The organism is Pseudomonas sp. SORGH_AS_0211, assembly GCF_031453455.1.
GTDB lineage: Bacteria > Pseudomonadota > Gammaproteobacteria > Pseudomonadales > Pseudomonadaceae > Chryseomonas > Chryseomonas aestiva.
This window is the reverse complement of the sequence record NZ_JAVIZV010000001.1, coordinates 1-57671: the sequence shown is the minus strand read 5'-3', so window position 1 is coordinate 57671 and position 57671 is coordinate 1. Positions and strand designations below refer to the sequence as shown.

General features: G+C 66.4%; 46 protein-coding genes, 3 tRNA genes, 3 rRNA genes and 1 pseudogene. 14 read left to right on the top strand and 39 right to left on the bottom strand.

Annotated features, from left to right (window positions below; genetic code table 11):
- The first annotated feature begins 121 nt into the window (after window positions 1–121).
- Complete coding sequence (locus QE393_RS00265; RefSeq protein ID WP_273810269.1) at window positions 122–1033, top strand: LysR family transcriptional regulator; 912 nt, start codon at window positions 122–124, stop codon at window positions 1031–1033.
- On the opposite strand, the gene QE393_RS00260 is transcribed toward QE393_RS00265, so the two are convergent.
- Both QE393_RS00260 and QE393_RS00255 read right to left on the bottom strand, forming a co-directional pair.
- The gene (locus QE393_RS00260; RefSeq protein ID WP_310041556.1) at window positions 1006–1443 is read right to left on the bottom strand and encodes a hypothetical protein; all 438 of its coding nucleotides are present in this window, start codon (window positions 1441–1443) and stop codon (window positions 1006–1008) included. The two genes, QE393_RS00265 and QE393_RS00260, sit on opposite strands and share 28 nt — an antisense overlap.
- Window positions 1444–1549: 106 nt before the next feature.
- Window positions 1550–2737 (bottom strand): MFS transporter, encoded by a 1188-nt coding sequence (locus QE393_RS00255; RefSeq protein ID WP_310041554.1) that lies wholly within the window; start codon window positions 2735–2737, stop codon window positions 1550–1552.
- Window positions 2738–2839: 102 nt separating this feature from the next.
- Here QE393_RS00255 and QE393_RS00250 point away from each other — a divergent pair, with 102 nt between their 5' ends.
- Window positions 2840–3715: a LysR substrate-binding domain-containing protein gene (locus QE393_RS00250; protein ID WP_310041553.1), complete on the top strand. Its 876-nt coding sequence runs from the start codon at window positions 2840–2842 to the stop codon at window positions 3713–3715.
- Window positions 3716–3811: 96 nt separating this feature from the next.
- Complete coding sequence (locus tag QE393_RS00245; RefSeq protein ID WP_273810275.1) at window positions 3812–4162, top strand: VOC family protein; 351 nt, start codon at window positions 3812–3814, stop codon at window positions 4160–4162.
- A gap of 296 nt (window positions 4163–4458) precedes the next feature.
- Here QE393_RS00245 and QE393_RS00240 read toward each other — a convergent pair whose 3' ends face one another.
- The 8 genes from QE393_RS00240 to QE393_RS00205 all read right to left on the bottom strand — a co-directional run bounded on the left by QE393_RS00240 (window position 4459) and on the right by QE393_RS00205 (window position 11934).
- Window positions 4459–4848, bottom strand: coding sequence for a hypothetical protein (locus QE393_RS00240; protein ID WP_273810277.1), 390 nt, complete (start codon window positions 4846–4848; stop codon window positions 4459–4461).
- An 83-nt stretch (window positions 4849–4931) separates the two neighbouring features.
- Window positions 4932–5840 (bottom strand): LysR substrate-binding domain-containing protein, encoded by a 909-nt coding sequence (locus QE393_RS00235; RefSeq protein WP_273810278.1) that lies wholly within the window; start codon window positions 5838–5840, stop codon window positions 4932–4934.
- A 54-nt stretch (window positions 5841–5894) separates the two neighbouring features.
- On the bottom strand, window positions 5895–6518 hold the full coding sequence (gene ycaC, locus QE393_RS00230) for an isochorismate family cysteine hydrolase YcaC (RefSeq protein ID WP_059313433.1): 624 nt from the start codon (window positions 6516–6518) through the stop codon (window positions 5895–5897).
- 48 nt (window positions 6519–6566) lie between these two features.
- Entirely contained in the window at window positions 6567–8162 is a 1596-nt protein-coding gene (locus QE393_RS00225) for an MFS transporter (protein ID WP_310041549.1), read from the bottom strand.
- Window positions 8163–8174: 12 nt separating this feature from the next.
- Complete coding sequence (locus QE393_RS00220) at window positions 8175–10016, bottom strand: amidohydrolase (RefSeq protein WP_310041547.1); 1842 nt, start codon at window positions 10014–10016, stop codon at window positions 8175–8177.
- Between the two features lie 51 nt (window positions 10017–10067).
- Window positions 10068–10886 (bottom strand): alpha/beta hydrolase, encoded by an 819-nt coding sequence (locus QE393_RS00215; RefSeq protein WP_310041545.1) that lies wholly within the window; start codon window positions 10884–10886, stop codon window positions 10068–10070.
- Window positions 10883–11512, bottom strand: a complete 630-nt coding sequence (locus QE393_RS00210; protein ID WP_310041542.1) for an antibiotic biosynthesis monooxygenase — start codon at window positions 11510–11512, stop codon at window positions 10883–10885. Before QE393_RS00210 ends, QE393_RS00215 begins: the two co-directional genes overlap by 4 nt.
- Complete coding sequence (locus tag QE393_RS00205; protein ID WP_273810284.1) at window positions 11509–11934, bottom strand: DoxX family protein; 426 nt, start codon at window positions 11932–11934, stop codon at window positions 11509–11511. Before QE393_RS00205 ends, QE393_RS00210 begins: the two co-directional genes overlap by 4 nt.
- A 296-nt stretch (window positions 11935–12230) precedes the next feature.
- On the opposite strand from QE393_RS00205, the gene QE393_RS00200 reads away from it, so the two are divergent.
- On the top strand, window positions 12231–12638 hold the full coding sequence (locus tag QE393_RS00200) for a DoxX family protein (RefSeq protein ID WP_310041539.1): 408 nt from the start codon (window positions 12231–12233) through the stop codon (window positions 12636–12638).
- Between the two features lie 36 nt (window positions 12639–12674).
- Here QE393_RS00200 and QE393_RS00195 read toward each other — a convergent pair whose 3' ends face one another.
- Window positions 12675–13595 carry a LysR family transcriptional regulator gene (locus QE393_RS00195; RefSeq protein ID WP_310041537.1) on the bottom strand — a complete coding sequence of 307 codons (921 nt, stop codon included), beginning with the start codon at window positions 13593–13595 and terminating at the stop codon, window positions 12675–12677.
- Between the two features lie 97 nt (window positions 13596–13692).
- On the opposite strand from QE393_RS00195, the gene QE393_RS00190 reads away from it, so the two are divergent.
- The 4 genes from QE393_RS00190 to QE393_RS00175 all read left to right on the top strand — a co-directional run bounded on the left by QE393_RS00190 (window position 13693) and on the right by QE393_RS00175 (window position 17015).
- Complete coding sequence (locus tag QE393_RS00190; RefSeq protein WP_310041536.1) at window positions 13693–14916, top strand: MFS transporter; 1224 nt, start codon at window positions 13693–13695, stop codon at window positions 14914–14916.
- 158 nt (window positions 14917–15074) lie between these two features.
- A complete protein-coding gene (locus tag QE393_RS00185; RefSeq protein WP_273810291.1) occupies window positions 15075–15797 on the top strand; it encodes a pirin family protein in 723 nt (240 codons plus the stop codon).
- Between the two features lie 74 nt (window positions 15798–15871).
- Complete coding sequence (locus tag QE393_RS00180; protein WP_310041533.1) at window positions 15872–16459, top strand: VTT domain-containing protein; 588 nt, start codon at window positions 15872–15874, stop codon at window positions 16457–16459.
- Window positions 16460–16574: 115 nt separating this feature from the next.
- Window positions 16575–17015, top strand: a complete 441-nt coding sequence (locus QE393_RS00175; protein ID WP_310041531.1) for an AraC family transcriptional regulator — start codon at window positions 16575–16577, stop codon at window positions 17013–17015.
- A 621-nt stretch (window positions 17016–17636) separates the two neighbouring features.
- Here QE393_RS00175 and QE393_RS22415 read toward each other — a convergent pair.
- From QE393_RS22415 to iolC, 19 genes and pseudogenes are all read right to left on the bottom strand, one after another.
- Window positions 17637–18329: pseudogene (locus QE393_RS22415) on the bottom strand (transcriptional regulator); the annotation flags it as partial.
- Between the two features lie 182 nt (window positions 18330–18511).
- Window positions 18512–19465 (bottom strand): GlxA family transcriptional regulator, encoded by a 954-nt coding sequence (locus QE393_RS00165; protein WP_273810295.1) that lies wholly within the window; start codon window positions 19463–19465, stop codon window positions 18512–18514.
- A gap of 217 nt (window positions 19466–19682) precedes the next feature.
- On the bottom strand, window positions 19683–20801 hold the full coding sequence (locus QE393_RS00160) for a metallophosphoesterase (RefSeq protein ID WP_310041529.1): 1119 nt from the start codon (window positions 20799–20801) through the stop codon (window positions 19683–19685).
- A 98-nt stretch (window positions 20802–20899) separates the two neighbouring features.
- Complete coding sequence (locus QE393_RS00155; protein ID WP_310041526.1) at window positions 20900–22192, bottom strand: MFS transporter; 1293 nt, start codon at window positions 22190–22192, stop codon at window positions 20900–20902.
- Entirely contained in the window at window positions 22193–23110 is a 918-nt protein-coding gene (locus QE393_RS00150) for an aldo/keto reductase (protein ID WP_310041524.1), read from the bottom strand.
- A 258-nt stretch (window positions 23111–23368) separates the two neighbouring features.
- Window positions 23369–24445 (bottom strand): UV DNA damage repair endonuclease UvsE, encoded by a 1077-nt coding sequence (uvsE, locus tag QE393_RS00145; RefSeq protein ID WP_310041522.1) that lies wholly within the window; start codon window positions 24443–24445, stop codon window positions 23369–23371.
- Between the two features lie 278 nt (window positions 24446–24723).
- Window positions 24724–25992, bottom strand: a complete 1269-nt coding sequence (locus QE393_RS00140; protein WP_310041520.1) for a DUF445 domain-containing protein — start codon at window positions 25990–25992, stop codon at window positions 24724–24726.
- A gap of 49 nt (window positions 25993–26041) precedes the next feature.
- Window positions 26042–27151: a Gfo/Idh/MocA family oxidoreductase gene (locus QE393_RS00135; RefSeq protein WP_310041518.1), complete on the bottom strand. Its 1110-nt coding sequence runs from the start codon at window positions 27149–27151 to the stop codon at window positions 26042–26044.
- A 188-nt stretch (window positions 27152–27339) separates the two neighbouring features.
- Window positions 27340–28365: an ABC transporter permease gene (locus tag QE393_RS00130; protein ID WP_133861581.1), complete on the bottom strand. Its 1026-nt coding sequence runs from the start codon at window positions 28363–28365 to the stop codon at window positions 27340–27342.
- 60 nt (window positions 28366–28425) lie between these two features.
- Entirely contained in the window at window positions 28426–29979 is a 1554-nt protein-coding gene (locus QE393_RS00125) for a sugar ABC transporter ATP-binding protein (protein ID WP_310041516.1), read from the bottom strand.
- 438 nt (window positions 29980–30417) lie between these two features.
- Entirely contained in the window at window positions 30418–31344 is a 927-nt protein-coding gene (locus QE393_RS00120; protein ID WP_133861583.1) for a sugar ABC transporter substrate-binding protein, read from the bottom strand.
- 129 nt (window positions 31345–31473) lie between these two features.
- Window positions 31474–31644, bottom strand: coding sequence for a hypothetical protein (locus QE393_RS00115; protein ID WP_273810306.1), 171 nt, complete (start codon window positions 31642–31644; stop codon window positions 31474–31476).
- A 111-nt stretch (window positions 31645–31755) separates the two neighbouring features.
- A complete protein-coding gene (locus QE393_RS00110; protein ID WP_273810307.1) occupies window positions 31756–32850 on the bottom strand; it encodes a Gfo/Idh/MocA family protein in 1095 nt (364 codons plus the stop codon).
- 58 nt (window positions 32851–32908) lie between these two features.
- Window positions 32909–33919: a Gfo/Idh/MocA family protein gene (locus tag QE393_RS00105; RefSeq protein WP_273810309.1), complete on the bottom strand. Its 1011-nt coding sequence runs from the start codon at window positions 33917–33919 to the stop codon at window positions 32909–32911.
- A 43-nt stretch (window positions 33920–33962) separates the two neighbouring features.
- A complete protein-coding gene (gene iolD, locus QE393_RS00100; RefSeq protein WP_273810311.1) occupies window positions 33963–35900 on the bottom strand; it encodes a 3D-(3,5/4)-trihydroxycyclohexane-1,2-dione acylhydrolase (decyclizing) in 1938 nt (645 codons plus the stop codon).
- A 13-nt stretch (window positions 35901–35913) separates the two neighbouring features.
- Window positions 35914–37413, bottom strand: a complete 1500-nt coding sequence (locus tag QE393_RS00095) for a CoA-acylating methylmalonate-semialdehyde dehydrogenase (protein WP_273810313.1) — start codon at window positions 37411–37413, stop codon at window positions 35914–35916.
- A 51-nt stretch (window positions 37414–37464) separates the two neighbouring features.
- On the bottom strand, window positions 37465–38280 hold the full coding sequence (gene iolB / locus QE393_RS00090) for a 5-deoxy-glucuronate isomerase (protein WP_273810315.1): 816 nt from the start codon (window positions 38278–38280) through the stop codon (window positions 37465–37467).
- Between the two features lie 11 nt (window positions 38281–38291).
- Window positions 38292–39194, bottom strand: coding sequence for a myo-inosose-2 dehydratase (gene iolE / locus QE393_RS00085; RefSeq protein WP_273810316.1), 903 nt, complete (start codon window positions 39192–39194; stop codon window positions 38292–38294).
- A 25-nt stretch (window positions 39195–39219) separates the two neighbouring features.
- Window positions 39220–41157, bottom strand: a complete 1938-nt coding sequence (iolC, locus tag QE393_RS00080) for a 5-dehydro-2-deoxygluconokinase (protein ID WP_273810317.1) — start codon at window positions 41155–41157, stop codon at window positions 39220–39222.
- Between the two features lie 230 nt (window positions 41158–41387).
- Here iolC and QE393_RS00075 point away from each other — a divergent pair, with 230 nt between their 5' ends.
- Window positions 41388–42302 carry a MurR/RpiR family transcriptional regulator gene (locus QE393_RS00075; RefSeq protein WP_310041512.1) on the top strand — a complete coding sequence of 305 codons (915 nt, stop codon included), beginning with the start codon at window positions 41388–41390 and terminating at the stop codon, window positions 42300–42302.
- 109 nt (window positions 42303–42411) lie between these two features.
- Window positions 42412–42488, top strand: a tRNA-Met gene (locus QE393_RS00070).
- Window positions 42489–42675: 187 nt separating this feature from the next.
- Here QE393_RS00070 and otsA read toward each other — a convergent pair.
- Window positions 42676–44124 (bottom strand): alpha,alpha-trehalose-phosphate synthase (UDP-forming), encoded by a 1449-nt coding sequence (gene otsA, locus QE393_RS00065; protein WP_273810320.1) that lies wholly within the window; start codon window positions 44122–44124, stop codon window positions 42676–42678.
- Window position 44125: 1 nt separating this feature from the next.
- Window positions 44126–44884 (bottom strand): trehalose-phosphatase, encoded by a 759-nt coding sequence (otsB, locus tag QE393_RS00060; protein ID WP_310041510.1) that lies wholly within the window; start codon window positions 44882–44884, stop codon window positions 44126–44128.
- 127 nt (window positions 44885–45011) lie between these two features.
- Between otsB and QE393_RS00055 the strand changes: the two genes are divergently transcribed.
- Window positions 45012–45545 (top strand): hypothetical protein, encoded by a 534-nt coding sequence (locus QE393_RS00055; protein ID WP_273810324.1) that lies wholly within the window; start codon window positions 45012–45014, stop codon window positions 45543–45545.
- 13 nt (window positions 45546–45558) lie between these two features.
- On the opposite strand, the gene rimI is transcribed toward QE393_RS00055, so the two are convergent.
- The gene (gene rimI, locus QE393_RS00050) at window positions 45559–46011 is read right to left on the bottom strand and encodes a ribosomal protein S18-alanine N-acetyltransferase (protein WP_310041508.1); all 453 of its coding nucleotides are present in this window, start codon (window positions 46009–46011) and stop codon (window positions 45559–45561) included.
- Entirely contained in the window at window positions 46008–46838 is an 831-nt protein-coding gene (locus tag QE393_RS00045; RefSeq protein WP_273810326.1) for an energy transducer TonB, read from the bottom strand. Before QE393_RS00045 ends, rimI begins: the two co-directional genes overlap by 4 nt.
- A gap of 171 nt (window positions 46839–47009) precedes the next feature.
- On the opposite strand from QE393_RS00045, the gene mksB reads away from it, so the two are divergent.
- Genes mksB through mksF form a run of 3 tightly spaced genes read left to right on the top strand, consistent with a single transcriptional unit; the run spans window position 47010 to window position 51737 of the window.
- A complete protein-coding gene (mksB, locus tag QE393_RS00040) occupies window positions 47010–48272 on the top strand; it encodes an Mks condensin complex protein MksB (RefSeq protein ID WP_273810328.1) in 1263 nt (420 codons plus the stop codon).
- The gene (gene mksE / locus QE393_RS00035) at window positions 48262–48939 is read left to right on the top strand and encodes an Mks condensin complex protein MksE (protein WP_310041504.1); all 678 of its coding nucleotides are present in this window, start codon (window positions 48262–48264) and stop codon (window positions 48937–48939) included. Before mksB ends, mksE begins: the two co-directional genes overlap by 11 nt.
- Window positions 48936–51737, top strand: a complete 2802-nt coding sequence (mksF, locus tag QE393_RS00030; protein WP_310041502.1) for an Mks condensin complex protein MksF — start codon at window positions 48936–48938, stop codon at window positions 51735–51737. Before mksE ends, mksF begins: the two co-directional genes overlap by 4 nt.
- 492 nt (window positions 51738–52229) lie before the next feature.
- On the opposite strand, the gene rrf is transcribed toward mksF, so the two are convergent.
- The 5 genes from rrf to QE393_RS00005 form a co-directional block, all read right to left on the bottom strand.
- Window positions 52230–52345: ribosomal RNA gene (gene rrf, locus QE393_RS00025) — 5S ribosomal RNA — on the bottom strand.
- Window positions 52346–52503: 158 nt separating this feature from the next.
- Window positions 52504–55396: ribosomal RNA gene (locus QE393_RS00020) — 23S ribosomal RNA — on the bottom strand.
- Window positions 55397–55703: 307 nt separating this feature from the next.
- Window positions 55704–55779: transfer RNA gene (locus tag QE393_RS00015), tRNA-Ala, on the bottom strand.
- Between the two features lie 6 nt (window positions 55780–55785).
- A tRNA-Ile gene (locus QE393_RS00010) sits at window positions 55786–55862 on the bottom strand.
- A 96-nt stretch (window positions 55863–55958) separates the two neighbouring features.
- Window positions 55959–57495, bottom strand: a 16S ribosomal RNA gene (locus QE393_RS00005).
- The 16S, 23S and 5S rRNA genes sit together here with 2 tRNA genes alongside, the layout of an rRNA operon.
- Between the last annotated feature and the right edge of the window lie 176 nt (window positions 57496–57671).

Here is a 57671-nt window from a genome sequence, read left to right as displayed (position 1 = left end):
GGCGAGGGGGTTTTCTTTTGCGTGCTCGCCAATGGCCTGGCTGACACCGGACGCCTGGCGATTTGGCACAATGACGGCGATCCGACCGCCGTCAAATGTCTCCCGCTGCCTGGATGCCGCCATGAATTTCGAAGACCTGCGCCTGTTCGTCACCACCCTGAACGAGGGCAGCTTCACTGCCGCCGCCGACAAGCTGGGGCTGTCCAAGCAATACGTCAGCCGGCGGACTCTGTTGCTGGAGGAAAGTCTTGGCGTGCGGTTGATCAATCGCACCACGCGGCGCCTGCAGGCGACCGAACTCGGCGTACTGCTCTATGAGCGGGCGGTGAAGATCCTCGAAGACGTCAACGACACCGAGGAATTGCTCTCCAGTCGGCGGACGGTGCCCCAGGGGGTGCTGAGAGTCAGTGCGCCCATGACCTTCGGCACCCTGCACCTGAGTCCCCTGCTGCCGGATTTTCTCTCGGCCTATCCGCAGATCCGCCTGGAGCTGGATCTCAATGACCGGGCGGTGGACCTGCTCGCCGAGGGCTACGACATGTCGATCCGCATCGGCACCCTGGCCGATTCCAGCCTGATCGCCAAGCGGCTGACCGAGATGCAGCTGGTGACCTGTGCCAGTCCGGATTATCTGCAGAAGGCGCCGCCGCTGCTGCAGCCGGAGGATCTGGCCGAGCACAGCTGTCTGCTCTATGGCCATGGTCGGCAGGTGGAATGGCGCTTTCAGCGCGGCGGCAAGCCGCTGGTGCTGCCCATGCAGGGTCAGCTCCGGGCCAACAACGGTGAGGTGGTGCGGGACGCGGCCATCGCCGGCCAGGGCATCGCGGTGCTGCCGACCTTCATCATCGGCGCGGCGCTGGCCTCAGGGGCGCTGGTGCAGGTGCTGGAAGACTTCGCCCTGCCCAGCGCGGCGGTCTATGCGGTCTATCCCCAGCATCGTCAGTCGGCGCGCATCGTCCAGCTGTTCTCGGACTATCTGCGCGACCGGCTGACGGTCCGGCCGACTCACGCCACGGCGCCGCGGGTCGGTTGACGCTGGGGCCACTGCTGGAGGGTTCGCTCGGCGCCGTCGGCAGCCAGGCGTTGGCCATCCAGGCGCTGCTGCTGACGCTGGATCGCCGGCTGCAGGCTGCGCTCGGCGCCGTTTTCAGCCAGTGCACGACGCGGGTCGAGACGCTGCTGCTGGCGCTGGATCGACGGCTGCCGGCTGCGCTCGGCGCCGTTTTCGGCCAGTGCACGACGCGGGTCGAGACGCTGCTGCTGGCGCTGGATCGACGGCTGCAGGCTGCGGTCGGCGCCGTTCTCGGCCAGGGTACGATCCTGCTGCTGGTGCCTTTCGATCAGCGAACCCAGGGGGCGCAGGGCGCTTTCCTCGGCCTGGGCGGATTGGACGATGGCGGTGGTGAGCAGAGTGGCGGCGAAGAGGACGGTGAGGGCTTTCATGGCGAGTACCGGTGTCGGGTGGGTGTGGACTCATTGTCGCCAGCCCACCCCGCGCCTAGAAATCGTCCCGCGGGATAGCGATCATCGACCGCGCTGATGATGGCGCTCAGGCCCGTGCCTGACGCTGGCGCAGCAGGAACAGGCACCAGACGGCCAGCGCCGTGCCGGCCAGCAGGCACCCGGCCAGGCTGACGCCGGTCCAGCCGAAGTGCTCGTACAGTCGCGCCGACAGCAGCGAACCCAGGGAGCCGCCGAGGAAGTACCCGGTCATGTAGCCGGCGTTGAGGCGGCTACGGGCTTCCGGGCGCAGGCGATAGACCACGTTCTGGTTGCTGACGTGGCTGAGCTGCACGGCGAGATCCAGCACCAGGATGCCGACCAGCAGCGCCGCCAGCGACTGTTGGGCGAAGGCCAGGGGTAGCCAGGCCAGGGTCAGGGAGGCCAGGCCGATGCTGGTGGCGAGACCACCCTTGCCCCTGTCGGCCATGCGCCCGGCCAGGTTGGCGGCCAGGGCGCCCACCGCACCGGCGAGACCGAACAGGCCGATGGTGCCGTCGCTGAAGCCATAGGGCTCGGCGGCGAGCAGAAAGGCCAGGGGCGTCCAGAACATCGCGAAGACGGCGAAGCCCAGACAGCCCAGCAGGGTGCGCAGGCGATGCAGGGGTTCGTCGCGCAAGAGCACGAACACCGAACCCAGCAGCCGTGGATAGCTCAGGCCCGCCGACTGCTGATAGCGCGGCAGGGCCAGGCGCAGGGCCAGGGCGGTGGCCAGCATCAGGCCGGCCGCCACGGCATAGACGGTGCGCCAGTCGCCCAGGGACGAGAGCGCTCCGGCCACGGTGCGGGCCAGCAGGATGCCGAGGATGAGGCCGCTCATCACCGTGCCCACCGCCCTGCCCCGCTGCTCCGGCGCGGCCAGGGTGGCGGCGAAGGGTACCAGCACCTGGGCCACCACCGAGAAGAGCCCGGTCATGGCGGTGCCCAGCAGCAGCCAGGTCAGGCTGGTGGCGGTGGCGCTCAGCGCCAGGCCGGCGGCGGCGATCACGCTCATGGTGACGATCAGCCGGCGCCGCTCCAGCAGGTCCCCCAGCGGCACCAGCAGCAGGAGACCCGCGGCGTAGCTGAGCTGGGCGGTGGTGACGATGCTGCCGGCCTGGGTGTAGCTGAGGTCGAAGCGCTGGGCGATGGTGTGCAGCAACGGCTGGTTGTAGTAGTTGCTGGCCACGGCGATACCGGTGGCGACGGCCATGAGCAGGGTCAGCCAGCGGCTGAGAGGAGGCGTGGGGTTAGACATCCGCAGGGTCCGGCAAGGGAGAGGCTGATCAGTATCGGACACCGGCAGCCATCGGTTAAATGAATCGTTAAGATGGTTTCGATCTCATTTCAAGATAGCGCTATGAATCTCAAGCAGCTGGAATTCGCCGTCGCCCTGGCCGAAGAGCGCCACTTCACCCGCGCCGCCGAGCGTTGCCATGTGGTGCAGTCGGCGCTCAGTCACCAGATCGCCCGCCTGGAAGCCGAACTGGGCGCCACCCTGTTCGAGCGCCTGCCGCGTCAGGTGCGCCTCACCCCGGCCGGCGAGGCGCTGCTGGTCCAGGCGCGGCAGGCGCTGGCGGCGGTGGAAAGGTTGCAGCAGGACGTGGCCGCCGCGGTCGGCGCCATTCGCGGCACCCTGACCCTGGGTCTGATCTCTTCGGTGCCACGCATGGACATCGTCGAGTTGCTGGCCACCTTCCATGCCCGCCATCCCCAGGTGGACATCCGACTGCGCCAGGACAAGAGCGAGACGCTGCTGGCGGCGGTGCGCGAGCGACAGCTGGATTTCGCCCTGATCGGCCTGTCGCGCCAGGTGGCCCTGGAGGCGGTAGACAGCCGCCTGCTGCTCAGCGAGGAGCTGGTGGCGGTGCTGCCAGCCGCGCACCCCCTGGCGGGGCGGGAAAGGCTGTCGCTGCACGAGCTGGTGGATCTGCCGCTGGTGGACCTGCCCGCGGGCAGCGGTGCCCGGCGGCAGACCGACGAGGCCTTCGCCGCCCTGGGCCTGCCCCATTGGGTGCGTTTCGAGACGGGCAACGTGCAGTTGCTGGAGCGCTTCGTCCGGCGTGGGCTGGCGATCGGCCTGGTGCCTCAGAGTATCGCCAGCACCTTTGCCGGCCTGGCCCGGGTGCCGGTCAGCGATGCCCCCCAGCGTAACGTCCATGCCATCTGGTCGCCGCTGCCGACACCGGCGACGCGTGAATTCCTCAAGGTCCTGGAGGAGGCCCTGGCGGATTAGCTGTCGCGCATCGGCCCGCCACCTCGATAGGCGAATGACTGCCTGGCGTCAGCGACTTGCTAAGCTGTCAGGCCCGTAAAGCCGGAGAGTTCGCCCATGCAGATCACGCGCATCGTACCGAACATCGCCACCGAGCAGCTGGCCGCCGCCAAGGTCTTCTATGGCGAGCTGCTGGGCCTGACGCTGGCGATGGACCATGGCTGGATCCTGACCTTCGTCGGCGCGGGCCAGGCCAGTCCCCAGGTCAGCTTCGCGGTGGAGGGAGGCTCGGGTACGCCGGTGCCGGAGCTGTCGCTGGAAGTCGATGACCTGGACGAGGTCTTGCGTCGACTGGCCGGCGCGGGCTACGTACCCGAGTACGGTCCGGTGACCGAGCCTTGGGGCGTGAGGCGCTTCTTCGTCCGCGATCCTGGTGGACGGCTCCTGAATTTCCTGGAGCATGCCTGAGGATCGACCACCCTGGCGGGCCCTCGTAGGTTGGGTTGAGCGCAGCGAAGCCCAACAACGCCAGAGGCTGAACATCGCTGTTGGGCTTCGACGATGGAGCCGTCTCAACCCAACCTACGGTCTGATTGCAGAGCCGTAGCCTGGAAAACGGCGCAGCCTTTTCCAGGGGTGACGTCGTTGTGCGGGGCGTGCCCTCACCCCAACCCCTACCAGAGGTAGAGGGGTTATCCGAGCAGGCCTTCAGCCGTTTGCAGAGCGCCTGCTTGCAGAACGCTCGACAGCCCGCTGATCCGCCCTCACCCCTCGCTGACCGGCAGCCGGCGCACGAAGTTGCCCACCCGCCAGGCGAGTTGCTCGCCCTGGCACTGCACCAGCAGGTTGCGCACCGGGTAGGACTGGCCGGCGACACTGGCTTCGGCCTGGGCTTCGCTGGCACCGTCCAGATGATTGCGGGCGAGGACCCGGTAGCTGCCGGTGCTGCAGCGCTCCGCGGCTTCCCCGGCGCAACCCGACCAGCTGCCGAAGACCCCGTTGCACTGCACCAGGTAGGCCGTGCTGCCATCCCTGAGGTAGGCGTTGTGGGAGCTGGCGCAGCCGGCCAGCATGGCGAGGAAGCCGGCGCAGGCCAGCAGGCGGAAGGCGTTGCGGAGGATGGCGAGGTTCATGGGCGTGGCTCCGGAAGACATGCAGCCATCCTAGAAAGCCAACCCCCTTTCCCATAAATCGTACCGGCGGATAGCGCTTATCGACGGCGCTGATAGCCGCCGCGCTAGAGGTTTTCGCCCATGAATCTGCTGATCTCGCCGCGCAGCCAGCGCTCGCCCGGGTCCTGGTCCTGGGCCGCGCGCCAGACCAGCGACAGCTTGGCCGGGACGATGGGAAACGGCGGTTCCTCGATGCGCAGGCCGCCGCCCGCGGCCAGCGCCCGGGCGGCGTAGTCGGGCACCGTGGCGAGCAATTCGCTGCCCGCCAGCAGGGCGCCGAGACCGTTGAAGTGGGGCACGCCCAGGGCCACCTTGCGACTGCGGCCGAGACGTGCCAGGTCGTCGTCGATGTTGCCGCAGAGATCGCCGGACATGGACACCAGCACATGGGGCCGCGCGCAGTAGTCGTCCAGGGTCAGGGGCGCGGGATCGCTGTCGGCGCGGACCACCAGGGCGCGGATGTGCCTCAGGGTGCGGCACCTGGCATTGGCCGGCAGCTGGGTGGTGTAGCTGATGCCCAGGGAGACTTCGCCACTGGCCAGCAGGCCGGGCAGGAGCAGGAAGTTGGCGTTGCGCACCACCAGCACGCAGTGCGGCGCCACCTCGCGCAGATGGGCCAGCAGCGGCGGCAGCAGACCGCACTCGACATCGTCGGACATGCCCAGGCGAAACACCGCACGACTGGCGCCGGGGTCGAAGTCGTCGACCTCGCTCAAGGCATTGGACAGGCCGTCCAGCGCCGGGCGCAGCCGTTCGAGAATGGCCAGGGCCCGCGGCGTGGGCTCCATCGCGCGGCCGCTGCGCACCAGCAGGGGATCGTCGAAGAATTGCCGCAGCCGCACCAGGGCGGCACTGATGGCCGGCTGGCCGAGAAAGAGCTTTTCCGCGGTGCGGGTGAGGTTGCGCTCGTGCATCAGGCTTTCGAACACCACCAGCAGGTGCAGGTCGATGCGGCGCAGGTCGTTGCGGTTCACGGCATCCCTCCGCGAAGGTCAGGCGCCGGGAGGGGCGCCTGCCTGTCGTTTACCTTACTTGGCGGCCAGCTTGGCGTAGCTGGTCATCAGGTTGCGGTAGTTGGGGATGTGGTTGGACAGCAGCGCGCCCAGGCCCTCGATGTCGTTGCGCCAGTCGCGGTGCAGTTCGCAGGCGACGCTGAACCAGTTCATCAGCTGCACGCCGGCGGCGCTCATGCGCGCCCAGGCGGCCTGTTGCACGGTCTTGTCGAAGGTGCCGGAGGCATCGGTCACCACGAAGACGTCGAAGCCTTCGGCGATGGCCGCCAGGGCCGGGAAGGTCACGCAGACGTCGGTCACCACGCCGGCGATGATCAGCTGCTTGCGGCCGGTGGCCTTGATGGCGGCAACGAAGTCTTCGTTGTCCCAGGCGTTGATCTGGCCGGGGCGGGCGATGTACGGCGCCTCGGGGAACAGCTCGACCAGCTCGGGCACCAGCGGGCCGTTGGGGCCCTGTTCGAAGCTGGTGGTGAGGATGGTGGGCAGGCCAAAGAACTTGGCACTGTTGGCCAGGGCCAGAACGTTGTTCTTGAAGTCACTGGGGGTGAAATCCTGAACCAGCGAGATCAGACCGGCCTGGTGGTCGATCAGCAGGACGACGGCATCGTTCTTGTCGAGACGGTTGTAGGGCTTGCTCATGGTGGAGTCCTCAGGGAGTGGTTTGGGGGTTGCGGGTGAAGGGCGGCATCAGGCACCGCCCAGGAGATGGCGAATGGCGACGGGCACGCCGGGGGTCTGGTACTGGCGCGCCGCCGCTTCCAGGCGCTGTTCGCTCTGGGTGACGCGGTGGTGGTGGCGCAGGTGTTCCAGCCAGGATTCGTCGCAGAAGAATTCCTGCCAGAGCCGCGGTTCGGCGCTGTCCTGCAGCAGGGCCCAGGAGAAGGCGCCGTTGCGTCGGCGCATGGCGCCCACCGCCTGCATGGCCTGGCGAAAGGCCGGGCCATGCTCGGGGGCGATGTCGTATTCCAGGGTGACCATCACCGGGCCGCGCTCGCGATCCAGGGAGTCGTCGAGGATGGGCGCCGGCCAGTGCAGCGAAGGGGCGATATCGGCCGCCGGGGTGACCGGCAGACGCAGGCGCCAGGTCAGCCCGATGCCGGCCAGCAGCACCCCGGCCGCCGCGCTCAGCGCCAGGCTCAGGGAGAAGTGACTGGCCAGGGCACCCCAGAGCAAGCCGCCCAAGGCGCTGGTACCAAAGAACACCAGGATGTAGACGGCCAGGGCACGGGCGCGCACCCAGCCGGGCACGGCGGTCTGGGCCGCCACCTGCAGGCTGGAGAGCACGGCGATCCAGGCCAGGCCACTGACCAGCATGACCGGCAGCAGCCAGGCGAAGTCGCGAATCCAGGCCAGGCCGAGCAGGACCCCGGCATAGAGCGCACTGGCACCCGCCACCAGCAGGTCGCTGGACAGCCGTTCGCGCAGGCGTGGCAGGAGCATGGCGCCGCCGATGGCGCCCAGGCCGACGCAACCGAGCAGGATGCCGAAATCCAGGGCGGTGCCCTGCAGGGCCTGGCGCACCAGCAGTGGCAACAGGGCCATGCCGGCGCTGGCGCCAAGGAAAAACGCGGCGGTCCGGGCCAGCACCACCTGCAGCTGGAGCGAGCTGCGGGCATAGCGGAGGCCGACCCGGACGGCGCCCAGCAGGCGCTCCGCGGGCAGCACGGCGGCTGTAGGTTGGCGTCGCCAGGTCAGGAGCGCGACGATCACGGCCAGGAAGGAAACGGCGTTAAGGGCGAAGGTCAGCCAGGGACCGGCCAGGCTGACCAGCACCCCGGCCAGCGCCGGGCCGAGGGCACGGGCCACGTTCATGCCCAGACTGGACAGGGCGATGGCCGCGGGCAGCTCGCGCTTGTCGACCAGCTCGGGGGTCAGCGCCGACCAGGCCGGCAGCATCAGCGCCGTGCCCACGCCCATGGCCAGGGTCAGACCCAGCAGCAGCGGTACGGTCATCCAGCCGGCCAGGGTCAGCCCGGCCAGTGCCAGGGCCACCGCGGCCATCCACAGCTGCACGCCGAGCAGGTAGCGACGGCGGTCGACGATGTCGGCCAGGGCACCGGCCGGCAGTGCCAGCAGGAACATCGGCAGTGCCCCCGCCACCTGGACCAGGGCCACCGCCAGGGGGCTGGCCGACAACGAGGTCATCAGCCAGCCGGCGCCCACCTCGTGCATCCAGGTACCGATGTTGGAGGCGATGCTGGCCAGCCACAGCCAGCGGAAGGTGCGCTGACGCAGGGGCTGCCAGGGCGAGGCGGCGTTGGGAGGCGGGGCGGCGGCGGTCATGGCGGACGCTCCTCAGAAGCTGAAGCAGGAGCAGCCGAAGGCGCCCCAGAAGCCACTGAAGTCGCTGACCGGCACCTTGCTCTGGCGCGCCCGCTCATGGCCGTGGCCATGCACGGAACAGGCACCGGCGCACTGGTGCACGACGGCCTGCAAGGGCGCGCCGGGCTTCCAGTGGCCGGGCACCTTGACCACCGGCGACCAGTCCGGGGTGACCGGCAAGGGCGGCGGACCCAGGCGATCGAATTCCTCGGTGCCATGGACGATACGGCCGCCGACCACGGTCAGCACGGACTCCAGGTGCTTGATGGCCTCTTCCTCGACGGTGAAGAAGTCCGCCGAGAGCACCGCCACATCGGCCAGCTGGCCCACTCGCAACTGGCCCTTCTTGCCCTGCTCCGAGGAGAACCAGGCGCTGCCCTGGGTGAACAGCTGCAGGGCGGTGGCCCGCGGCAGCCCCTCCTGATAGAGCGCCAGGCCGCCCACGGTACGGCCGCTGACCATCCAGTAGAGCGAGGTCCAGGGGTTGTAGCTGGAGACGCGGGTGGCGTCGGTCCCCGCCCCTACCGGTACGCCTTCGGCGAGCATGCGCTGGATCGGCGGGGTCTGCTCGGCGGCCTTGGCGCCATAGCGGTCGACGAAGTATTCGCCCTGGAAGGCCATGCGATCCTGGATGGCGATGCCGCCGCCGAGGGCCTTGACCCGCTCGATGTTGCGCGGGCTGATGGTCTCGGCGTGGTCGAAGAACCAGGGCAGCCCGTTGAAGGGCACGTCGCGATCAACCCGCTCGAAGACGTCGAGCATGCGCGAGATGGATTCGTCATAGGTGGCGTGCAGGCGGAACGGCCAGCGCTGCTCCACCAGGTGGCGCACCACCGGTTCCAGATCGGCCTCCATGGTGGGCGGCAGGTCCGGGCGCGGTTCGAGGAAGTCCTCGAAGTCGGCCGCGGAGAAGGCCAGCATCTCGCCGGCGCCGTTGTGGCGGAGGAAGTCGGTGCCCTGGTGCAGGGTGACGCTGCTGGTCCAGTTCCTGAAGTCGGTCAGCTCTTCCCTGGGCCGCTGGGTGAAGAGGTTGTAGGCGATACGTACGGTGAGCTGGTCGGCATCGGCCAGTTCCTGGATGACCTGGTAGTCGTCCGGGTAGTTCTGGAAGCCGCCGCCGGCATCGATGGCGCTGGTCAGGCCCAGGCGATTGAGCTCGCGCATGAACTGGCGGGTGGAATTGACCTGGTATTCCAGCGGCAGCTTGGGCCCCTTGGCCAGGGTGGCGTAGAGGATCATGGCGTTGGGCCGGGCGATGAGCATGCCGGTGGGCTCGCCGCGGGCATCGCGCTGGATCTCGCCACCTGGCGGATTGGGCGTGTCCTTGGTGTAGCCCACGACACGCAGGGCGGCGCGGTTGAGCAGCGCCCGGTCGTAGAGGTGGAGGATGAACACCGGGGTGTCCGGCGCGGCCTGGTTGAGCTCCTCCAGGGTCGGCAGCCGGCGCTCGGCGAACTGGAATTCGTTCCAGCCGCCCACCACCCGCACCCACTGGGGCGCCGGGGTGCGCTCGGCCTGGTCCTTGAGCATGCGCAGGGCATCGGCCAGCGAGGGCACGCCCTCCCAGCGCAGTTCCAGGTTGTAGTTGAGGCCACCGCGGATCAGGTGCAGGTGGGAGTCGTTGAGGCCCGGGATGGCGCGGCGACCGCGCAGGTCGACCACCTGGGTGCCCGGGCCGCGATGCGCCATGACGTCGCTGTCGCTGCCCACGGCAAGAAAGACGCCGTCCTTGATGGCGACCGCGGTCGCCTCGGGGCGCTCGGGATCGACGGTGTGGAGCTTGCCGTTGTGCAGAATCAGATCGGCGTGTTGCATGTGGCCTCCGGGACCAGGATCAGAAGTCCGGGCGCAGGGCGCCCGGGAAGCTCAGCGGGCGACGAAGGCCAGCAGGTCGCGGTTCAGCTGCTCGGCGTGAGTCACCGCGAAGCCGTGGGGGGCGCCGGCGTACACCTTGAGCTCGGCGCCACGGATCAGCTCGGCGGCCAGCTTGCCGGTGGTCGCGAAGGGCACCACCTGGTCGGCGTCGCCGTGGATCACCAGGGTCGGCACGTCGATCCTGGCCATGTCCGGACGGAAGTCGGTTTCCGCGAAAGCGGTGACGCAGTCGACCGTGCCCTTGAGCGAGGCCAGCAGGGCGATGTTGAGGGTCTGGGTGAAGACGCCAGCGGAGACCTGCTGGCCCTGGTTGGTGCCATAGAACACCGGGGCGAAGTCGGCGAGGAACTGGGCACGGTCCTTCAGCAGACCGCCGCGGATACCGTCGAAGACGCCTTTGTCGACGCCCTGGGGGAAGTCCGGCTGCTGCCCGAACAGCGGGGTGACGGCGCCAAGCAGCGCCAGCTTGGCGACCCGCGCCGAGCCGTGGCGCGCCAGGTAGCGGCTGACATCGCCACCGCCCATGGAGAAGCCCACCAGGGTGACGTCGCGCAGATCCAGGTGCTCGATCAGCTCCTTGATGTCGTCGGCGAAGGTGTCGTAGTCGTAGCCGTTCCACGGCTGGCCGGAGCGCCCGAAACCGCGGCGGTCGAAGGCGATGGCGCGATAGCCGTGGCTGGCCAGATGGTGCATCTGGTAGTCCCACATGTCGGCGTCCAGCGGCCAGCCGTGGCTGAACAGCACGGGCTTGCCGCTGCCCCAGTCCTTGAAATAGATCTCGACGCCGTCGCGGGTGATGAAGGTGCTCATGGTTGCTCGCCTCGTTGGGTGGAAGAAGTGGAAAAGGCGCCCGAGCGGGCGTTGAGCCAGGGCGCGCACAGGCGGCTCACCCTCGGCATGATCAGGAACACCACCAGCGGCACGATGCACAGGGTGATCAGCAGGTTGCTCGGCACAGTGCCGGCCAGCAGCGGATAACGCGCGAACAGCGGCTGCCACAGCGGCGGGATCAGCATGGTCAGGGGCGCGATGACCAGGTAGGTCAGCACCGCCTGCTTCCAGGCCGGCGGCTGGCGCACGCCGGGGCGTGGCGGGTTGAACCAGAATTCGGCGTCGGCATGCACCTCGGGGGCATCGGCCTCGCGCAGCAGCGGCGCCACCTCGGCGATCAGCGCCTGGCGCTCGGGCGAGGCCAGCCAGGCCTGCAGTCGCTCGACGTCGGCGAAGCGCACCAGGGTGGTAAAGGCGGCGCCCTGCTCGGCCGGCGGGATGACGTCCACGCCCAGATGGCCGCAGGCTTCACGGGCAGCGGTGACCGCGCGCTCCAGCCAGCGCTGGTAGGCCTGGTGCCGGCCGGCCAGGGGCTGGTGGCGGATCACCAGGGTGACGATGCGGCTGTGTGCCTGCTGCAGGTCCTGCCCAGGTGCGGCACTCATGACAGCGCCCTCGCGAAACCGCCTTGGGTGGCATGACGCCTGGCCAGCCGCGCCTCCAGCGAATAGCGACCCGGCCCGGTGAGCGCCAGGGTGCCGAACAGCACCAGCAGCAGCCAGCCGAACTGGCCCTCTTCCAGGGACCACTGCGGATGCACCACCAGCAGCGCGATCAGCAGCACGCCGAGGATCGGCAGGCAGGCCAGGCGCGTCGCCCAGCCCAGGGCGATCAGCAGCGGGCAGACGACCTCGGCGAAGACCGCGAAACCCAGCGTCGGCCAGGCGCCCAGGTGCAGCGGGTCCTCGATCAGGCCGAGCTGCTGGCGGAAATGCAGCGCCTTGGGCAGGCCATGCACCGCCAGGAGCAGTCCGGCGCCACCCAGGCGCAGGAACAAGAGTCCCAGATCCAGTCGCACGCGTTCCATGGCCCAGCCTCCTGCTAAAGAGCCGGCTGCGAGAAAGGCCTCGCGCCGTCGATGGGGCGGACTTTCACCCGGACGACGACGGGCGGCCTTGGACGTCTGTGCTGGTTTTTGGACGCCTGTGCTGTGGCGTGCAGGTGAAAGGATTCAGGTCACAGTGCAGACCGGCACCTGGGAGATAGTCAACTCTCGAGAGACTATTAAACGCGACAAGGCTACTTAATCGAATCCAGGGTGGACAGTAATCTGGCCCCATCGCATCCATACCGGATGCCGGACCTCACGAAGGACAGTCAACGATGAACACTCAAGCCCTCACCGCCACCACCGGCCGCCTGCTGCTCGCCAGCCTCTTCCTGTTCAGCGGCGTGGGCAAACTGCTCGCCCCGGCGGCCACCAAGGGCTACATCGCCGCCATGGGCCTGCCGTTCCCGGACCTTGCCTACCTCGGCGCCCTGGCGGTGGAGCTGGGACTCGCCAGCCTGCTGCTGATCGGCTATCGCACCCGGCCGGTAGCGCTGGCCATGGCCGCCTTCACCCTGGTCACCGCCCTGGTGTTCCACCACCACTTCGCCGACCAGAACCAGCTGATCCACTTCCTCAAGAACGTCGCCATCGCCGGTGGGCTGCTGCAGGTGGCGGCCTTTGGTGCCGGGGCCCTGAGCCTGGATGGCCGGCGCCCGGTGCAGGCGGCCCGATTCGCCTGATCACCCTCGCTCGTTGCGCCCGCCTGATCCTTGAGTTCAGGCGGGCGCCGTCACGTCCAGCATCCTGGCGCAGGCCTCGCGCACCAGTTCGAGAAACAGGCGCAGCCGCGCCGGGTAGACGCGGGCGTAGGGATAGATGAGATAGATCGGCAGGGGCGCGGCCTGCCATTCGGGGAGCAGATGCACCAGGCGACCCGCGGCGACGTCCTCGCGCACCATCCAGTGCGACAGCGCCGCGCAGCCCAGGCCGCGCACCGCGGCATGACGGGCGACGAAGAGGCTCTCGGTGGCCAGCCGTGGCCGCAAGGGGACCCGCCGGCTTTCGCCCGTGGCGCCCAGCTGCAGGTGCAGTTCGGTCTGGTAGAACTGGGTCATGGCGATCCAGGGCAGCGCCGTCAGCTCCTCGGGTGTCTGCAGGGTGCCTGCCAGCTCCGGCGCCGCCACCAGGATGCGCTGGACGTCGCCCAGGCGCACCGCCACGGTGTCCGGATCTTCCACCACGCCTACCCGGATGGCGCAGTCGACGCCATCGGCGACGAAATTCGGCGCCCGGTCGCTGAGCACCCAGTCCACCTGCATCCGCGGATAGCGCCGCAGATAGGTCTCCAGCGGATCGAGCAACTGCTCCTGGCCGAAGGCATGGGGCATCACCACCCGCAGTCGTCCCTCAGGCTCGGCGTGGGCGCCGTGCAGGGCGGCGGCGAAGGCCTGCCAGTCGCCGAGCAGCTGCTGGGCCTGGCGATAGCAGCGCTGGCCATCCTCGGTCAGGCGTAGGGCGTGGGTCGAGCGCTGCACCAGGCGCACCTGCAGCGCGGCCTCCAGCGCCTGCAGGCGCCGACTGACGGTGGGCTGCGTGGTCCCGAGCTGGCGTGCAGCCGCCGACAGGCTGCCGGCCTCGACGATGCGCACGAAGGTTTCCAGCAGGTCGAGACGGTCATGGGCAAAGGTGGTGTTCATACGGCCTACGTATACCCCCTGTACCCGGCGTTCGGCTACAGCCAGCGACCGCCGTGGCGAAGAATGCGCTCATCGTCTTCCCACCCGGAGAATCGCCATGACCAACATTCCACTCCCGCATAGCCAGACCTCACCGCGCAGCGCCAGCCTGTCCCCCGCCCTGCTCGGCCTGCTGGCCACCGGCGCCGGCCTGAGCGTGGCCAACCTCTATTACAGCCAGCCGCTGCTCGGCATTCTCGCGGGCGCCCTGCCAGCACCTGCCGCCGACGTGGGACTGATCCCTACCCTCACCCAGCTCGGCTATGCCCTGGGGCTGCTGCTGCTGGCGCCCCTGGGTGATCGCTTCGACCGCCGCCGCATCATCCTGGCCAAGCTGGCCGTGCTGCTGCTGGCGCTGCTGGGCGCCAGCCTGGCACCAGGGCTGCACGGGCTGCTGCTGGCCAGCCTGGTGACCGGGCTGGCCGCCACCGTGGCCCAGGACCTGGTACCGGCCGCCGCGACCCTGGCGCCGCCGGTCGAGCGTGGGCGCATCGTCGGCACGGTGATGACCGGCCTGCTGCTGGGCATCCTGCTGTCCCGGGTGGTGAGCGGCCTGATCGGCGAGTGGCTTGGCTGGCGGGCGGTCTATCTGTTCGCCGCCCTGAGCATCGCCGCCATCGGCGTGGCGGTGTGGCGCGGCCTGCCCGCCTTCGCCGCCACCACCCGACTCAGTTATCCGGCGCTGCTCGGCTCCCTGGGCGCGCTCTGGCGCCGGCATGCCGCGCTGCGCCGGGCGACCCTGGCGCAAGGGCTGCTGTCGGTGGGCTTCAGTGCCTTCTGGTCGACCCTCGCCCTCTATCTGCACGCCGGGCCCTTCCAGCTGGGCAGCGCCGCCGCCGGCGCCTTCGGCCTGGCCGGTGCCGCCGGTGCCCTGGCCGCGCCCTGGGCCGGCCGCCTGGCGGATCGCCATGGCTCGGAATGGGTGACACGCCTGGGCATCGGCCTGGCAGCCCTGGCCTTCGCCAGCCTGCTGCTGCCCTGGCTGCCGGGCATGGCCGGTCTGGCGCTGCTGGCGCTGGCGACGGTGGTCTTCGACCTCGGCGTCCAGGCCACCCTGATCGCCCACCAGGCCCAGGTCTACGGCCTGGAACCCGAGGCGCGCAGCCGGCTCAACGCGGTGCTCTTCACCGGTATGTTCATCGGCATGGCCAGCGGCGCGGCCCTGGGCAGTCTGCTGCTGGCCCGGCTGGGCTGGAGCGGCGTCGCCGGCCTGGCGCTGGCGACCGCCCTGCTGGCGCTGACCGTCAGGCTCTGGCCGGCCCGTCCGCGCCAGGTTCAATGAGCGCGGAGCAGCAGCTGACGCCGGCCAGCCAGGGGTATCGTCAACCAGAACAGGACGACCATTCTCCTTCCAGCTCGTTAATCAAACCCGGGCGCCACAGTAGGATGACTCCATGGCGTCGGAACAGACCGCGCCCCACTCAGACAAGGAGCCTCATCATGCTGGCCATTCGTAAAGCTTCCGATCGCGGCGCCGCCAACCACGGCTGGCTCAAGTCCTTCCACACCTTTTCCTTCGCCAGCTATCGCAATCCGGCGGAACAGGGCTTTTCCGACCTGTTGGTGATCAATGACGACACCGTGACCGGAGGCCAGGGCTTCGGCGAGCATCCGCACCGCGACATGGAAATCTTCTCCTATGTGCTCGAAGGTGCCCTGGAGCACCAGGACAGCCTGGGCACCGGCTCGGTGATCCGTCCCGGTGACGTCCAGCTGATGAGCGCCGGCAGCGGCGTCAGCCACAGCGAGTACAACCACTCGGAGCGCGAGAGTGTGCACTTCCTGCAGATCTGGATCGTGCCCAACGTGCGCCGCGCCGAACCGCGCTACCAGCAGCAGCACTTCAGCGCCGAGGCCAAGCGTGGCCGCCTGGCCCTGATTATCTCGCCGGACGGCGCCGAAGGTTCGCTGGAAGTGCGCCAGGATGCCCGGGTCTACGCCGGCCTGTTCGACGGTAGCGAAAGCGCCAGCCTGCAACTGGCCCCCGAGCGCCATGCCTATGTGCACGTCGCCCGTGGCAGCCTGGAACTGAACGGGGTCCTGCTGCAGGCCGGTGACGGCGCAAGGCTGCGCGGCGAGCGCGAGCTGCAGCTGGCCCACGGCACCGACGCCGAGGTGCTGGTGTTCGATCTGCGGCCCAACGAACTGCCGCAAATGCCCTGAGCCTGCCTGCGCCCGCGTAGCAGGCGCCAAGCCCGGAGGCCGCTCCCACGGCCTCCCCTTGCCGAGAACGCGCCATGAGCACCCAAGCCCTGACCTCCCTGGTGGCCGGTAACGCCACCCTCTGGCTGACGCTGAATGTCTTTGGCGAACAGCTGGGCCTGCCGGTACCGGCCTATCCGTCGCTGGTGGTGATGGGCGCGGCGGCCGATGAAGCCGAATTGCTCCTGGCGCTGCTGGCTACCGTCGCGGTCACCGGCCTGGCCGATCTGCTCTGGTACTGGGCCGGCCGGCGACATGGCGCCTGGCTGCTGCGCCACCTGCCGGGCCATGTCCCGGCGGCCACCCGCCTTCCCGGCCTGCTGCTGGTGGCCAAGTTCGTCCCCGGCGCTGCCGCCTTCGCCACCCTCAGCGCCGGTGCCAGCGCCATGCCCCTGCGGCGCTTCCTGGCCTACGACCTGGGTGGCGCCACCCTGTGGATCGGCTCCGGCCTGGCCCTGGGCCGGCTGTTCGAGGCGCACATCCTGGCCCTGCTCGACAGACTCCAGGCCTATGGCCCGGCGCCCCTGCTGATCGCCGGACTGCTCGGCCTCGCCCTGCTGGGCTGGCACCTGCTGGCCCGGCGACACCCTCGGCCAGCGCCGTCGCGACAGTATTGCGCCTAGCGCGTTGCCGCCTTAACGGTAATTAACGATAGGCAACTCGCACGTCAGACAACTGCAGGGAATCATTCTCATCCAGGCGGTCGCGCGACGCGGCTGGTTTGATAGGGAGAGCGCCATGTCCATGACCGTCGATAGCACCCTGGCTCTATCCAGTACCCGACTGGCCGGTTTGGCCGCCTGGCAGGAACGGCTGGCCAAGGAAGTACTGCTGCAGCATCTGGAGCGCGGTATCAGCGTCAGCCAGGTCGCTTCCGTCTGCGGCCTGTCGCGTAGTCACTTCACCCGCCAGTTCAAGCTCAGTGCCGGGCTCGCCCCACTGGAATGGTTGCGGCAGCAGCGCATCCACCGCGCCCAGCAGTTACTCGCCGAGCGCGAGTTACCCCTGGCGGCGATCGCCCTGGAATGCGGCTTCTTCGATCAGGCGCATCTGAGCCGGGTATTTACCCGCGCCATCGGGATCCCGCCGCTGGCCTGGCAGCAGCAGGCCCTGGAGCGGCGGTTGCTGGCGGAACTGCCGCAGATGCAGCCGCAGCATGGCCAGCAGGCGGTAGCCTAGCGTCGCCCCGCCGCCTTCCACCAGGATCAGCGACTTCTCCACCAGTTGCCCCAGCAGGGGGATGAAGTGCGCCTCCTCCAGCCCGCGCTGCGCCGCCAGCGCCAGGGCCTCGCTGCGACTGAAGCGCTCGCCGGCCTCGGCCAGGGTCGCCAGCACCGCGAATTCCGACTCGCTCAGGCTGTGCAGACTCCAGTCCAGCATGGCGCCGAGACTGCGTTGCCGCTGCGCCGCGGTCCGCCGGCCCTGAACACTGAGGTAGTAGCCGCCTTCGAGTTGCGCCAGCACTCCGTTCAGGCCCTGGGCCGCCACCTGCTCGGCGAGGATCTCCAGCGCCAGGGGCACGCCCTCGCTGCGCCGACAGATCTCGCCGACCAGTTGCACGTCGGCCGGCTGCAGTTGCAGCCCTGGCAGCCGCGCCCGGGCGCGCCGGACGAACAACCGGAAGGCCGGCTCGCGCATGGCATCGCGCAGGTGCCGCGAGGGTGGACTCGCGATCGGCAACGGAGCCAGGCGCAACACGGCCTCTCCCTCCACCCGCAGGGCCTCGCGACTGGTGACCAGCACCCTGAGCTGCGGACAGCCTTGCAGCAGATTTTCCACCAGCCAGGCCGCGGGTTCGACCAGCCGCTCGGCGTTGTCCAGCACCAGCAGCAGGCGTCGCGTGGCCAGGGCTTCCTGCAGCGCCGGCAGACCGCTGCCGCTGGCGAGGCCCAGGTCGCTGGCGAGGCGCTCCACCAGCGCCATCATGTGGCCCAGTGCGGCGAGATCGAGACTCTGTATCCCGTCGGCAAAGTCTTCCGCCAGCGCGGGCAGCAGATGCTGGACCAGCAGCGACTTGCCGACACCGCCGGTGCCCACCACCGACACCAGGCGGCGCTGGGCAAGCAACCGGCGCAGTTCGACCAGGCTGGTCTCGCGACCTTCCAGGGGCGTCAGCGGCGGTGACGTCTCGACCAGGGGTACGAGGTCGCCTTCGCCCAGCCGCTCCACCGGCGGCGCGAAGCCGTAGCCGCGCTGGCGGACGCTGAGGATGGGATCGTCGGCGCTGTAGGGGCGCAGCACCCGGCGCAGGGCCGAGATGTGCACCCGCAGATTGATGTCCTCGACGACGCTGCCGGGCCAGACCCGCGTCATCAGGGTCTGCTTGTCGACCAGCTCGCCAGGGTGTTCCAGCAGCACCCGCAGGATGTCCAGCGCCCGCCCGCGCAGGGGCAGCACGCGCTCGCCATCCAGCAACAGGCGCCGTCGCGCATCCAGGACCAGGCCGCAGAAGCGGAAGGCACTGGCATCTTCCAGGGACTTGAGCTCTTGCATGACCATGCCGCGCCACGCCGCCATGGATCGCCGGGGGTACTCCGTCCCGGCGCCCTCGGGCGTCTGCGCCTCTCCTTAGCCGATAGGTAGGACCATTCTGGCCGCTGCCCAGGCCAGTTGTATGACGATCTACGGCCAGAAGCTGCCATCGATGGACGTGATACCGCCATCAGCCGCCGATTTCAGCTGAATTGATAGCGGTACTGCGCCGGGGTCAGGCCCAGATGGCTCTGGAAGGCAGCGCGCATGCAGCGGTCGCTGGCGAAGCCGCTGCGAAAGGCCACCGTCTTCAGCGGCAGCTCGGAGGTCTCCAGCAATCCACGGGCGTGATCGATGCGCGCCCGCAGGACGAACTCCAGCGGCGTCATGCCGGTGTCGCGCTTGAACACCCGGGCGAAGTTGCGGGTGCCCATGGTCGCCAGCTCGGCGAGCCGGCTGATCGAATAGGCCTGGTCGATGTTCGCCACGATGTGCTGCTGCACCCGGGTGATGGCGGTGGCCGCCTCGGGCTCGTCGAACAGCGGACTGAACTGGGCCTGCTTGCCCTGCCGCTGGGTCACCACCACCAGCACCTTGGCCACCTCCCGGGCGATGGCCTTGCCATGATCCTCGGCCACCAGCGCCAGCGCCAGGTCGATGCCGGCGGTGACCCCGGCCGAGCTCAGCAGCGGGCCATCGCTCAGGTAGATGTCGTCGGCGGTCACCTGGGCACGGGGAAAGCGCCGCGCCAGGCGCTCGCGATAATTCCAGTGGGTGGTCACCCGCCGGCCATCGAGCAGGCCGGCACTGCCGAGCAGAAAGGTCCCGGTGCAGACCGCCCCGTAGCGCGCGCACTGCGCGGGCACCTGCCGCAGCCAGGCCGCGACGTCCGGATGGGGCTCCAGATAGGCGCCCGGTCCGCCGGGCACCAGCAGCAGGTCATAGGCCGCGGGCGGCTGCTGGATGGTGAGTTCTGTACGTATCGTCATGCCATTGGAACAACGCAGGGTCCGCCGCCGCCCGGCAGCGATGGTCACGATGCGATAGTGGTCGGTCGCGGGCAGATAGCGATTGGCGATGGAAAACACCTCCACCGGCCCGGCGAAATCCAGCATCAGCACCTCGGGGACCAGCAGGAAAGCCACTGTCCTCGTCATGGCGATACATCCTTATCCGTGTAGCAGTTTGTCCTTGAACGCTGGGGCGTCCGGGGGAAGGTAGGGACGAGGATAAGGATCTGTCCCCTGAGGACAAGCAGTGGCAAAGGGCCATCCATCCGGCTTTTACCTTGCGCGATCAGGGCTCGAAGAGCCCAGGGGCTCTGGGTCGGGATTCCTGGCGTGCCGGATGCGGGTACCGCCGCTTTGCCCGCCGCTACCCTTTTCGCAATTTGATCAGGGTGATCTCGCTCGGCGCGCCGAATCTCAGCGGCGGGCCCCAGTAGCCGGTGCCGCGGCTGATGTAGACGGTCAACCGATCCAGGCGGTGGAGGCCGGCGACCCAGGGTTGCTGCAGGCGCACGAAGTGCATCCAGGGCCAGAACTGGCCACCGTGGGTGTGGCCGGAGAGCTGCAGGTCGGCGCCGGCGGCTGCAGCCTTGGGCGCCGAGCGCGGCTGGTGGGCCAGCAGCAGGCGGAACAGCCCTTGCGGGGCGTTGGCGAAGGCGGCCGCGGCGTCGCTGCAGTGGCTGGGCACATAGAGCGGCGCCGAGTAGTCGGTGATGCCGGCCAGCACGAAGGGCGTGCCCTGATGCTGCAGCACCCGATGCTCGTCGAGCAGCATGGTCAGGCCCTGCTCGCGCCAGGTGCGTACCCAGGCTTCGGCGCCGGAATAGTATTCGTGATTGCCGGTGATGGCGTAGGTACCCAGGCGCGCCTTGAGTTGCTGCAGCGGCAGGAATTCCTGGCGCAGTTCGGCCACGCTGCCATCCACCAGGTCGCCGGTGATGGCCACCAGGTCGGCGTCCAGACCGTTGACCCGCTCGACGATGCGCTGCAGATAGCCGGCCTTGATGGTCGGTCCGATATGCAGGTCGCTGAGCTGGACGATGCGCAGCCCGTCCAGGCCAGCGGGCAGTGCCGGCAAGGCCAGTTCCACTTCCTTGACCTTGGCGGTGCGGCGAGCGTTGTAGACGCTGCGCAGCGCCACCAGCAGCACCAGCCCCAGCACCACCCAGGCGCTGCCGGCGCGCCAGGCGGCGTCCAGTGGGTGGCCGACCAGGCTGGCGAGCGCCACCACCAGCCCGCGCAGCAGACTGAACACCGCCAGGCTGGAAAACACGCCCATGGCGATCAGCGCCGCCCAGGCCAGCAGGCGCGAGTTCATGTCCCGCGAGCGAAAGCCCAGGGGCACCAGCACGCAGGACAGGATCAGCAGGGCCCAGAGCGGCAGCTGGGCGACAGGCGACAGCCCGAGGTCACCGATGACGCCGAGGCCGATGAACAGGTGCAGGGCGAACAGGACCAGGTACATCATGGCGCGGGAGCGGAACATGGAGGGCCTTGAGGCAGGAAGAAGGCCTTACCTTAGCACCCTGCAGGGCCCCTCTCGGAGCCCCGGGTTGTTTCCGGCTACAACGATTCAGCCGGTATTCAGCGCTGCTCCGCCTCGCCGGCCTGGGCCGCCTGGTCCGCCCGGCGGCCCAGGTAGAAGCCGAGCCAGGCCCAGAGCGCTGCGCAACCGGCGCCCACCAGCGCCGGCAGCCAGGCGCCGTGGCCGAGCAGGTCCAGCAGACTCTTGGCCCAGCCGCTGGCGGCGTCACCGGCGCGATAGACCACGGTGTCGATGAAGTTCTTGGCCTTGTACTGGGTCTCGGCGTCCAGCGGCGCGAAGAGCATCTCGCGGCCCGGGCGGATGAAGGCGTATTCGCCGATCCGCCTGACGATCATCAGCCCCGCCAGCATGGCGAAGGTGGGCAGCAGCGCCAGCCCCAGGAAGCCGATACACATCAGCAGCGGCACCCCGGCCAAGAGCACCCGCACCCCGAGACGCTGAGCCAGGCGACCGGTGATCAGCACCTGGCTGGCCAGGGCGCCGGCCTGGACCACGAAGTCCAGCAGGCCGAACACCTGCACCTGGCGGGCGCGATCGCGAAACAGCTCGGCCACCAGCCGCGCCTGTTCGAAGTAGAGAAAGGTGCTGACCGTGGCCAGCAGGATGACGAAGGCGCTCACCGCCAGCAGATAGGGTGACGCTAGCACCCGGGTCAGGCCACTGAAGGGATTGCCGGCCACCGGGCGCCGCGGGCTTTCGGTCGGCGGTGCCCCTGGCCGCCCGGCGCCCCGGGTCTCGCGCCAGCCCATCAGATAGGCCTTGAGCGTGAGCGCCAGAAGCAGCAGCGCGGCGGCCAGCAGTGCCAGGCCCGCCTCGCCGACCCGGGGCGCCAGGGCGGCGGCCAGTACCGGCCCGAGCAGGCCGCCGACACTGGCCCCGGCGGCGATGAAGGCGAACAGCCGCCGCGCCTGGGCGCCGTCGAAGACATCGGCCATCAGACTCCAGGCCACCGAGACCACGAAGAGGTTGTAGACCGAGATCCAGACATAGAAGGTACGCGCCAGCCAGACGCTGTCGCCCAGGCTGGCGAAGCAGGCGGCGAAAGCCAGCAGGTTGAGGGCGAAGCAGCCGTACACCCAGTCGACGAAGCGGATCCGCGCCACCCGCGAGTTGAGCCAGGCGAACAGCGGCACGGCGATCAGCATCACCACAAAGGTGGCGGTGAACAGCCACTGCAGATTCTCCACCCCACCGGCGATGCCCATGGCCTCGCGGATCGGTCGCAGCATGAAGTAGCCGGCGAACAGGCAGAGAAACAGCGCAAAGCCGGCCAGGGCCGCGGACGACTCGCCGGCGCGGGCGTCGAGGACGCGACCGAGCCAATCCTTCATCTAGGCGAACAGCCCGGCGATGGCCTCGCGCTGGCGCGCATCCGGCAGACGACCGCGACCGGCCTGCAGGTTATCGATCATGTAGCGTGGATTGCTGGTGGCCGGGATCACCGCGGTCACGGCCGAGTCGGCGAGGATGAACTTGAGCAGCAGTTGCGCCCAGCTGGTCGCGCCCAGTTCGGCGGCCAGGGGCGGCAGCGGCTTGCCACGGGTACCGGAGAGCAGATTGCCGCGCTGGAACGGCCGGTTGATCAGCACGGCGATGCCCTGGTCGCGGCAATAGGGCAGCAGGCGCTTTTCGGCTTCGCGCTCGCCCACCGAATAGTTGAACTGCACGAAGTCGACCCTTTCCTGCTTCAGTGTGGCCAGCAGATCGTCCAGCGCCGCTTCGCGATAGTGGGTGACGCCGACATAGCGCACCTTGCCGGCCTGCTGCTGTTCGCGCAGCAGGGCCAGTTGGTTGGCGGTGTCCTGCAGGTTGTGCACCTGGACCAGGTCCAGGCGTTCGGTCTGCAGGGCCTTGAAGCTGGCGGCCAGTTGCGCCGCGCCGCGTTCGCGCCCGGTGGACGACACCTTGGTGGCGAGAAAGACCCGCTCGCGAGCCTGGGCCCGCTTCACCAGCTCGCCGGCCACCCGTTCGGAATTGCCATAGCTGGGCGCGGTGTCGATGAGGGTGCCGCCGCCGTCGAGCAACGCCTTGAGCACTTCCTGCAGCGGCGCCAGGGCGGCGGCGTTCAGCTCGACATCGAGATTGCCCGAGGTGCCCAGCCCGATGACGGGCAGGGCTTCGCCGCTGCGCGGGATCTTGCGGGTCAGCAACGGCTCGGCGGCCTGGGCGCTCTGCCACAGCCAGGGCGCGGCGGTCACGGCCGCGGCCAGGGCGGTGGTGGTCTGCAGGAAATGGCGACGGGTCGGCATGGCGGGCCTCGCGACGAGCGGATTCGGAAGGATTACCCTTGAGTTAAGCGGTTCTTCCAGCCGACCGCCCACCGGGCTCATTGCGGCATGTTGCGAGGAAGCCGCTTGCGTAGGTTGGGTTTAGCGCAGCGAAGCCCAACATTGCCCAGGGTTGGACATCCCTGTTGTGGCTAGCTCCCGTAGCGTGGACAACGGCGTAGCCTTGTCCACTAATGGCATTAGCGCACACCTGTGGAAAACGCTGCGCGGTTTTCCACGCTACGGGTTGGCGACATCCTGGCCTGCAAGAATGTCGTGATCCGCTGGCGGCAGAGTGCCGTCGCCACCCAGGTAGCGGTCGTAGAAATCCCGTACCGTGACGTTCTTGTGCTTGGCCTCGAACATGATGTCGAAGCGGTCGAGGAACTGGCAGGCGTAGCGGTTGCACCAGTCGTTCCACATCATGTCGCTGTGGGCATAGAGCAGCCGCTTGCTGATCTGCTGCAGCAGGAAGGTGATGTCGATCCGCTCGCTGGGCGAGACGCCCATTTCCATCAGGGCTTCCGGCGGCTGGGAGTAGTGCATGGCCGGTCGCACACCGCGCCAGCTGTCGATGATCCTCGCCACCCGTGGCTCCCAGGGATCGATGTAGGCCTCTTCGTGGATCCAGCAGTGGTGGATGTCCAGCACCACCGGGGCGAGATCGGTCAGTTGCAGGCAGTCGTCGACGCCGTAGGTCTTTTCATCGTTCTCGAAGGTGATGCAGTTGCGCGCCTCGCTCGAAAGACGCGGCCAGATCGCGCGAATGCCGGGCACGCCCAGGCGGCCGGCGATGTGCACATTGCACTTGAAGTCCTGAAATTTCTGGCCGTAGCCCATCAGGCGGATCATGTCGGCGTGGTATTCGAATTCCTTCAGGCTGTTCTCCACCACCTCGGGGCGATCCGAGCCGAGCACGCAGAATTGCCCGGGATGCAGCGACAGCCGCACATCGCGGCGGCGGGCCAGTTCGCCCAGCCGGCCGAAGCGATCCTCCAGCAGCGCCTGGAGCTCCTGGGAACGATAGAAGTAGGCGAATTCGGCGTGGCTGTAGAAGGGCAGCAGATCGCTGCTCAGGCGCAGCATGCGCAGATTGTCCGGCAGGTCGGCGACGTGCTCGACGAATCTCAGCTGGGCATCCAGGTTGTGGGTGACCACGTCCAGCAACTTGGCCTCGGCGGCGGCGCGCTCGACGCTGCCCAGCCAGCGCAGGGTGGTGGTGCGGGTGTTGAAGGCCCGCTCGACCTGCTCCAGCGCCTTGAGCGACAGACTGCGCTCGGGGTGACGGTACATGCAGGCAAAGCCGATTCGATACATGGGACGCTCGGGTCAGGGACTATAGGGATTAGTCCGCGCGGCGCCGCCTGGGTGCGGATGGGGTGATGGGTGGAGGGGAGCTTGGCGTCTGGCGTCCGGGTCTGCCCTCACCCCGGCCCTCTCCCAGGGGGAGAGGGGGTGGTCCGGCATGGGCCTACACCCTCAGCGCAGTAGGCAGCCAGTGGAAACGCTTTGCGGTTTTCCACGCTACGGGAGGTCAGGTGTAGGGTGGAAAACGGCGCAGCCTTTTCCACGCGTACTCCAGCTGGCCTCCCGCCCTACCCCGGCCCCAACCAGACCGTCAGCGCATGCAGCACCAGCCCCACCAGGCCGCCCACCAGGGTGCCGTTGATGCGGATGAACTGCAGGTCCTTGCCGACGCTCTGCTCCAGTTGCTGGACCAGCTCGTCGGTGTCCCAGGCGGCCACGCGGGCGGCGATGTAGTCGCCGATGCGCTGGCGGTTGCGGTCGATGAAGGGCGGCGCCACGGCCATCAGCTGCTCGTTGATCCAGCGGTGCATGGCCTCGTCGCGACTCAGGGTGTCGCCCAGCTCGGCCAGCAGGCGTCCCAGGCGCCGGCGGATGCGCGAATCCGGGGCGGCGAGATCGGCCTGCAGCCAGTTTACCAGTTCGTCCCACAGCTCCTGCAGATAACCCGCCAGCGCCGGGTGCTCCAGCAGCCGGTCGCGCAGCTGCTCGCCACGCAGACGAAAGGCCGGGTCCTCTTTGAGGCGCTCGATGAAGCCGACCAGATAGCCATCGAAGTGCCGGCGCAACTCGTGCTCGCGGTCATGGCTGATCTCGCCAATGAGGCGCGACACCGCCTGCACCACCTTGATCGCCGACCAGCGACCGACCCGCTCGTCCAGGCCCAGATACTTCAGGGTACGCAGCTCGCCGCCGATGGTGCGGGCGATCAGCGCCTGGGTGTCTTCGTCCTGCAGCAGGCGATCGATCTCCTGCAGCACCTCGTCGAGCACCGCCTGATGGCGACCGTCGGCGGTCAGCATGTCGAGCAGTTCGCCAGACAGCGCCGCCACGTCCAGGCGCTGCAGCCGCTCCACCGCTACCCGGCGGATGAAGGCCTGCACCCGCACCTCGCGCAGAGCTTCCAGGGAATAGCGGGCGACGCCGGTGGCCTGGCTGGCCACCGCGGCGGCGTTGTCCGGCTGGCGCAACCACCCGGCCAGGCGCCCGGCGGCGTCCAGTTCCTCCAGCTTGGCCAGCACCTGGGGCGTGGCAAGGAAGTGCAGGCAGATGAAGTCCGACAGCTTGCGCCCGACTCCGGCCTTGTTGCGCGGGATGATCGCGGTGTGGGGAATCGGCAGGCCCAGCGGATGGCGGAACAGCGCGGTCACCGCGAACCAGTCGGCGATGGCCCCGACCATGGCCGCCTCGGCGAAGGCGGCGGCGTAGCCCCAGGCCGGATGGCTGGCTTCGAGGGCGGTGGCCAGGCAGTAGAGCGCCGCCGCCAGGAACAGCAGCAGCAGCGCGATGAGCTTCATGCGCCGGACCGGGGTGAGGCCGTCGCCGGAGAGTGTGGTCATGGAAGAGGGACAGTCCTCGCGCGGGATGATCCCAGCATCCTACCCCAGACTAGAGTCTGACCCAGCGCTCCTCCTGGGCCGATTGCCGCGCGGCCTGGGCCAGGCGCTCCACTTCCCAGGCCTCCTGGAAGTCGACGCCGGTATGCCCGGGGTTGCCGCCCAGGGCCTCCAGCAGCGAGCGGACCTCCAGGGTCTTGAGTTCGTTGTAGCCGAGCTGGTGGCCGGGCGCCGGGCAGAAGGCGGCGTAGTCCGGCAGGTGCGGACCGGCCAGCAGGGTACGGAAACCGGCCAGGCCCGGCCGGTCGCCGACCTGGTAGAGGCGCAGTTCGTTGAGGCGCTCCTGGTCGAAGCTGAGGGTGCCGCGGGTGCCGCAGACCTCGAAGGCCAGGCGATTCTTGCGCCCGTGCTTGAGCCAGCTGGTGGTCAGGGTGCCGCGAGCGCCACTGGCGAAGCGCAGCAGCAGATGGGCCTGATCGTCGATCTCCACCGCCCGGGTGCCACCCTGATGGGGCCGCTGGCCATGGGCGGTATGCAGATCGGCGCAGAGCGCCGCCACCGGGCCGAGCAGGAAGCGCGCCAGCGACAGGATATGGCTGCCCAGATCGGCCAGGGCGCCGCCGGCCTGGCGGGTCTCGCAGCGCCAGGTGAAGGGCCCAAGGGGATCGCCCATGAAGTCTTCGCTGAATTCGCCGCTGAAGCTGACGATCTCGCCCAGTTCGCCGCCCTGGATCAGGTCGCGCGCCTGCTTGAGCATGGGATTCTGCAGGTAGTTGTAGCCGACCCGGTTGACCACCCCGGCCTGGCGCGCGGCGTCGCGCATCTGCGTCGCCTCCTCCAGGCTCACCGCCAGGGGCTTTTCGCAGTAGACCGCCTTGCCGGCCGCCAGGGCGGCCAGGGCCATGGGCGCGTGCAGCAGATTGGGGGTGGTGATGGCCACCAGCTCGACCTGGGGATCGGCGATCAGGCGCTCCCAGTCGCAGCTGCGGGTGAAGCCCCAGACGTCGGCGCAGCGGGCGGCGCGCTCCGGATCGGCATCGGCCAGGGCCACCAGCCGCGGGCGGACCGGGAGCGCGAAGCTGCTCGCCGCGTGATGGAAGGCCTGGGCGTGGGCATGCCCCATGAAGCCGGTGCCGATCAGACCGATGCCGATGTCGCGCATGTCGTTCTCCGTCAGGGTGGTAGAAAGACCCGGCAGGCCAAGCCAGTAGCCGGCCGGGTAAAAGAGTGGGTGGGTGCTGGCTCGCCCTCACCCCGGCCCTCTCCCGGAGGGAGAGGGGGAAGAGCAATCGGGTGCTGGCTCGGCCTTCACCTTTGGCCCTCTCCCGGGGAGAGGGGAAGGCGCCAGCCCTAGCGCTTGGCCTTGCGCTTGTTGCGGTACTGGTCGATGACCACGGCGACCACGATGATCAGGCCCTTGATGATGTCCTGGACGTAGGCGTCCACCCCGAGGAAGGTGAAGCCACTGGCCATGGTGCCGAGGATCAGGGCACCGATCACGGTGCCGGTGATGCGCCCTACCCCGCCCGCCAGGCTGGTGCCGCCGATCACCGCCGCGGCGATGGCGTCCAGTTCGTAGGACATGCCCATGCCCGCCTGACCAGTGGCGGCGCGGGCCGAGGCCACGACCCCGGCCAGGCCCGCCAGCAGGCCGGCGATGCTGTAGACGATGATCAGGTGCTTCTTGACGTTGATGCCGGAGATGCGCGCGGCCTGCATGTTGCCGCCGATGGCATAGGTGTACTTGCCATACTTGGTGTAGCGCAGGGCGATGTGGAAGATCACCGCCACCACCAGGAAGATGATCACCGGCATGGCCCCGGCGCCGATGGCGGTGTAGTTGTCGGACAGCATGCTGATCGGCTGACCTTCGGTGTAGTAGCGCGCCAGGCCGCGGGCCGAGACCATCATGCCGAGGGTGGCGATGAAGGGCGGGATGCCGGTGACGGCGATGATGCTGCCGTTGATGGCGCCGGCCAGCAGCCCCACCCCGAGGCCGGCCATGACCGGCACCCAGACCGGCAGGTCGGTCAGCGAGGGAAACACCGCGCGGCCGAAGTCCGAGCCCTGGGCCAGACTCGCCGCCACCATGGCCGACAGCGCCAGCACCGAGCCGGAGGAGAGGTCGATGCCGGTGGTGATGATCACCTGGGTCACGGCGATGGCCAGCAGGCCGATGATCGAGACCTGCAGGATCATCAGCACCAGGCGCTGGGAATTCATCAGGAAGCTCTGGTCGCGCAGCACCCAGCCGAAGGCCTCGAAGGCCAGGCCGATGCCCAGCAGTACCAGCAGGATGCCCAGTTCGGTGGGGATGCGGCGCCGCGGGCGCGCGCTGGGTAGCTCGGCGGTTTTCTTGTCCAGGAGGGCACTCATCTTGTTCTACCTCTTGTATGCCGGGAGCGATGGGTACGGGCCCACCGCGCGAAAGATGCGCTAGTGCAGTACGGGATTGCCCGAGGCCAGGTGCATGACCCGCTCCTGGGTGGCTTCGCCGCGATCGAGAAAGCCGGTAACGGTGCCTTCGTGCATCACCATCACCCGGTCGCTCATGCCCAGGACCTCGGGCAGTTCGGAAGAAATCATGATTACCGCCAGGCCCTCGGCGGCCAGCTTGGCGATCAGCCGGTAGATCTCGGCCTTGGCGCCGACGTCGATGCCGCGGGTGGGCTCGTCGAGGATGAGGATGCGCGGCCGGGTCATCAGCCAGCGGGCGATCAGCGCCTTCTGCTGGTTGCCGCCGGAGAGATTGGCGATGCACTGGTCCAGCGAGGGGGTCTTCACCCGCAGTTGCTGGCGCATCTCCTCGCAGAGCTGGTCGAGGCGCTGCTGCTGCACGAAGCCGCCGCTGGCGAAACCATTCAGCACCGCCACCTCCATGTTTTCCCCCACCGACAGGCAGGAAAAGATGCCGGTGTCCTTGCGGTCCTCGGTGAGCAGCGCCAGGCCCTTCTGGATCGCCAGATGAGGATCGCTCATCCGTACCGGCCGGCCGTCGATGCGGATTTCGCCCGCCGTGGCCGGGGTCACGCCGAACAGCGTCTCGGCGACATTGGTGCGCCCCGAGCCCATCAGTCCGGCGATGCCCAGCACCTCGCCGGCGCGCAGGTCGAAGGAGACGCCGGAGAACACCCCGTCCAGGCCCAGGTCGCGCACCGACAGCAGCACCTCGTCGCGCGGCGCGGTGCGCTCCGGGAACAGCTGGGTCAGTTCGCGCCCCACCATCATGGCGATCAGGCCGTCGCCGTTCATGCTGTCGGCGCGCTGCAGGCCGATGTATTGGCCGTCGCGGAACACCGCGACCTCGTCGGCGATCTGGAACACCTCGTCCATCTTGTGGGTGATGTAGACGATGCCCTTACCCTGGGCCTTGAGGTCGGCGATGATGGAAAACAGGTGCGCCACCTCGGTCTCGGTGATGGCCGAGGTGGGTTCGTCCATGATCAGCACATCGCTGTCGTAGGACACCGCCTTGGCGATCTCCACCATCTGCCGCCCGGCGATGGACAGGCTGCCCACGCTGTCTTCCGGGTCCAGGGCGATGCGCAGTCGGTCCAGCAGCGCCTGGGTCTGGCGACGCATCTTGCCGTGGTCCACCAGGTGCAGGGCATTGAGCGGTTCGCGGCCCAGCCAGATGTTCTCGGCGATGGTCATGAAGGGCATCAGGTTGAGTTCCTGGTGGATCATGGCGATCCCCGACTGCAACGCCTGCAGCGGCGTATCGAAGCGCACCGGCACCCCGCGCAGCCGCACTTCCCCGGCATCGGGCTGGTAGATGCCGGCGATGATCTTCATCAGCGTCGACTTGCCTGCGCCGTTCTCGCCCATCAGCGCCAGCACGGTGCCGGGACGCACCCGCAGTTGCACGTGGGACAGCGCCTTGACGCCGGGAAACTCCTTGGTGACGTCGACGATCTCCAGCAGGTATTCGCTGGGGGCGGCAGTGGCCGCAGGGGCAGGAGCAGCGGCAGGGGTGGCGGAACTGAGCATGATCACGATCTCCTCGCGGGCGCCGACCGGGCGGCGCGGGCCGCTGGTCAGTGAGGGGTGCTGGGCGAAGGGCTGGCCGTGACGGCGCTCGCCAGGTGCAGGCAGGTGCCCGGCGGACAGGAGATCGGAGACCCATGCAGGGACAGGGAGCGGGATGGCATGACGGCACCTTTTATTCTTGTTGAAGGGCGCGCTCGCCGGAGCGAGGCACCGCTGTACGTCTTGGCTTGACCTCGACTCTATTGGAAAATAAATTCCAGTCAATATTTTTTTGGAATTTTTTAGTGATAACGATCACCGGTTTCCAGCCCGCCCAGCACCGGTGAAAGGCCCCGGATAGACAAAACGGGCAGTCCGTTGCCGGACTGCCCGTTTGGTCTGTGAAGCCGTTCTGGCGCGGCGTCCGCCTGCCTCACGGGCAGGCGCAGGCGCCTCGGGTCATTTGGTCATGGCCTGGAATTCGGCGACGTTCTCCGGGGTGATCAGGCGGAAGGGAATCAGCACGTTCTGCTCGCCCGGGGTCTTGTTGATCATCTTCAGCGCCGCATCGAGGGCGCCTTCCGCCTGGCCCTTGGCGTCCTGGAACACCGAGACCGTCACCAGGCCACGCTTGATCGCGGCCAGGCCGTCGGGCGTACCGTCGACGCCGGTGACCAGCACGTCCTTCTTGCCGGCCTGGCGCAGGGCCATGGCCGCGCCGATGGCCATCTCGTCGTTGTTGGCGAAGATGGCGTTGAGCTCCTTGCCGGCCAGCAACCAGTTGCTGGTCAGGTCCATGGACTTGTCGCGCTGCCAGGCCGCGGTCTGCTCCTCGACGATCTTGATGCCCGGATACTTGGCCAGGACTTCCTTCACCCCGGCGGTGCGGTTGTGGGTGGAGTTGTTGGCCAGATCACCCAGCAGGATGGCCACCTGGCCCTTGCCGCCGAGCTTGTCCGCCACGTACTGCGCCTGCAGGCGGCCGGCTTCCTTGTCGTCGGAGGTCACCGCCACCACGCCCGCCGGCAGGGTGGGTTCGTCGGGTCGGCGGTTGATGTAGACGATGGGCACGCCGGCCTTGGTGGCGGCCTCGGTCAGGGTCCGGGTCGCGGCGGTGTCCACCGGATTGACGATGACCGCATCGACCTTCTGGCTGATGAAGCTCTGCACCTGGGTGAGCTGCTTGACCACGTCGTTGCGGGCGTCCTCGAATTGCAGCTGCACACCGTCGGTCTTGGCTTTCTTGGTCATGTATTCGCGCACATAGGTGAGGTAGTTGTCGTCGAACGACGACATGGTCACCCCGACCTTGAGGTCCGCCAGGGCCGCACTGCTGCCCAGCAGCAGCGACAGCGCCAGGGTGGCAAAGCGAGTTTTTTTCTGCATGGTTCAGGCTCCATTCGTGGGGTGACGATCAGCAAGGGGATCAGACGGGCGCAACGGTCAGGCGCACCTCGGGGGCCGCGCGGTCGTGAACCGGGCGGAGCCTGGGCGAACGCCGGAAAGACGCGGGAATCAGTGCGGGCGGTAGAACACCGCGGCGCCGGGCGAGGCGCAGAGCACGGCGCCGCTGCGCTCGTGGCAGAACAGCCGGCCGAGCAAGGCGAGCAGTCGGGAGGGACGCTGCACCTTGAGGCGGTGCACGGTGGCGATGGCGAGACGGAAGGAATGCGTGGAGTGGTTCATGTGACGGCACCTATTATTGTTGTCGGGGCGCACGGCCCTGGTGACTCGTTTCTGCAACTGCTCTCGACTCTATTGGAAATTTAATTCCACAACAAGAGCGAAATAGAAATTTCATTCGACACGTGAGACGGACGTCCGCACCCTCCCCTGGGCGCCTGCCCGAGTCGCTCCCGGCACCCTTGCAGAGTCCTCTAGCACCAGGCTTTCCCCCGTACGGGCACTCGCGCGCGCCGCCGCCAGGATCGCCTGGCAAGCCAGCGTCTCCCGCGCGGCGACCGGCCAGGGCGCGCCCTGGGTCAGGGTCGCCAGCCAGCCTTCGTAGAACAGATCCCAACGACCCCGTTCACTCGGCACCCGCGAGCGCTCCTCGCCCACGCTCAGCCAGCCCCAGCGCTGATGGTCCTCGGCGCCCCAGCCGCCCTTCTCGCTGCGCGGGGTTCGCCCCTGGCGCAGGGCCGCGGCCTGGCCATCCAGGCCATCGACGGTATAGACGCCCCGCTCGCCGACCACCCGCAGCCGCTGCGGACAGCTCTGCAGAGCGCTGCCCGAGAGGTGCGAGACCACCCCCGAGCGATGGCGCAGGGACAGAAAGAATTCCCGCTCCCGTGCGGGATCGCCACGGGGGAATTGCGCCTCGGCATAGACCCGTTCGACCGGCCCGAACAGCAGCAGCGCCTGGTCCACCAGCTGGCTGCCCAGTTCGAGGAGCAGGCCACCCTCGGTGCCTATACCCGCCGCGGCCAGATCAGTCAGTTGCAGACGCGATTCGAAGAGGCGTACCTGTCCCAGGCGCCTTTCACGCAGCAGCCGAGCCAGGGTGAGCAGATCCGAATCCCAGCGGCGCGGCTGATGGACGCAGAGCGGCACACCCCGCCGCTCGGCCAGCGTCACCAGGTCCTGGGCCTCTGCTAGGGTCCTGGCCAGGGGCGCCGCGCAGACCACCGGCAGGCCCTGTTGCACTGCCTCCCGCACCTGCGCCGGACGTTCGCGGAGGGGCGTGGCGATCACCAGGCTGTCCACTCCGGCGGCGATCAGGCTCGCCAGATCGGTATGGCAGGCGACACCCGGATGGTCCCTGGCCAACTCGGCGCGCTGCGTCGACGAGGCGGTCACCACCCCCACCAGCTGGGCGCCCGGGGTGCTGGCGATCAGCGGCGCGTGCAGCAGGCGCCCGATACCGTCGTAGCCGACCAGTCCGATTCTCAAGATCCGCCTCTCGTTCAGGCAAAGAATCCCCGCCTGCGTGGCAGGCGGGACGGGCGACCTAGGCGTAGAAAGCCGGCCGGCTGGGCAGGGTCACCGGCTCGATGGCGCCGCTGTCCTGCGCCTTGATGCAGGCGTCGGCGGTGACCGCGGCGATGTAGCCGTCCCAGGACGACGGCCCGGTCAGCTGGCCGGCGGCGAGGTCGTCGATGAAGGCCTGCAACTCCACGTCGTAGGCGGCGATGAATCTGTCCTTCCAGTCCATGAGGATCTCGTTGGACAGCCGCGCCTCGCTGCGCAGCTGCACCGAGGTCGGCTCCGGCAGGCGGGCGATGCCGCGCTCGCCGACGATCTCGCACTGGATGTCGTAGCCGTACTGGCAGTTGACGAAGACCTCGACGTCGATGCGCACGCCCTTGGCCGTTTCCAGCAGCACCACCTGGGGATCGCGCAGGTGCTCGCTCGCCGCCGGCGCCTTGCGCGGAAAGACCACCTGGGCGGACACGTAGTGATCGTCCAGCAGCCAGGCCAGCACATTGATCTCGTGGATCAGGGTGTCGGTGATGGCCATGTCGGTGCTGTAGTGCTCGCTCACCGTGGGATTGCGGTGGGCCGCGTGGATCATCAGCGGCGCGCCGATGCGATCGGCGTCGACCACCGCCTTGAGCTGGCGATAGCCGGCATCGTAGGGCCGCATGAAGCCCACCTGCACCAGGCGCTTGCCGTGGGCCCGCTCGGCTTCGACGATGCGCCGGCAGCCCTCGGCGGTGGTCGCCAGGGGCTTTTCGCAGAACACCGGCTTGCCGGCGGCGATGGCGGCCAGCACGTATTCCTCGTGGGTCGGACCCCAGGAGGCGACCAGCACCGCCTGAACGTCCGCCGCGGCGATCAGGGCATGGCCGTCGGCATAGACCTCCGCGGTGATGCCCAGCTCCTGGACCACCCGGGCGGCCTGTTCGGCGTTGATGTCGGTTACCGCCACCACGCGACTGCCCAGCAGGGTGTGGCTCAGGCGGCGGATGTGTTCGCGACCGATGGCGCCGGTCCCGATGACACCGATGTTCAAGGTCATGACGTCTTTCTCCGAGTTGGAATTATTGTGGAGTGAGCGGCGCTCAGTATTGGCGGGCCTGGGTGGCTTTTTCCTTGAGCACCCGGGCGACGGCGGCGATCTTCTCGCTGGTGGAGACCTCGGCGCCACCGACCCGCCACCAGGACAGGTAGCCGTGCAGCATCGTCTTGGGCAGCACCTTGATATCGATCAGGGTGGAGACCGTCTGCCGACGGGCATCGGCCAGGGCCGCTTCCAGTTCCTCCAGGGTGCGCACGCTATAGGTCTTGCAGCCGTAGGCGGCGGCGCTCATGGCGAAGTCCACCGGCACGAAGTCGCCGTCGAGCCGACCGGTCTCCGGGTTGCGATAGCGGAATTCGGTGCCGAAGCTGCCCATGCCATGGCCGACCTGCAGGTTGTTGATGCAACCGAAGGTCATGTTGTCGAGCAGCACCACATTGATCTTGCGCCGCTCCTGGATGGAGGTGGCCAGCTCCGAGTGCAGCATCTGGTAGGAACCGTCGCCCACCAGCGCATAGACCTCGCGCTCCGGTTCGGCCAGCTTCACGCCGAGGGCGGCATTGATCTCGTAGCCCATGCAGGAATAGCCGTATTCCAGGTGGTAGGTGTTGACGCCCTTGCTCTGCCAGGCGCGCTGCAGGTCACCCGGCAGGCTGCCGGCGGCGGCGACGATGATGGCGTCGTCGTCCAGCCGTTCGTTGAGGCGGCCGAGCACCTGGCTCTGGGTCAGGGACGATCCGGTCAGGCGGACGAATTCCTCCAGCACCGCGCGCGGCAGGTCGTCGTCGATCTCCGGCACGAAGTCGGCGCCGGTGTAGCCCAGCGCATAGACCCGCGCCACCTCCTGGCGATAGCGCTCGCGCGCCTCTCCCACCTGGCCGCCCCACCCGGCGCGGTAGTCGGTAGCCGCTAGCGCCTCGGTCAGGGCGTCGAGGGCTTCCCGGGCATCGGCCACCACCGCCAGGCCATCGAGCTTGCCGGCATCGAAGGCGGCCACGTTGAGGTTCAGGAACTCCACCTCGGGATGCTGGTAGAGCCACTTCGAGGAGGTGGTGAAATCGGTGTAGCGGGTACCCACGCCGATGATCAGGTCGGCCTCCCTGGCCAACAGGTTGGCGGCCAGGCAGCCGGTCTCGCCGATGCCGCCGACATTGAGTTCGTGGCTGGAAACGATGGCGCTCTTGCCGGCCTGGGTCTCGGCGAAGGGAATCTCGAAGCGCTCGGCGAAGCGCTGCAGGGCCGCGGCGGCGCCGGAGTACTTGACCCCGCCGCCACAGATCAGCAGCGGCTTGCGCTTGCGCCTGAGCAGCTGCACCGCCTCTTCGATGGCGGCGACCACCGGCGGCCGGCGATCCAGGCGGTGCACCCGCTTGGCAAAGAAGTAGTCGGGATAGTCGTAGGCTTCGCCCTGCACATCCTGGGGCAGCGCCAGGGTCACGGTGCCGGTCTCGGCTGGATCGGTCAGCACGCGCATGGCGTTGATCGCCGCGCTCATCAGCTGCTCGGGCCGGTTGATGCGATCCCAGTACTTGCTCACCGCGCGGAAGGCATCGTTGGTGCTGATCGACAGGTCGTGGAATTGCTCGATCTGCTGCAGCACCGGATCGGGCTGGCGACTGGCATAGACGTCGCCGGGCAACAGCAGCAGCGGGATGCGGTTGGCCGTGGCGGTGGCCGCGGCGGTCAGCATGTTGGCCGCGCCCGGGCCCACCGAGGAAGTGCAGGCATAGATCTGCCGGCGCAGCTTCTGCTTGGCGAAGCCGGTGGCGGCGTGGGCCATGCCCTGCTCGTTGCGCCCCTGGTGCACCACCAGCTCACCGGCGTCCTGCTCCAGGGCCTGGCCCAGGCCGAGCACGTTGCCGTGGCCGAAGATGGTGAAGACGCCGGCGACGAACCTGGTCTCGACGCCATCGACGCTGAGGTACTGGTTGTCGAGAAATTTCACCAGGGCCTGGGCCATGGTCAGACGTTGGGTGCTCATGGCTTCTCCCCGGTCACTTGGCGGTAGGCATGCTGAATTCGGCGCCCTTGGCGATGCTGTCGGGCCAGCGCTGCATCACGCTCTTGTAGCGGGTGTAGAAGCGCAGGCCTTCCTCGCCATAGGCGTGGTGATCACCGAACAGCGAGCGTTTCCAGCCACCGAAGGAATGCCAGGCCATGGGCACCGGGATGGGCACGTTGATGCCGACCATGCCGACCTTGATGGTGCGGGCGAAGGCGCGGGCGATGCCGCCGTCGCGGGTGAAGCAGGAGACGCCGTTGCCGAATTCGTGGGCGTTGATCAGTTCCACCGCGCTGGCGAAGTCCGGCACCCGCACGATGCCCAGCACCGGGCCGAAGATCTCTTCCTTATAGATGGTCATCTCCGGGGTCACGCCATCGAACAGGGTGGCGCCGACGAAGAAGCCGTTCTCGGCGCCGGGCACCTTGAAGCCCCGCCCATCCACCAGCAGCCGGGCGCCCTCCTCCACCCCTTTCGTGATGTAGCCCTCGACCTTGGCCTTGTGCTGGCCGGTCACCAGCGGGCCCATGTCGGCATCGGCCTCCACCCCGTTGCGCACCCGCAGGGCGTCGATGCGCGGCAGCAGCTTCTCGATCAGGGCATCGCCCACCTCGCCCACCGCCACGGCGATGGAGATGGCCATGCAACGCTCGCCGGCCGAACCGAAACCGGCGCCGATCAGGGCGTCGGCGGCCTGGTCCAGGTCGGCATCGGGCATCACGATCATATGGTTCTTGGCGCCACCCAGGGCCTGGACGCGCTTGCCGCGGCGGGTGCCTTCCTGGTGGATGTATTCGGCGATGGGCGTGGAGCCGACGAAGGAGATGGCCTCCACGTCCGGGTGCTGCAGCAGCGCATCCACCGCCACCTTGTCGCCCTGGACCACGTTGAACACGCCATCGGGCAAGCCGGCCTGCTTGAGCAGCTCGGCCAGCAGCAGGCTGGCGGAAGGATCGCGCTCGGAGGGCTTGAGGATGAAGGTATTGCCGGTGGCCAGCGCCATGGGAATCATCCACAGCGGCACCATCACCGGGAAGTTGAAGGGGGTGATGCCGGCGCACACGCCCAGCGGCTGGCGCAGGTTCCAGTTGTCGATGCCGCCACCGATGTTGTCGCTGTAGCTGGTCTTGGCCAGGTGCGGCGCGCCGCAGGCGAATTCCACCACCTCGATGCCGCGCGTCACCTCGCCCATGGCGTCGGACAGCACCTTGCCGTGCTCGCGGGTGATCAGCGCCGCCAGCTCCTTGTGGTGCTGGTCGAGCAGCTCCTTGAAGCGGAACAGGATGCGCGCCCGGCGCAGCGCCGACTGCTCGGACCACTCGGGAAAGGCCGCCTTGGCCGCCGCCACCGCCTGTTCCACGGTCTGCGCCGTGGCCTGGGCGACCCGCGCCTGGACCACGCCCTCGGCCGGATTGAAGACGTCGCTGAAGCGCTCGGCCTGGGTCGAGACCGCGCCGTTGATGTAGTGCCCGATGACGGGGGTGTCGCTCATGTCCTGAATCCTCATGTCCTGGGGTCGCCGCCACGGCGAATGCGAAAGGGGTTAGCGAGTCAGCAGCCACTCGTGCTGCGGATCGTTGTGGAATTTCCAGACGCGCCGGGGGCCGGCCATCACGTTTAGGTAATAGGACTCGTAGCCATAGGGCACGCTGACCGGGTGGTAGCCGCGCGGCACCAGCACCACGTCGTGGTCTTCCACCGCCATGGCCTGGTCCAGGTCGCGCTCGTCGGTGTAGACGCGCTGGAAGACGAAGCCCTGGCCCGGATCGATGCGGTGGTAGTAGGACTCCTCCAGCAGGCTCTCCGCCGGCAGGTTGTCGCGGTCATGGCGATGGGGCGGATAGCTGGAGGAATGCCCGGACGGGGTGCGCACCTCCACCACCAGCAGCGAATGGGCCGCCGCCGTGTCCGGCAGGATGTCGCAGACGTAACGGGTATTGGCGCCCTTGCCGCGGGTGGATCGCGGCATGCTCGCCGGCTCGATCAGCCGCGGCGGCAACCGGTCCTCCACCCGCGGATTGCCAGGCGAGGTGCAGACGGCGATCTCGGCGATGCCGTCGGCGGTCACCCGTGCTTCGCTGCCGGGCGGCAGGTAGGCGGCATAGGGCGAGACGTCCTCGAAGACGCTCTGGCGACCGGCCAGCCCGCGCCAGGCGAAATCGCCCAGCTGCGGATGCCCGCCTTCGATACTGGCGCCGCCGCTGAGCAGCACGATGCAGACTTCGAGGTCACCGGCCAGCACCGGCAGGGACTCCCCCGGTTGCAGGCGATGGGCGGCGAAGCCGACGTAGTCCAGGGCACCGGCTGGGACGCTGACGATGTCGCGGGCGCTACGGTCGGCTTTGACGAGCAGATTCATCGATTTCCTCCTCAGGCAGTGGCCTGCGCCACCAGCTGGCGCAGATGGTCGTAGCCCTTCTTGGCGTATTCGTAGGCCGGCGCCACGGCCGGGTCCTGCTCGGCTTCCACCACCAGCCAGCCCTGGTAGCCGGCGGCCACCAGCACCTTGAGCAGCGCCGAGAAATCGATGTCGCCATCCCCCGGCACGGTGAAGGTGCCGTTGAGGATGCAGTCCGGGAAGCTCCACTGGTTGTTGCGCGCCAGTTGCACCACGTCCTTGCGCACGTCCTTGAAGTGCACGTGGCAAACCCGGTCGATATGTTGCTGCAGCACGCTGAGGGGATCGCCACCGCCCATGTAGCAATGACCGGCATCGAACAGCAGGCCGACGTCCGGCGAGGTCAGCGCCATCAGCCGGGCGATGTCCTCGGGCGCTTCCACATAGGCGCCCATGTGGTGGTGATAGGCCAGCCGCAGGCCCTGGCTCAGGGTGAAGGCGGCCAGGCGGTCGAGCTTTTCGGCATAGGCCTGCCAGGCGGCGTCGCTGTGGAAGCGTGGCCGCTCGATCAGCGGCCGGCGCTGCCCCTGGATGGAACCGGCCACCTCGCCATAGACCAGCACCTGGGCGCCGTTCTCGGCCAGCAGCCGGCAGTGCGGACGGATCGCCTCGATCTCGGCGTCCACGTCACGGTGCGCCAAGCCGCTGGAATACCAGCCGGACACCAGCTCCAGGCCATGCTGGCCGAGCACCTCGCCCAGCGCCTTGGGCTCGCTGGGAAACTTGCCACCCAGCTCGAAGCCCTGGAAGCCGATTTCCTTGCCCTCGCGCAGGATGGTTTCCAGCGGGGTGTCGCCGCCCAGGGCCGGCAGGTCGTCGTTGGCCCAGGAAATGGGATTGATGCCGATCTTGAGTCGTTGTTCTTGTGCGGTCATGTCAGCCTTGCTCGTCAGGAGGCGATCAGGCGCGGGCGTCGCGCCAGGCCTGGATCAGGAATTCGAAGTTGCTGCGGATCTGCGCGATCAGCGTGCGGTCGTCGATCTCGCCGGCCAGCCAGGCCCGGCTCGGCTGGGCGAAGATGGTCCGGCCCACGGCGAAGCCCTGGCAGCGCTGGCTGGCACTGGCCTGACGGAAGCCCTCGGCCAGTTCCTCGGCCGGGGCATTGAGGCCCAGTACCACCACGCCCTGGCAATGGGGATCGCGTTCGCCGATCAGGGTGTCGAGTTGCTGCCAGACGGCGGCCGGCTGCGCCTCGATCTTCCACCACTCGGGATAGATACCCAGGTTGTACAGGCGCTTGATGGCGCGATAGAGCACGTCCGGCCGGCTGGAGGCATGGTTCTTCGGCGGGATGACCTCCAGCAGCAGTTCATGACCACTGGCCTGGGCCGCCTGGTACAGCCCCTTGAGCTGGGCCTCCTGCTCCAGCCGCAGCAGCGGCTCGTCGTCGGGATGGAATTGCACCAGGCACTTGATGATCTGCTCGCCCGGCCAACTCAGCAGGGTGCTGCCTACCGAGCGGCCGTGCTCGAAGGCCAGCGGCCGCGAATTCTGCAGCTCCACCGGTCGGGCGATCCACCAGCCGCGGCCGGTGGCGGCATTCAGGGCATCCTGGCCGAAGCGCTCGTCGGCCAGCAGCCCGACATCCGCCGCCACGCCCTGACGCGCCAGATCCTGCTCGACTTCGGCGATGGCCTGGACGAACAGCTGCTTGAGCGCCGGAATGCGCGCCGGATCGGCCCCCACCTGCTGGGCGCTTTCCACCAGCTGGTAGCGGTGGTCGAAGGCGAAGATGAACAGTTGCTGCCACTGGCGGCGCCGCGTGCTGACCCGGTGCAGCCGGGTCAGCACCAGGTCCAGGTCGGGCCGCGTGATGGGCACCGGGCTCTTGTTGAGGTAGTCCAGCTCGGCCAGGGTCGGCATGGCCGGGGCGCAGCCATGGCGTGACACCACCAGCCCACCGCAGGCATTGGCCAGCCGGCAGCACTCGGCATCGTCGCCACCGGTGAGCCAGCCGCGCAGGAAGCCGGACATGAAGGCATCGCCGGCACCCAGCACATTGAGCACCTCGACGCGGATACCGCGATGGATCTCGCCGTCCTCCAGCCGCGCCGGGATGGCGCCGTGGATGACGGTACAACCCTGGGCGCCGAGCTTGACCACCAGGGTCGCCGCGGTCACCTCGCGCACCCGGCGCAGTGCGGTGAGCAGGTCTTCGCTGCCCCCGGCGATCTGGAATTCCTCCTCGGTGCCCACCACCAGGTCGAAGCGCGGCAGGATGCGTTGCACATGGGCGCTGACCTCGGCACTGGCGATGAAGCGGGTCTCGCCATCGGCCTTGCCGGTCAGGCCCCAGAGCACCGGGCGATAGTCGATGTCCAGCACCCGCTTCACGCCGTTGCGCTCGGCGTAGTCCAGCGCCCGGCTGCTGGCCTGGAACACCCCCTCGGTGGAGAAGTGGGTACCGGTGATCAACAGTGCCTTGCTGCTGGCGATGAAGGCCTCGTCGATGTCGTCCACGCCCAGCGCCATGTCGGCGCAATTCTCGCGATAGAACACCAGGGGAAAGGTCTCGCGGTCCTTGATGCCCAGCAGCACCAGGGCGGTGAGGCGCTCGCGATCCACCTGGATGCCGCGGGTGTCGCAGCCTTCCTGCGCCAGCGTCCGGGTCAGGAAGCGGCCCATGTGGTCGTCGCCCACCCGGGTCAGCATCGCCGACTTCAGCCCCAGGCGCGCGGTGCCGAAGGCGATGTTGGCGGAGGATCCCCCGAGGTACTTGGCGAAGCTGCTGACGTCTTCCAGCGGCGCCCCGATCTGCTGCGCATAGAGGTCGACGCCCAGTCGCCCCAGGCAAATGACGTCCAACGGGCGCCCGCTGGCGAAGAAATGATCACCCATGGGTGGCTCCTGCTTATTGTTATCGGCCAACCGCGCGGACCCGAGGGGCCGAACGTGTGAGTGAGCTCAGGCTAGAACGACGCCGCGGACAAATCAACAAATTTTCCACATGAGATTTTATGGAATTTAATTTCCATAACTGGCGTACACTGGTCCTGCCGCCCCACTTCGACGCCGCCCGGCGAATGGGTTAAGTTGCCGGCACGAGAATCCCTACCGCGAGATTGCCCATGTCCTCCGACTCCCCGGCCGATGACCCCCTCAGCAGCGCGCCGCTGGCCGATCCGCCCGGCAACGTCGAGCAGTTGCTGGCCTGCATCGCCCGTGACTACGAGGCGCTGCCGCGCCAGCTGAAACGGGTGGCCGCCTATGTCAGCCAGCAGAGCGACAGGGTCATGGTCGATCGCATCAGCGACATCGCCGGGCAGTGCGAGGTGCATCCCTCGGCCATCGTTCGCTTCTCCCAGCGCTTCGGCTTCAAGGGCTTCAGCGAGATGCAGGCGCTGTTTCGCGAGGCCTACACCCACAAGACCACGCCGGTACAGAACTACCAGCAGCGCATCCGCAGCATGATCGCCAACAAGAGCCAGCGCGCCAGCAGCGGCGATCTGGCCCGCGAGTGCATCAACGCCACCCGTTCGGGCCTGGATCGACTCGCCGAGGAACTGGACGACGCCGCCTTCGATAAGGCCGTCGACCTGCTGGTGAACGCCGAGAACATCTATGTGGTGGGGGTGCGGCGCTCCTTCGCCGTGGCCGACTACCTGGTCTACAACCTGCAGCACACCAACAAGCGCATCCACCTCATCACCGGGCTGGGCGGCGGCTATCGCGAGCAGATGCGCAGCATCGCCCAGGGCGACCTGCTGATCGCCATCAGCTTCAGCCCCTACGGCAAGGAAAGTCAGCAGTGCGTGCGCATCGCCCAGCACCACAGGGCCAAGACGCTGATCATCACCGACAGCAATCTCTCGCCCCTGGCCAAGCGCGCCGATGCCCTGCTGCTGGTCAACGAAGGCAGTGCCTTCGCCTTCCGTTCGCTGAGCGCCACCCTCTGCCTGTGCCAGGCGTTGTTCCTGGCCCTGGGCTATCGCCTGGAGCTGAAGATGGACGAGATCCAGCTGCCGCTGGACGAGGACGACTAGCCGAACCGGCCCCGGCCGGGCCGCGCAAACGCTTGATCGACAAACAGAAATTTCTTGAACAGAAGACTTGACAGCCACCGGCGCCTTGCCAATAATGCGCGCCTCGGATGGCTACGTAGCTCAGCTGGTTAGAGCATAGCATTCATAATGCTGGGGTCCGGGGTTCAAGTCCCTGCGTAGCCACCACCTATTTCCAAGGGTCAGCGTAAGCTGACCCTTTTTTATTGCCCACGAAAAAGCCCAGCCGTGGCATCGCTTTTCGTCCCCTCTCCCTCTGGAAAAGGGCCAGGGTGAGGCGCCCTTCACGCCAGACCCCAGCCTCGCCCCATGAAAAAGCCCGGCCTAAGCCGGGCTCCATCACCGCGCAACAAGCTTACAGGGCGACCTTCTGCTGGCTCTCCATTTCTTCAGCAGCCGCGTCCTGGGTATCGATGGACTGCACCAGCGCCTTGGAGCTGAAGGCCCGCAGGTCGCGCAGGAAGTTGTCGCGCCAGGAGGCCAGGTCGGCCTGGCGGATCACCCGCATCATGTCTTCGTAGCGCGACTTGCGCTCTTCCAGCGGCATGCGTAGCGCCCGGTCCAACGCCTCGGCCATGCCGACATGGTCATAGGGATTCACGATCAACGCCGAATTGAGTTCGCGCGCCGCCCCGGCGAAGCGCGACAGCACCAGCACGCCCGGATTTTCCGGGTCCTGGGCCGCCACGTATTCCTTGGCCACCAGGTTCATGCCATCGCGCAGCGGCGTCACCAGGCCGACGTCGGAGGAGCGGAACAGCCCCATCACCGTGCGCCGGTCATAGCTCTTGTTCAGGTAGCGGATCGGCGTCCAGTCCAGCTCGGAGAAATGGCCGTTGATATGGCCGGCATGGCTCTCCAGCTGACGCCGGATGTTCTGGTAGGAGACCACGTCCGCCCGCGACGAAGGCGCGATCTGCACGAACTGCACCGCCCGGTGATGCTCGGGGAAATGCTCCAGCAGTTTCTCGAACGCCTGGAAGCGCTCCACCAGCCCCTTGGAATAGTCGAGGCGGTCGACGCTGACGATGGTCTTGTAGGGCACGCCCTCGATGCTGCGCGAGATGAACTGGCGCCGCGTGCGATAGGACTCGGCCTGCTTCTGGATGACATCCGGCATCACGCCGATGGGATAGACGCCGACGCGGAAGTTGTGACCGTAGGCGGTCAGGCTGCCGTCCTTCTCCAGCACCCCGCGCACCTCGCGGGTGATGTAGTCCTGGAAGGCCAGCTGGTCGGTATCGGTCTGGAAGCCGATCAGGTCATAGAAGCACAGGGTCTTGAGCAATTCGTTGTGCGGCGGGATGGCGGTGAGGATTTCCGGCGCCGGGAAGGGAATGTGCAGGAAGAAGCCGATGCGGTTGCGAATGCCCAGCATGCGGCAGGCTTCGGCGAAGGGAATCAGGTGGTAGTCGTGCACCCAGATGATGTCATCGGGCTTGAGCAGGGGCTTCAGGCGTTCGGCCATGGCCATGTTGACGCGCCGATAGCCGTCGTACTCCTCGCGGTTGTAGCGCGCCAGGTCGATCCGGTAGTGGAAGATCGGCCAGAGGGTGGCGTTGGAGAAGCCGCGGTAGTAGTGGTCGTAGTCGCGCTTGGTCAGGCCGAAGGTCACATAGTCGATGTTGTCCTTGGTCTGGGTCTTGGCCGGCCCGTTCTCCTTGACCGTCTCGCCGTTCCAGCCGAACCAGATGCCACCCGACTTGCGCAGGGCATCCAGCACGCCCACCGCCAGACCACCCGCGGTCGCCTTGCCTTCCTCGATCGGGGCCACCCGATTCGATACCACCACTAAACGGCTCATCCTAATCTCCTTGCTTATAATGTGGCGCGAGGTCACGGCTCAGCTGCTGCAGCCAGAGGGCTACCGCTTCCACCGAAGGCAGGCGGGTCTTGGCGACCGTCTCCCCCTCTCCTACCTTGACGGTCAGACCGCCTCGCGCATTGACGACAGTGAACCCCTCTTCATCGGTGCGATCGTCACCGAGAAACACCGGCAGGCAGCCGGCAAAGGGTTCCAGTTCGAGAAAGCGGGCAATGGCCTCGCCCTTGCTCGCCGCAGCGGGCTTGAGTTCGAAGACGCACTTGCCCGGCTGCAACTTGAATTCGGGATGGTCGCCCGCGATGCCTTCGGCCAGTTCGCGTACCAGGGCTTCCTTGTCCAGCGCCTGGCGATAGTGCAGGGCGAAGGCCACGCTCTTGCGCTCTAGCAGCAGGTCCGGATGGTCCGCCAGCGCGGCTTCCAGACGCCGACCGACGTGCGCCAGCATCTCCGCATCCAGGCTCACCCGATGGATCTCGCCCTGGGGATCGCGCCACTCGGCGCCATGCACCCCAGCCGCGGCCAGCCGCAGCGGCGCCGTGAAGCCGTCGATCTCTGACAGCGGCCGCCCGGATACCACGGCGACGCCATGGTGGCGCGCCAGCTGTTCGAGGGCAGCGAGGGTTTCGGCAGGAATGAAAACCTGTTCCGGACGTGGCTGCAATTCTGCCAGGGTGCCATCCAGATCGAAGAAGAAGGCCAGCGGCTGGCCCGATGAGGTGAGGCTGTCGAGGTCGATCATGGAAGGTACGACTGCCGGGTCATCGTATGGTTCGTTCACATCTTCCGGCGGTGCCGAGGAATTCCCCTTGCCGGCGCGTAGTCGGATTCAGGGAGATGCTCTAGCAGCCCTGCCTTTGGAGACCACCATGAACAAGCCCGACATCACCAAGACCCCCGAAGAGATCGACGACATTCAGGACCGCATGGGCGACATGCGCGAACTCGACTTCAGCGATCGCAAGGATGAGCGCGGTGGTCGCATCGGCGACGAAATGGACGAGCGCGACTATGAAGGCCAGTTTCCCGAAGAGCGCGTGCGCCAGGCCGGCATGACCGGGGGCGAAACCCTGGATCATCAGCCGACGATGGACGATGCCAGCCCCGAGACCCTGCTGGACGAAACCGGCGCGCGCTCGCCGACCGACTACGGCGATGCCTGGCCGAACGACAAGGAACTGAGCGTGGTCGAGGACAGCGACATCGGCGGCGGCTCCGGTCAGGACGAAGCCGAACTCGGTCGCAGCCATCCGCTGGATGGCGAAGCCTGGGACGGCGAGGCCGATGCACCCAACGAAGCCGAAACCCAGCGGGATGCCCGCTACGCCGATCTGGACGCCAACGACGAAGACCTCGCTGGAGACACCAGCCTGGATCTGGACGAAAAACGCGCCGATCACTGAAGCCGCTGACGGCCTAGTCGAGCAGCGTACAGGCCATCACCAGCGCATCTTCCCGGCCGCCAACCGCGGGATAATAGTCCCGCCGGCGGCCGATCTCGTTGAAGCCATAGCGCTCGTACAGCCGATAGGCCGACTGATTGCTGGCGCGCACCTCCAGAAAGCACTCGTTGGCCTTGGCCTTGCGCGCTTCCTGCAGCAGGTGTTCCAGCAGCCGCAGGCCGAGTCCCCGGCCCTGGCTTTCCGGCTTGATGGTGATATTGAGCAGATGGGCCTCGTCGAGAATGATGTTGATCACCCCGTGCCCCACCTGCTGCTCGCCAGCCGTCATCACCCAGCAGTCATAGGACCTGAGCGCATCGGTAAAGATGCCGCGGGTCCAGGGGTGGCTGAAGGCCTGATATTCGATCTTCAATACCGTGTTCAGATCGGCTTCGGTCATCCGCCGAAAGCTCACCGCATCGTTCATTGCTGTTCCATCCAGCGGCGCCGCAACGGGCGCATGGCTTGCCAGAGCGCGGCCTTGGCGGCCGGCTCTTCCATCAGGATATCCAGTCCCGGCACCAGCCAGGCCGGTCCCAGGGCGGTGTCCCGCTCCACACCCGTGAGCTGCGCATCCTCGACCCCGCTGCAGCGTCGTGCGGCCACCCCGATCAGCCAGAGCGCCAGGCCCTCGCCCAGGCGCTCCTGGTGTCCCGACACGAAGCTCTGCACGAATTCGCCGGCCGCCGCCGGCCCCTGGTCGAGTTGACCGCTGTTGAGCAGTGGCCAGCGAATGGGCTCTTCACTGACGATCCGCGGCGTGTCCGGCAGGCCGGCAGCGCGCAGCAGATCCCTCAGCAGCAGATAGGCCGGATCCCGCGCCCCCAGGGTATCGCCGGTAGGCAACTCTAGCAGCAGCAGGCAGCGCCCGGCCTGCAACAGCTGCAGGGCGAAACGGGGCGCCGGCTCCCGCGGTGGCGGCGGCGCACGTTCCGGTTCCGGCTCGGCCACGGGGGGCGCAGCCGGCTTCGACGCCGCGGGCCGCGGGATCTCGATGCGCGGCCGATTCGCCGGCGGTGCCTCGGCTACTGCAGCGGCCGGCGCGGCCTTGGCCACCGGCTCCGGGCGAACCACCCGAGCCACGACGGGCGCCTCTTCCGGCTCCTCGACCCACAGGGCTTCCGGTCGCGAAGGCGCGGCGAAGGGCAACACCGTGCGCGGCACCCAGACATCCAGCTGCAACGCCTGCAGATAGGCGCGACGACGCACCTCGGCGGCAAGCGAGGGACTGGTGGAAGGGGCGGGGTCGGACATGGGCGGATCCTAGGAGCCTGCTCTGTTACGCGGCGGGATTATGCGGGGCGGCATTGTCGCGCGGATCGCCCCGGACCGAAAGGCCGCCCTGCCCATCGGTCCCACCGCGGTCACATCGAAGGCTCTGGCGTCTGGAGTACAATGGCGCTTTTGTCTGGTGCGGTCCCCGCCATGATCGACCCCAAACGCGTCCTGCGTACCCTCGCCGAACACTGGCACCTCATCGACCCCCTGTGCGCCCACTTCGACAGCGGCACCCTGGGCCTGGCCGAGTTGCGTACCCGCCTGGCCGAACAGCTGCCCGAACGTACGCCGGCCGACCTCACCGCCCTGCTCGACACCTGGATCCGCCTGGATATCCTGGTGCCGGTGGCCAAGAGTCCCAATCGCTTCGAGCTCAATGGCCAGATCCACGACTTCCTCGGCTATCTCAGGCGCGAACACCGCCTGGGCCTGTGCCTGGAGATCGAAGCCTACCTGCGCCACCTGGAACGCCTCGCCGGCCACATCCGCGAAGCCTTCGACAACCGCGACGGCCCCGACCTCGTCCGCCAGCTGCGTCTGCTCGACATGCGCGTGCGCGATGTCCTCAAGAAGCTGGCCAACGATGGCCATGCCCTGGAGGGCGTAGCCGAGCGCGCCAAGACCAGCGATCGCCAGATCCCCCTGCGCCAGCGCTATGCCGAGGTGCTGGCCACCTGGGATGAATACGTCGAGCCGATGATCCAGCTGGTGGCCGCCGATGGCGCCTTCGAGCGCGGTGTCCACCGTGTCGAACAGGTGCTCCTGCACCTGCTGGGCGAGCAGCAGCGCCTCGGCCACCTGGTCGACGACGACCTGTTGCTGCGCACCCAGGCGCGTATCCTGGAAATGCACAACGCCGCCCAGCTGGCCCTGCGCCGTGCCCGCGAATTGCTGCTGCCGCTGCGCGAGGAAGCGCGCCGGCACAATGCCGTGACCCGGGGCGCCGCCCTGGCCCTGGCCACCATCCGCCGCAAGGGCCTCGACGCCGTGCCCCAGGCGGCCCTGCCGCTGTTCAGCCGACCGCAGAGCGTCTTTCTCGGCACCACCGCCCAGGTGGAAAGCTATGTCTACGCCCTGGCCCGCTTCGAACCCAAGCCGGCGCGCTTCCCCAGCCAGACCCGTCGTCCGCCCGACAGCGAGCGCTCGGCCGCGCCCCGTACCGCGCGCGAGATGCTCGATCTCTGCCAGGACGCCCTGCCGTTGCCCGATCTCATGGCCTGGCTGCTGGAGCAGGAGCCGGCCGGCGACACCGACGAACTGCTCTACTGGTTCTCGCGCCTGTCCCGCGATGCGCGCTTCCAGCGCCAGCGCCTCGACCGCCGCCACTACGACACCCTCGAACACCGCGTCAGCCTGTGCTCCTACGCCCTGACCGCCCGATCTCTCGCGAGCGACACCCATGCAACTTGATCTCGACGAAATGACCCAGCTCGCGCCCATCTTCCGCGAGCTGTTCAAGGGCTATCACCTGTCCCGTAGCGAGCCCGAGAGCTATGCCCAGCTCAGCCAGCAGCAGGACCAGTACCGCGCGCTGTTCCGCGCCCTCGGCTTCGAACTGGTCTGCGATCCGCGCGGCTTCTACTACTTCGTCCCCGAGCAGATGGGCGCCCAGGTCAACAAGACCGCCCAGCGCCTGGCGCTGTTCACCTTCATCCTGGTCGAGCATCTGGCCGACCAGGGTCGCGATCCGCTGGCCGTGCTCGATGGCGGTACCCTGGGTCGCCACGAACTGCCGGCGCTGCTGGACAAGTATCGCGACCTCTTCCTGCAGGCCGAGGTCACCACCCAGGAGGAGCTGGAGGAAAAGATCCTGCGCCGCCTGACCCAGCTCGGCTTCGCCCTGGACAGCAACGGGACCTATCGCTTCCTGCCGCCCATGCACCGTTTCCTCGATGTCTGCCTGACCGTGCAACAGGATCGCGACCTGGCCGCCGGCCTGCATGCCAGCGACCTTCCGCTGCCGGCGCCGACCCTGGCCAGCGACAAAGACGGCACCGTGCAGGAAGGCGCCGACGAGGATGACGAAGAGGCCGCCCTGGCCCGTGCCATCGCCGCAGAACGGGAGTTCGACCTATGATCCGCTACGGCATCAGCCGCTTCGCCCTGCTCAACACCGCCGGCTACAGCCTCGGCCTGTTCCCCCTGGAACAGCCGCTGTCGGTCTATGGGGCCAACAACCTGGGCAAGAGCGCCTCGATCAACGCGCTGCAATTCCCCATCCTGGCGCGGCTCTCCGACATGAGCTTCGGCAAGTACAGCAACGAGCAGTCGCGCAAGTTCTACTTCGCCACCGACACCAGCTACATCCTCATCGAGCTGCGTCTGGCCCACGGCCCCCACGTCATCGGCGTGGCCGGTCGCGGTCCGGGCGGTGGCTTCGGCCACCAGTTCTTCGCCTATGCCGGCGAACTGGACCTCGCCCACTACCAGCGCGACGGCACCTGCCTGCGCCAGCGCGAGCTGTTCGCCGGCCTGGAGCGCGCCGGCCTCAAGGCCCATGAGGTCAAGCCCGATGAATTGCGCCGGCTGCTGGTCGGCGGCCATACCAGCATCCCGCTGGACATGACGCTGATTCCGCTCCGATCCACCAGCGAACAGAGTCTCAAGACCTTCCGCGCCCTGTTCATCAACCTGCTGCACATGCGCGAGATCACCGCGGCCAAGCTCAAGCAGCTGTTTCTCGATGCCTTCGAGCACAGCCTGAGATCCGGCAGCGTCGACTACATCGCCGCCTGCGAGGAAGCCTTCCGCGACGTCCGCCGCATGGAGCAGGATTACCAGTCGCTGGTCGCCGCCGGCCCGTTGGTGGAAGCCCTGGCCAATGGCGTCGAACAGCGCGACCGCCTGAGGGGCAAGCTGCATCGCCTGTCGCCCTTGCTCGACAGCCTGCTCGGCACCTGGCAGCACTATGCCCTCGACCGCCGCGACGAACTCCTGGCCCAGACCGAACACTACCGCCAGGAACAGGACGGCCTGCAGCAGAGCCAGCGCGACGGCACCAGCGAACTGATGCGCCGCGAGCGCGAGATCAGCAGCCTGCAGCGCTGGCTCGCCGAGCTGGCCCAGCTCAAGCACCGCTTCGCCCTGGTGGAGTCCACCGCCCCCCTCGAAGCCCAGCTGCTGGCCGCCAAGGATGCCCACGACGAACTCGCCGGCGCCCTGTCCCAGGCCAGTCAGTTCAGTAGCGCAGACCTCGACCAGCGCGTCCGCGAACTGGAACAGCGCCTCAAGGGGATTCGCCAGCAACTCGACCACGCCGACAACAACAGCTATGCCCGCCTGCGCGAGGAATTCAGCCAGGCCGACGTCGACCGCCTGATGCGACTGTTCAACGGCCAGCTGTTCAGCCTGCCGCTCGGCGCCAGGGGTGTCGAACTGGCGGAGGACGGCAGCTGGGTAAAGACCTTCGAAGGCATCCTGGCGCGTTTCCAGGGTGATCGCCTCGAATTGCCGGGCCTGTCCCTCGATCTCTCGGGGATCGAGCCGCCCACCCTGCAGGCCCTGGCCGATCGCGCCGCGCTGCGTGACCAGAAGGACCGTCTGGAGCGCGAGCTCAAGCAACTCAAGGCGCAGCAGGGCGTCAGCGTCGACCGCCAGGCCAGCAAGGCCCAGGCCGAGGTGCTCTACCAGCAGGTGCTGGATGCCCAGAAGGCCCTGGAAGACTTCCGTCGCTGCCAGACCCTCGGTGCCGAGGAACAGGAAAAGCTCGAACAACTGGCCCAGCTGGAAGCCGCCCAGGACGAACTGAGACGCGCCGGCGATGCCTTCACCGAGCGCGTCCAGCAACTCTCCGCCAGGCTGCAGCTGATCGGCCGGCAACTGGCCGACCTGGAAGCCAAGGACCGCACCCTGGCCGACGCCCTGCGCCGCCGGCAGCTGCTGCCCACCGACCTGCCCCAGGGCACGCCCTTCATGGAAGGGGTGGACGATTCCCTGGAGAACCTGCTGCCGCTGCTCAACGACTACCAGGACACCTGGCAGGCCCTGCAGCGCGCCGACACCCAGATCGAGGCGCTCTATGCCCAGGTCCGACTCAAGGGCGTCGCCAAGTTCGACAACGAAGAAGACCCCGAGCGACGCCTGCAGCTGCTGGTGAATGCCTATGCCCATCGCCAGGACGAAGCCCTGACCCTGGCCAAGGCCCGCCGCGCCGCCGTCACCGACATCGCCCGGACCCTGAGAAACATCCGCAGCGACTACGACAACCTCGAACACCAGCTGCAGCTGTTCAACCTCGAGATCAATCGCAAGCAGGTCTCCAACCTGGAGAGCTTCCGCATCGTCCTGGCGCCCAATAAGGAAGCGCTCAAGCACATCGACCAGATCATCCATAGCGCCGGCCAGTACGAGGAAGGCGAGACCCTCTCGGTGTTCGATCTCACCCAGGACAGCAGCCAGGACCAGAAGAACGAGGATGCCAAGGAATACCTGGCACGCCTGGTGGCCGCCAACGGCAACCAGCTCGGCCTCAAGGACCTCTTCGAGCTGGCCTTCGAGATCACCAAGCAGGGCGGCCAGCCGATCCTGCACACCGACATCGACGGCGCCGCCTCCAATGGCACCACCATGACCATCAAGGCGCTCACCAACATGTACCTGTTGCTGCACCTGATGGACCGGGAGCAGGCCGCCAGGATCCGTCTGCCCTACTACCTGGACGAAGCCGCCGACATCGACGAACGCAACCAGCAGGCGCTGATCGAAACCAGTCAGCAACTGGGCTTCGTGCCCATCCTGGCCAGCGTCAAGCCCCAGGTCAGCGCCCAGGTCGCCATCGACCTCGAAGGCGGTAGCGGCCCTGGCGGCATCTACATCGACGAAGCCGACTGGAAGTACATCGCCAAACGCGATCTGGCCCTGCCCGAACCCGCTTGAGCCCCTTCCAGAACGCAAAAAAGCCCGGCACATGCCGGGCTTTTTCTTGCTCGCGTAACGCCGCCTTAGGTGCTGCGGTAGGTTGGGCTGGGCCTAGCGAAGCCCAACATTCACACTCCAACCCTGGCCCCTCACCGCCCCGCCGCGGTTCGCTTGATCCCTGCAGCAGGCCTTACCGTTGGGCTTCGCTTCGCTCAACGCTAACCTACGACAGCCCGGCGCAGCCGGGCTGTTGGGGCTCTTGTGCCCTTGCAGGCTTAAAGCAGCACCTGCCCGACAGGCACTACTGCAACGTCTCCGCCGTGCCCTTTGATCCCCTCTCCCCAAGGAGAGGACTGGGGTTAGGGCCGCCTCAGCTACACAGCTTCAGGCTTCCGCTCGCCGATTATTTGCGCCCAGCATTCAAGCCCCCTGACGCCCGGCCAAACTTTTTCCGCCCCAAAGACAACACCCCCGCCAGAGTGAACTGAGCGGGGGTGCTGGGTGTTAGGCGCTTGACGATGACCTACTCTCACATGGGGAAACCCCACACTACCATCGGCGATGCATCGTTTCACTTCTGAGTTCGGGAAGGGATCAGGTGGTTCCAATGCTCTATGTTCGTCAAGCAATTCGGTTGGCTGACCAGGCGGTGCTGCATGCCTGGCTGGCCCAATTGGGTCTGTGATCGAAGTAGACAACTCGTCTTGGGTCTTGCGAACCCACGCGCCGTTTTCGGCGTCGTCTTCCTCACGCTCTGACCGCGGTCAGATTGTTTGGGTGTTATATGGTCAAGCCTCACGGGCAATTAGTATCGGTTAGCTCAACGCCTCACAGCGCTTACACACCCGACCTATCAACGTCGTAGTCTTCGACGGCCCTTTAGGAAGCTCAAGGCTCCAGTGAGATCTCATCTTGAGGCAAGTTTCCCGCTTAGATGCTTTCAGCGGTTATCTCTTCCGAACGTAGCTACCCGGCAATGCCACTGGCGTGACAACCGGAACACCAGAGGTTCGTCCACTCCGGTCCTCTCGTACTAGGAGCAGCCCCTCTCAAATCTCAAACGTCCACGGCAGATAGGGACCGAACTGTCTCACGACGTTCTAAACCCAGCTCGCGTACCACTTTAAATGGCGAACAGCCATACCCTTGGGACCGGCTTCAGCCCCAGGATGTGATGAGCCGACATCGAGGTGCCAAACACCGCCGTCGATATGAACTCTTGGGCGGTATCAGCCTGTTATCCCCGGAGTACCTTTTATCCGTTGAGCGATGGCCCTTCCATACAGAACCACCGGATCACTAAGACCTACTTTCGTACCTGCTCGACGTGTCTGTCTCGCAGTCAAGCGCGCTTTTGCCTTTATACTCTACGACCGATTTCCGACCGGTCTGAGCGCACCTTCGTACTCCTCCGTTACTCTTTAGGAGGAGACCGCCCCAGTCAAACTGCCCACCATACACTGTCCTCGATCCGGATAACGGACCAGAGTTAGAACCTCAAGATTGCCAGGGTGGTATTTCAAGGATGGCTCCACGCAGACTGGCGTCCACGCTTCAAAGCCTCCCACCTATCCTACACAAGCAAGCTCAAAGTCCAGTGCAAAGCTACAGTAAAGGTTCACGGGGTCTTTCCGTCTAGCCGCGGATACACTGCATCTTCACAGCGATTTCAATTTCACTGAGTCTCGGGTGGAGACAGCGCCGCCATCGTTACGCCATTCGTGCAGGTCGGAACTTACCCGACAAGGAATTTCGCTACCTTAGGACCGTTATAGTTACGGCCGCCGTTTACCGGGGCTTCGATCAAGAGCTTCGCTTGCGCTAACCCCATCAATTAACCTTCCGGCACCGGGCAGGCGTCACACCCTATACGTCCACTTTCGTGTTTGCAGAGTGCTGTGTTTTTAATAAACAGTCGCAGCGGCCTGGTATCTTCGACCGGCATGAGCTTACGGGGTAAACCCTTCACCCTCACCGGCGCACCTTCTCCCGAAGTTACGGTGCCATTTTGCCTAGTTCCTTCACCCGAGTTCTCTCAAGCGCCTTGGTATTCTCTACCCGACCACCTGTGTCGGTTTGGGGTACGGTTCCTAGTTACCTGAAGCTTAGAGGCTTTTCCTGGAAGCATGGCATCAACCACTTCTCCTTCTAAAAGAAGGATCGTCATCAGCTCTCGGCCTTAACTGTCCGGATTTACCTAAACAGTCAGCCTACCACCTTAAACTTGGACAACCAACGCCAAGCTGGCCTAGCCTTCTCCGTCCCCCCATCGCAGTAACTAGAAGTACGGGAATATTAACCCGTTTCCCATCGACTACGCCTTTCAGCCTCGCCTTAGGGACCGACTCACCCTGCGTCGATTAACGTTGCGCAGGAACCCTTGGTCTTTCGGCGTGCGAGTTTTTCACTCGCATTGTCGTTACTCATGTCAGCATTCGCACTTCTGATACCTCCAGCAAGCTTCTCAACTCACCTTCACAGGCTTACAGAACGCTCCTCTACCGCATCACCAAAGGTGATACCCGTAGCTTCGGTGCCTGGTTTGAGCCCCGTTACATCTTCCGCGCAGGCCGACTCGACTAGTGAGCTATTACGCTTTCTTTAAAGGGTGGCTGCTTCTAAGCCAACCTCCTAGCTGTCTAAGCCTTCCCACATCGTTTACCACTTAACCAGGACTTTGGGACCTTAGCTGACGGTCTGGGTTGTTTCCCTTTTCACGACGGACGTTAGCACCCGCCGTGTGTCTCCCATGCTCGGCACTTCTGGGTATTCGGAGTTTGCATCGGTTTGGTAAGTCGGGATGACCCCCTAGCCGAAACAGTGCTCTACCCCCCAGAGTGATACATGAGGCGCTACCTAAATAGCTTTCGAGGAGAACCAGCTATCTCCGAGCTTGATTAGCCTTTCACTCCGATCCACAAGTCATCCCCTGCCTTTTCAACGGAAGTGGGTTCGGTCCTCCAGTCAGTGTTACCTAACCTTCAACCTGCTCATGGATAGATCGCCCGGTTTCGGGTCTATTCCCAGCGACTAAACGCCCTATTAAGACTCGCTTTCGCTACGCCTCCCCTATTCGGTTAAGCTCGCCACTGAAAATAAGTCGCTGACCCATTATACAAAAGGTACGCAGTCACCCAACAAAGTAGGCTCCCACTGCTTGTACGCATACGGTTTCAGGTTCTATTTCACTCCCCTCTCCGGGGTTCTTTTCGCCTTTCCCTCACGGTACTGGTTCACTATCGGTCAGTCAGGAGTATTTAGCCTTGGAGGATGGTCCCCCCATATTCAGACAGGGTTTCTCGTGCCCCGTCCTACTCGATTTCATTGATAAGAGCGTTTCGCGTACAGGGCTATCACCCACTATGGCCGCCTTTTCCAAGGCGTTCCGCTACTCTCAAATCAACTTAAGGGCTGGTCCCCGTTCGCTCGCCACTACTAAGGGAATCTCGGTTGATTTCTTTTCCTCAGGGTACTTAGATGTTTCAGTTCCCCTGGTTCGCCTCTTAACCCTATGGATTCAGGTTAAGATACCTAGCTTATGCTAGGTGGGTTTCCCCATTCAGAGATCTCCGGGTCACAGGTCATTTGCCACCTCACCGAAGCTTATCGCAGGCTATCACGTCTTTCATCGCCTCTGACTGCCAAGGCATCCACCGTATGCGCTTCTTCACTTGACCATATAACCCCAAGCAATCTCGCTGGCGTCACAAGGACGCTACCGATCTGCAGGGCGCTAAATGAGTGAAGACGACATTTCGCCGAAAACTTGCGCTTGAGTTCGCAAGATTTTACCTTGACGACACTAACTGCCAGTGAAAACAGTTAATGCAGTCTACTTCTATCACTTTCCCAATTTTTTAAAGAACAGTTCTGATCAAAGACCAGAAGTCAGCTTTTGTGCCCTTCTCATTACCTTTCGGTAGGGAGAAGTCAAAGGCTCACTTCTGAGCTTTTCAAGCAATCGCGTTAGCGGTTAGGTGGAGATGGTGGAGCCAAGGAGGATCGAACTCCTGACCTCCTGCGTGCAAGGCAGGCGCTCTCCCAGCTGAGCTATGGCCCCATCGATTGGTGGGTCTGGGCAGATTCGAACTGCCGACCTCACCCTTATCAGGGGTGCGCTCTAACCAACTGAGCTACAGACCCAATCGTCTTACCTTGAGTCTAACTAACTCAATTGCTCTTCTATCAGTGAATCAAGCAATTCGTGTGGATGCTTGCCAGCAAGCTGACATCTTCGATTAAGGAGGTGATCCAGCCGCAGGTTCCCCTACGGCTACCTTGTTACGACTTCACCCCAGTCATGAATCACTCCGTGGTAACCGTCCTCCCGAAGGTTAGACTAGCTACTTCTGGAGCAACCCACTCCCATGGTGTGACGGGCGGTGTGTACAAGGCCCGGGAACGTATTCACCGTGACGTTCTGATTCACGATTACTAGCGATTCCGACTTCACGCAGTCGAGTTGCAGACTGCGATCCGGACTACGATCGGTTTTATGGGATTAGCTCCACCTCGCGGCTTGGCAACCCTTTGTACCGACCATTGTAGCACGTGTGTAGCCCTGGCCGTAAGGGCCATGATGACTTGACGTCATCCCCACCTTCCTCCGGTTTGTCACCGGCAGTCTCCTTAGAGTGCCCACCATAACGTGCTGGTAACTAAGGACAAGGGTTGCGCTCGTTACGGGACTTAACCCAACATCTCACGACACGAGCTGACGACAGCCATGCAGCACCTGTGTCTGAGTTCCCGAAGGCACCAATCCATCTCTGGAAAGTTCTCAGCATGTCAAGGCCAGGTAAGGTTCTTCGCGTTGCTTCGAATTAAACCACATGCTCCACCGCTTGTGCGGGCCCCCGTCAATTCATTTGAGTTTTAACCTTGCGGCCGTACTCCCCAGGCGGTCAACTTAATGCGTTAGCTGCGCCACTAAGATCTCAAGGATCCCAACGGCTAGTTGACATCGTTTACGGCGTGGACTACCAGGGTATCTAATCCTGTTTGCTCCCCACGCTTTCGCACCTCAGTGTCAGTGTTAGTCCAGGTAGTCGCCTTCGCCACTGGTGTTCCTTCCAATATCTACGCATTTCACCGCTACACTGGAAATTCCACTACCCTCTACCACACTCTAGCTAGACAGTTTTGGATGCAGTTCCCAGGTTGAGCCCGGGGATTTCACATCCAACTTATCAAGCCACCTACGCGCGCTTTACGCCCAGTAATTCCGATTAACGCTTGCACCCTTCGTATTACCGCGGCTGCTGGCACGAAGTTAGCCGGTGCTTATTCTGTCGGTAACGTCAAAACTCACAGGTATTCGCTGTAAGCCCTTCCTCCCAACTTAAAGTGCTTTACGACCCGAGGGCCTTCTTCACACACGCGGCATGGCTGGATCAGGCTTTCGCCCATTGTCCAATATTCCCCACTGCTGCCTCCCGTAGGAGTCTGGACCGTGTCTCAGTTCCAGTGTGACTGATCATCCTCTCAGACCAGTTACGGATCGTCGCCTTGGTAGGCCTTTACCCTACCAACTAGCTAATCCGACCTAGGCTCATCTAATAGCGTGAGGTCCGAAGATCCCCCACTTTCTCCCGTAGGACGTATGCGGTATTAGCGTTCCTTTCGAAACGTTGTCCCCCACTACTAGGCAGATTCCTAGGCATTACTCACCCGTCCGCCGCTGAATCGAGGAGCAAGCTCCTCTCATCCGCTCGACTTGCATGTGTTAGGCCTGCCGCCAGCGTTCAATCTGAGCCATGATCAAACTCTTCAGTTAAGTAGACTGATCGGGTTTTGAGAAAACCCTAAACTTGGCTCAGCAATCGCAAAAAACTCATGAATTCACGAGTTACTTGTGTTGCTGATAATCTTGCGACATCAGACTTATCTCACAAGCACCCACACGAATTGCTTGATTCAACTTGTTAAAGAGCAGTTGGTTGCGACCGTGTC

Coding starts and splice junctions, on each gene's coding strand:
- QE393_RS00265 (WP_273810269.1), top strand. CDS start 122: ATGAATTTCGAAGACCTGCGCCTGTTCGTCACCACCCTGAACGAGGGC.
- QE393_RS00260 (WP_310041556.1), bottom strand. CDS start 1,443: ATGAAAGCCCTCACCGTCCTCTTCGCCGCCACTCTGCTCACCACCGCC.
- QE393_RS00255 (WP_310041554.1), bottom strand. CDS start 2,737: ATGTCTAACCCCACGCCTCCTCTCAGCCGCTGGCTGACCCTGCTCATG.
- QE393_RS00250 (WP_310041553.1), top strand. CDS start 2,840: ATGAATCTCAAGCAGCTGGAATTCGCCGTCGCCCTGGCCGAAGAGCGC.
- QE393_RS00245 (WP_273810275.1), top strand. CDS start 3,812: ATGCAGATCACGCGCATCGTACCGAACATCGCCACCGAGCAGCTGGCC.
- QE393_RS00240 (WP_273810277.1), bottom strand. CDS start 4,848: ATGTCTTCCGGAGCCACGCCCATGAACCTCGCCATCCTCCGCAACGCC.
- ycaC (WP_059313433.1), bottom strand. CDS start 6,518: ATGAGCAAGCCCTACAACCGTCTCGACAAGAACGATGCCGTCGTCCTG.
- QE393_RS00225 (WP_310041549.1), bottom strand. CDS start 8,162: ATGACCGCCGCCGCCCCGCCTCCCAACGCCGCCTCGCCCTGGCAGCCC.
- QE393_RS00220 (WP_310041547.1), bottom strand. CDS start 10,016: ATGCAACACGCCGATCTGATTCTGCACAACGGCAAGCTCCACACCGTC.
- QE393_RS00215 (WP_310041545.1), bottom strand. CDS start 10,886: ATGAGCACCTTCATCACCCGCGACGGCGTCGAGATCTATTTCAAGGAC.
- QE393_RS00210 (WP_310041542.1), bottom strand. CDS start 11,512: ATGAGTGCCGCACCTGGGCAGGACCTGCAGCAGGCACACAGCCGCATC.
- QE393_RS00205 (WP_273810284.1), bottom strand. CDS start 11,934: ATGGAACGCGTGCGACTGGATCTGGGACTCTTGTTCCTGCGCCTGGGT.
- QE393_RS00200 (WP_310041539.1), top strand. CDS start 12,231: ATGAACACTCAAGCCCTCACCGCCACCACCGGCCGCCTGCTGCTCGCC.
- QE393_RS00195 (WP_310041537.1), bottom strand. CDS start 13,595: ATGAACACCACCTTTGCCCATGACCGTCTCGACCTGCTGGAAACCTTC.
- QE393_RS00190 (WP_310041536.1), top strand. CDS start 13,693: ATGACCAACATTCCACTCCCGCATAGCCAGACCTCACCGCGCAGCGCC.
- QE393_RS00185 (WP_273810291.1), top strand. CDS start 15,075: ATGCTGGCCATTCGTAAAGCTTCCGATCGCGGCGCCGCCAACCACGGC.
- QE393_RS00180 (WP_310041533.1), top strand. CDS start 15,872: ATGAGCACCCAAGCCCTGACCTCCCTGGTGGCCGGTAACGCCACCCTC.
- QE393_RS00175 (WP_310041531.1), top strand. CDS start 16,575: ATGTCCATGACCGTCGATAGCACCCTGGCTCTATCCAGTACCCGACTG.
- QE393_RS00165 (WP_273810295.1), bottom strand. CDS start 19,465: ATGACGAGGACAGTGGCTTTCCTGCTGGTCCCCGAGGTGCTGATGCTG.
- QE393_RS00160 (WP_310041529.1), bottom strand. CDS start 20,801: ATGTTCCGCTCCCGCGCCATGATGTACCTGGTCCTGTTCGCCCTGCAC.
- QE393_RS00155 (WP_310041526.1), bottom strand. CDS start 22,192: ATGAAGGATTGGCTCGGTCGCGTCCTCGACGCCCGCGCCGGCGAGTCG.
- QE393_RS00150 (WP_310041524.1), bottom strand. CDS start 23,110: ATGCCGACCCGTCGCCATTTCCTGCAGACCACCACCGCCCTGGCCGCG.
- uvsE (WP_310041522.1), bottom strand. CDS start 24,445: ATGTATCGAATCGGCTTTGCCTGCATGTACCGTCACCCCGAGCGCAGT.
- QE393_RS00140 (WP_310041520.1), bottom strand. CDS start 25,992: ATGACCACACTCTCCGGCGACGGCCTCACCCCGGTCCGGCGCATGAAG.
- QE393_RS00135 (WP_310041518.1), bottom strand. CDS start 27,151: ATGCGCGACATCGGCATCGGTCTGATCGGCACCGGCTTCATGGGGCAT.
- QE393_RS00130 (WP_133861581.1), bottom strand. CDS start 28,365: ATGAGTGCCCTCCTGGACAAGAAAACCGCCGAGCTACCCAGCGCGCGC.
- QE393_RS00125 (WP_310041516.1), bottom strand. CDS start 29,979: ATGCTCAGTTCCGCCACCCCTGCCGCTGCTCCTGCCCCTGCGGCCACT.
- QE393_RS00120 (WP_133861583.1), bottom strand. CDS start 31,344: ATGCAGAAAAAAACTCGCTTTGCCACCCTGGCGCTGTCGCTGCTGCTG.
- QE393_RS00115 (WP_273810306.1), bottom strand. CDS start 31,644: ATGAACCACTCCACGCATTCCTTCCGTCTCGCCATCGCCACCGTGCAC.
- QE393_RS00105 (WP_273810309.1), bottom strand. CDS start 33,919: ATGACCTTGAACATCGGTGTCATCGGGACCGGCGCCATCGGTCGCGAA.
- iolD (WP_273810311.1), bottom strand. CDS start 35,900: ATGAGCACCCAACGTCTGACCATGGCCCAGGCCCTGGTGAAATTTCTC.
- QE393_RS00095 (WP_273810313.1), bottom strand. CDS start 37,413: ATGAGCGACACCCCCGTCATCGGGCACTACATCAACGGCGCGGTCTCG.
- iolB (WP_273810315.1), bottom strand. CDS start 38,280: ATGAATCTGCTCGTCAAAGCCGACCGTAGCGCCCGCGACATCGTCAGC.
- iolE (WP_273810316.1), bottom strand. CDS start 39,194: ATGACCGCACAAGAACAACGACTCAAGATCGGCATCAATCCCATTTCC.
- iolC (WP_273810317.1), bottom strand. CDS start 41,157: ATGGGTGATCATTTCTTCGCCAGCGGGCGCCCGTTGGACGTCATTTGC.
- QE393_RS00075 (WP_310041512.1), top strand. CDS start 41,388: ATGTCCTCCGACTCCCCGGCCGATGACCCCCTCAGCAGCGCGCCGCTG.
- otsA (WP_273810320.1), bottom strand. CDS start 44,124: ATGAGCCGTTTAGTGGTGGTATCGAATCGGGTGGCCCCGATCGAGGAA.
- otsB (WP_310041510.1), bottom strand. CDS start 44,884: ATGATCGACCTCGACAGCCTCACCTCATCGGGCCAGCCGCTGGCCTTC.
- QE393_RS00055 (WP_273810324.1), top strand. CDS start 45,012: ATGAACAAGCCCGACATCACCAAGACCCCCGAAGAGATCGACGACATT.
- rimI (WP_310041508.1), bottom strand. CDS start 46,011: ATGAACGATGCGGTGAGCTTTCGGCGGATGACCGAAGCCGATCTGAAC.
- QE393_RS00045 (WP_273810326.1), bottom strand. CDS start 46,838: ATGTCCGACCCCGCCCCTTCCACCAGTCCCTCGCTTGCCGCCGAGGTG.
- mksB (WP_273810328.1), top strand. CDS start 47,010: ATGATCGACCCCAAACGCGTCCTGCGTACCCTCGCCGAACACTGGCAC.
- mksE (WP_310041504.1), top strand. CDS start 48,262: ATGCAACTTGATCTCGACGAAATGACCCAGCTCGCGCCCATCTTCCGC.
- mksF (WP_310041502.1), top strand. CDS start 48,936: ATGATCCGCTACGGCATCAGCCGCTTCGCCCTGCTCAACACCGCCGGC.